We start from the raw sequence: 54,673 nt of genomic DNA, 5'->3' as shown, positions 1-54,673 counted from the left end.
GCGCGCCACGGCCAGCAGGGCGCTGTCCCCGTCGGGCAGCCCCTCCAGCGACAGGCCCACCGGCAGGCCCGCACCGGTCTGCCCACAGGGCAGCGAGACCGCGGGCATGCCGGCCGTGGAACCGGGTGCGGTGTTCTGCACGGTGGTCGCGAAGACCGGCACGTCGCGCCCGGCCAGGTCGGTGGTGACGTCGTCGCCCAGCGGCGGGGCGGGCAGCGGGACCGTCGGGTAGACCAGCGCGTCCACGGGGCCGTCCTCGGGCTGCAGCACCCGGCGGTAGGCCTCGCGCAGCTCGTCGCGCAGGGCCAGGCACTCGCGCAGCACCTCGTCGGTGACCGGCTCGCCGACCGCGTGCTCCAGCGCCCCGCGGACGTCGGGGGAGGCCACCTGTGCCAGCAGCTCCTCGAAGGAGGGGCCGGCCGGGAGCCCGGCGAGGTAGCGGGGCAGCTCGCGCACCACCTCGGCGAACACGATCGGGAAGCCGCACCGGGCGTCCAGCTCGTGCCCGGCCACCAGGTCGGTCTCCACCAGCACGACGCCGGCGTCCGACAGCCGGTCCAGGGCCTCACCGACCCGGTCGGACACCTCCGGGTGCAGGCCGTCGAAGAAGCCGGCCAGCGGCACCCCCAGGCGCAACTGCCGGGCCGCGGGCACCACTGCGGGCGCGCGGTCGGCCACCACCTGGTCGAGCAGCACGACGTCGGCCACCGAGGTGGCCAGCGCCCCCACGGTGTCCCGGGTCGAGGACAGCGGCACCCCCGCACCACTGCCCCAGCGGCCCACGGTCGGGCGGAACCCGACGATCCCGCAGTGCGCGGCCGGGACCCGGACCGAGCCGCCGGTGTCGGTGCCCAGCGCCACCGGCACCACGCCGGTGGCGACGGCGACCGCGGACCCACCGCTGGACCCGCCGGGGGAGCGGCTGGGGTCCAGCGGGTGCCGCACCGGGCCGTAGGCGGCGTTGTTGCTGGTGATGCCGAACGCCAGCTCGTGGAGGTTCGTCTTGCCCACGACGGTCGCCCCGGCCGCGCGGAGCCGGGCCACGGCCGGGTGGTCCCGGCCGGCACGGGAGCCGTGCAGCGCCGGGGTGCCCCCGCTGGTGGGCAGGTCGGCGGTGTCGATGTTGTCCTTGACGGCCACCGGGATGCCGGCCAGCACGCCGCTCCCGGGCGGCCCGGGGGTGAGCGTGGCCGGGTCGGCCACGGCGGTGAAGGCGCCCAGGTCCTCCACGGCGTGTGCCCGGGCGGCGGCGTCGGTGAGTCGCTCGACGGCGGTGCCGCCGCGACTGCGGGAGAGGTCGAGGCGGTCCAGCCGTGCCATGGCGGCCACCCTAGGGCCCCGCAGCGCTCCCGGCCCCCGGAACGACTCAGGGCCCGCTCGTGAGAGCGGGCCCTGAGCTGGTGGTCGGGGTGACAGGATTTGAACCTGCGGCCTCGTCGTCCCGAACGACGCGCGCTACCAAGCTGCGCCACACCCCGAGGTCCTGGGCAAGCCTACTCGACGGCTCCGGGACCCCGGCCCCCGGGTCTCACGCCTCGCGGGCGGTCAACGTCAGCAGCGTGGCCTCCGGCGGACAGGCGAACCGCACCGGTGCGTAGGGGCTGGTCCCCAGGCCCGCCGAGACGTGCAGCCAGGTGCCGGTCGGGTGCTCGGCGGTCGGCTCGGCCCACCGGTGCAGCCAGCGGCAGCGGGCCCGGTCGATGCCGCAGTTGGTGACCAGCGCGCCGAAGAAGGGCACCCGCAGCTGCCCGCCGTGGGTGTGCCCGCACAGCAGCAGGTCGTAGCCGTCGGCGGCGAAGCGGTCCAGCACCCGCGGTTCGGGGGCGTGCACCAGCCCGATCCGGACGTCGGCGGTCGGGTCGGCGGGCCCCGCCACCGCGTCGTAGTCGTCCCGCTTCACGTGCGGGTCGTCCAGGCCGGCGAAGGCGATGCGCCGCCCGTCGACGGTGAGCTCGCCCTTGGCGTTGTCCAGGTCGAGCCAGCCGCGGGCGGTCTTGCCGTCGCGGAGGGACTCCCAGGGCAGGAACTCCCCGTGCACCCGCTTGTGGCCGGGGGAGAAGTACTTGAACGGGTTCTTCGGCCGTGGCGCGAAGTAGTCGTTGCTGGCCAGCACGAAGGCGCCCGGCCTGTCCATCAGCGGGTCCAGCGCCCGCAGGGTGGGCTCCACGGCGTCGTGGCCGGCCAGGTTGTCCCCGGTGGTGATCACCAGGTCCGGCTCCAGGGCCGCCAGCCCGGCGATCCACTCCTGCTTGGAGCGCTGCCCGGCGGTCATGTGGACGTCGCTGATCTGCAGCACCGTCAGCGGCCGCTGGCCCGGGGGCAGCACCGGGACGTCGAAGCGCCGCAGGGTCCAGTGCGTCCGTTCGACGAGGCCGGCGTAGCCAACGGTGGCGACACCGGCGGCGACGACGGCGGTGGGGACGGCGGTGATCGCGCGCATCCGGTCACCCTATGTCGGTCGTCCCGCAGGGGTGGGCCGTGCGACTCTGGAGGACGTGTCCGACCTCAAGCAGACCCTCCGTTCCGACCTGACCACCGCCATGAAGGCCCGTGACGAGCTGACCACCGCCACGTTGCGGATGGTGCTGACCGCCGTCACCGCCGAGGAGGTCTCCGGCAAGGAGGCGCGCGAGCTCAGCGACGACGAGGTCCAGGCGGTGCTGCGCCGGGAGGCCAAGAAGCGCCGCGAGGCGGCCGAGGCGTTCGCCGGTGCCGGCCGCACCGAGCAGGCGGCGCGCGAGCAGGCCGAGGGTGACGTCGTCGCCCGGTACCTGCCGGCCCAGCTCTCCGACGCCGACCTCACCGCGATCGTGGCCGAGGTGGTCGCGGCCACCGGTGCCTCCGGGATGGGCGACATGGGCAAGGTGATGGGCCGTGCCAACGGCCAGGTCGCCGGCCGCGCCGAGGGCGGCCGGGTCGCCGCCGAGGTGCGTCGCCAGCTGGGCTGACGCCCGCCGCGCACACGCGCCTGCACGAGACGGCGAGGGCCGGTCGACCTGGTGGTCGACCGGCCCTCGCCGTCTGTGGGTCGTACCCCGCGCGGGCGGGGCGGGGTCAACCGGGCTGGCCGTCCCCGTTGGTGTCCGGTGCGTTCGGGTCGGCCGGCGCGGGTGCCGGGGCCGGGGCGGCGTAGCCCGAGCCGTTGCTGACCAGGACCGACACGGCCCCGCCCTGCTGGACCCTGGTGCCTGCGCCCGGGTTGGTGCCGATGAAGGTGCCGGCGGGCTCGTTGGAGTCGGCGTTCACCTGCCCGGCGTACCGCAGCCCGGCCGCGGTGATCGCCGACTGGCACTCACTGGCCGAGGAGCAGCCGGGGACCTCGCGGGTGTTGCCGTTGGCGACGGTGTCGTCGGCCGGCGGGAACTCCGCGGTGGGACCGGCCTCCAGGATCGGCGTCATGGCGTCGTTCCAGATGGTCGCGGGCTTGTTGCCACCGAAGCCGCCGACGTTCTGGTTCTGCTTGGGGTTCAGCACCATGACGCTGGCGGTGTACTCGGGGGTGTAGCCCACGAAGGTCGCGGAGAAGTTGCTCTGCGACGTCCCGGTCTTGCCGGCGATCTGGTGGCCGGGCACGTAGGCGCGGGCACCGGTCTGGCCGGAGTTCCCGGGCTCGACGTCCTTGCGCAGGATCTGGTTGAGCGTGTTGGCCACGCCCGAGGGGATCGCCTCGGCGGTGCAGGTGTCCCCGGTGTTGATCGGGGTGCCGTCGGGCAGCGTGGCGGGCGCGCCGTCCCTGTCGACGATCGAGGTGACCGGCGTCGGGTCGCACTGGGTGCCGCTGGCAGCCAGCGTCGCGTAGGCCGTGGTGAGGTCCAGCGGGCTGGTGGCCTCGGCGCCCAGGGTGAAGGACCCGCGCTCCTCGGCGATGATCCTGTCCGCCGGGGTCTGGTTGTTCTGGGTGTAGTTCATCCCCATGCGCTCGGAGATCCGCACCGGGGCCTCGATGGACCCCAGCGCGTCCTCCAGGCCCAGGAAGTAGGTGTTGGAGGACATGTAGAGCGCCCGGACCATGTCCAGGGTCGCGGGGTAGTTGCCGGCGTTGCTGACCGTGTAGGGCCGGCCGCCGTTCTTGAACACCCGCGAGGTGTACGTGTTGCCGGTGGTCAGCGTGTAGTACTGCGAGTAGCCCTCCTCGAGGGCGGCCGCGGCGGTGAAGACCTTGTACGTCGAGCCGGAGCCCTGGCTGGCCGCGGTGTTGAGCACGACGGACTCGCAGGAGGCGTCGACGGTGGCATCGGGGCAGTACGTGCGGTTGGTGCTCATCGCGAGCACGTGCCCGGTGCCGGGCTGGACGGCGGTGTAGATGCCGGCCAGGTCCGCGCCCATGGCCAGGGTGTTGAGCACCGCCTGGTCACCGGCGGCCTGCATGTCCGGGCGCAGCGTCGTCTGGATGACGTAGCCACCGTTGTCGATCTGCTCCTGGGTCATCCCCAGGCGGTTGATCAGGTAGCTCTCCAGGTAGGCGCAGAAGAACCCGCCGATCGAGGAGTCGATGCAGCCGTTGGGCGGGTTCTGGCCCGGGACGACGGCGATCGGGGCGGCGGTGGTGTCGGCCAGCTCCTGGTCGGTGATGTGCTCCAGGTCGTGCATGCGGTTCAGCACGGTGTCCCGGCGGGCCTGCCCGGCCTCGGGGTTGGCGATCGGGTCGTCGTTGGTGGGGCTCTGCACCAGACCGGCCAGCACCGAGGCCTGGGCCAGGTCCAGGTCGATCGCGTTCACCGAGAAGTACCGCTGGGCGGCGGCCTGGATGCCGTAGGCCCCGGAGCCGAAGTAGGCGATGTTCAGGTACCGGGTGAGGATCTCGTCCTTGGAGTAGGTCTCCTCCAGGGCGAGGGCCAGCCGGGCCTCGCGCAGCTTGCGGCCGACGGTCTGCTCGTCGGCGGCCGCGGCCTCCTCGGGGGTGTCCGCGGTCTGCAGCAGGGTCTGCTTCACCAGCTGCTGGGTCAGCGTGGACCCACCCTCGGCGACGCCGCCGGCGGCGACGTTGGCCGCGAGCGCGCGCAGGGTGCCCTGCACGTCGAGGCCGTTGTGCTCGTAGAAGCGGCTGTCCTCGATGTCGACGATCGCCTGCTTCATGACCGGGGAGATCTGGTCGGCGGTCACCGGGGTGCGGTTGTTCTCGTAGAACTGGGTCAGCACCTGCCCGTCGGCGGCCAGCACCGTGGTGTTGCCGTTGGGCGTCTGGTCGGTCAGCTCGACCGGCAGGGCGTCCAGCAGCGAGGCGGAGTTGCGGGCCACGAGCCCGCTCCCACCGACGAACGGCAACATCATCCCGGCGACCAGCGCCCCGGCGACGACGACGGTCGCGGTGAGCTTGGCGAGGGCGCCGACCTTGGAAGCAGCGGTGTCAGACATCGCAGGCCAAGGTACCTGTCAGGAGGCCTCCGCCGGTGGCTCCGGCGGAGGGACGCGCGCGACACGCCGTGGCACCGGTCCCACCAGCCCGACCGGTCACAGCGGGCGCCCGGTGGCTCTCAGCGCCGGACGGGCAGCACCCTCGTGCGCGGGGTCCCGGTGCCGGTGTCGTCGTCGGCCGCGGTGAGCTCGCCGGCCATCACCCGCAGGTCGGCCAGGTCGTGCACGTCCCCGGCAGCGGCGGGCACCGTCCGGACGGCGACCTCGGGGTGGGCGCTGGTGAACCGGTCGGCCAGCCGTTGCTCCCGGGTGGCCAGCGCCATCCGCTCCGCGTGCACCCGCAGCGCCCCCGCAGCGAGCTCGGCGCCCTCGCCCCCGGCCTCGGCGACGGCCTCGGCCGCCGCCTCGGCCCGGGTGGCCGACAGGGCGGTCGTGGCCGGTGGGTGGGTGCGGTTGAGGACCAGACCGGCCAGCGGCATGCCCTCGGTGGACAGCCGGTCCACGAAGTAGGAGGCCTCGCGCAGGGCGTCGGGCTCGGGGACGGCGATCACCAGGAACGACGTGCCGGGCTGGCGGAGCAGCTCGTAGGTGGCCGAGGCGCGCTCCCGGAACCCGCCGAACATGGTGTCCAGGGCGGAGACGAAGGAGCTGATGTCGTTGAGCAGCTGGCCGCCGAGGATCTTGGAGATGATCCGGCTGAAGAAGCTGAAGCCGGCGCCGACGATGCGGAGCCCGGCCCGCCCACCGGCCCGGGCGGGGGCGGTGAGCAGCCGGATCATGGTGCCGTCGAGGAAGCGGCTCATCCGGTTCGGTGCGTCCAGGAAGTCCAGCGCCGACCGGGACGGCGGGGTGTCCACGATGATCAGGTCCCAGGCGTCGCTGGCCCGCAGCTGGCCCAGCTTCTCCATCGCCATGTACTCCTGCGTGCCCGCGAAGGAGGAGGAGAGCGCCTGGTAGAAGGGGTTCTCGAAGATCGTCGCCGCGCGTTCGGGGGTGGAGTGAGCGGAGACGATGTCGTCGAAGGTCCGCTTCATGTCCAGCATCATCGCGTGCAGCTCGCCGCCGTTGGACCCGTCGAGCTCGGGGACGACGACCTGGCGCGGCTCGTTGTCCAGCTCCTCCAGGCCCAGGCTCTGGGCCAGCCGGCGGGCCGGGTCGATGGTCAGCACGACGACCCGTCGTCCGGCCTCGGCGGCGGCCAGGGCGAGGGCGGCCGAGGTGGTGGTCTTGCCGACCCCACCGGCGCCGCAGCAGACGACGATCCGGGTGTCCCGGTCGGCCACGACCGCGGCCAGGTCCATGGCCGGCGCGGTGCGGGGGCTGCTCACGCGGCGGCCCCCAGGCCCAGGTGGGCCTCCAGTCGGCCGGCCAGTTCGTACAGCGAGCCCAGGTCGATCGGGCCGATGAGCATGGGCAGTTCGACGGTGGGCCGGCCCAGCTCCGCGACCCGGCTGCGCAGCGCGTCCTGGGACTGCCAGCGGCGGGCGTGCTCGACGGCCTCGGCGACCAGCCCCTCGGCGATCGCCGGGTCGGCGGGCAGCCCGCCGGCGGCCAGGGCGGGGGCCAGCTCGGCCGCGGTGATCGCACCCTCGGCGGCCCGCGCCAGGCTGGCCGGGGGCAGCAGCGGCTCGGTCGCCATGTTCACCAGGACCGAGCCGACGGGCAGCCCGGTGGCGGTGAGCTCGTCGATCGCGTCGGCGGTCTCCTGCACGGGCATGTCCTCCAGCAGGGTCACCAGGTGCACCGCGGTCTGCGGGGAGCGCAGGACGGCCATCACGCCGTCGCTCTGGGTCTTGATCGGCCCGGAGCGGGCCAGGCCCGCGACCTCGTCGGTGACGTTGAGGAACCGGGTGATCCGCCCGGTCGGCGGGGCGTCGACGACGACGGCGTCGTAGACCCGCTGCCCGTCGACCTTGCGGGTGACGGCCTCCTTGACCTTGCCGGTCAGCAGCACGTCCCGCAGGCCCGGGGCGATGGTGGTGGCGAAGTCGACGGCGCCCATCTTGCGCAGCGCCCGGCCGGCGCGCTTCATCGAGTAGAAGAGCTCGAGGTACTCCAGCAGCGCCTCCTCGAGGTCGATGGCCAGCGCCTTGACCTCACCCCCGCCGCGCGCGACGGCGACCCGGCGCTCCTCGTAGGGCAGCGGCGGGGTGTCGAAGAGCTGGGCGATGCCCTGCCGGCCCTCGGTCTCCACCAGCAGGGTGCGGTGACCTCCGGCGGCCAGCGCCAGGGCCAGGGCGGCGGCGACCGTGGTCTTGCCGGTACCGCCCTTGCCGGTCACGACGTGGCAGCGCACGGGGAACGGCTCGGGACTCACGTCTGCGAGCGTACGAGCGTGCACGGGGTGAGCGCCTGCCCACGCCCGGCGGGGGAGCGCCCCGTGGGGGTGCGGGCCGCCGTCGCTGCGCTAGCGTCGCCGTCATGAGCGAGAACACCCGCCGGACGTGGGAGTACGCGACCATCCCGCTGCTGACCCACAACACCAAGGCGATCCTGGACTCGTGGGGGGTCGACGGCTGGGAGCTGGTCACCGTGCTCCCCGGGCCCGGTGGCGGCGACCAGCTGGTCGCCTACCTCAAGCGCCCGTCCGCCTGAGGCCCGCGCCGTGACCGAGAGCACCCCCAGCTGGACCGCGCGACTGGCCGAGCTCGGCATCCGGCTGCCCCCCGTGGCCGCCCCGGTGGCCTCCTACGTGCCGGCCGTGCGCACCGGTCAGCTGGTGATGACCAGTGGCCAGCTGCCCTTCGTCGACGGCGGGCTCCGCCGGACCGGCAAGGTCGGCGGCTCGGTCGACGCCGAGGACGCCGCCCACGACGCCAAGGTCTGCGCGCTGAACGCGCTGGCCGCCGTCGACGACCTGGTCGGCCTGGACTCCGTGGCGCGTGTCGTCCGGGTGGTCGGCTACGTGGCCAGCGCGGAGGGCTTCACCGGCCAGCCGCGGGTGGTCAACGGTGCCAGCGAGCTGCTGGGCCGGGTCTTCGGCGAGGCGGGCCACCACGCCCGCAGTGCCGTCGGCGTGGCCGAGCTGCCGATGGGCGCCCCGGTCGAGGTCGAGCTCACCGTCGAGCTGCGGTGAGCGCGCCGGTCCGCCAGGCGGCCACGGTGCTCCTGCTCCGGGACGGCGACCTGCGGACCGGCACCACCGGGCTCGAGGTCTACCTGCTCCGCCGGACGGCGGGGATGCCCTTCGCCGGGGGCATGACCGCCTACCCCGGCGGGGGGGTCGACCCCCGCGACGGCGACACCGACCTGGACTGGGTGGGCCCCTCCCCGGCCGACTGGGCCCGCACCTGGGGGTGCGAGGAGCGGACGGCGCGCGAGCTGGTGTGCGCCGCGGTCCGGGAGACCTTCGAGGAGGCCGGCGTGCTGCTGGCCGGGCCCTCGTCGGGCGACGTCGTCCCCGACGTGTCCGGTGTGGACTGGGAGGCCCAGCGCCGGGCGCTGCTGACCCGGGAGCTGTCCCTGGCGCAGCTGCTGGCCGGTCGCGGGCTCGCCCTGCGCTCGGACCTGCTGCGGCCCTTCGCGCACTGGGTGACCCCGCCGGTCGAGCCGCGGCGCTACGACACCAAGTTCTTCGCCGCCCTCATGCCGCCGGGCCAGGAGGCGCGCGACGTCTCCGGCGAGGCGGACGAGGCCGTCTGGCTGACCCCGGCGGCCGCGCTGGCGGAGATGGCCGCGGGCACCCGGCCGATGCTGCCGCCGACGATCCACACCCTGGGTCAGCTGGAGCCCTTCGCCGACGTGGCGGCCGCGCTGGCGGGCAGCCCGCCGGACCCGCTCGAGCCGATCAGCCCCACCTTCGAGGACGACGCGGAGGGCCAGCGCTGGGCGCTGCTGCCCGACGGCACCCGCATCCGGATGGTCGTCCCGCTCCCTCGCTGAACGCCGAAGGGCCCCCTCCGCGGTGCGGAGGGGGCCCTTCGGCGGTGCGTCAGCGGGCGCGTCGACGCAGCCGGTCCTCGTCGAGCACGACGACGGACTTGCCCTGCAGCTGGATCCAGCCGCGGTGCACGAAGTCGGCCAGCGCCTTGTTCACCGTCTCGCGGGAGGCGCCGACGAGCTGGGCCAGCTCCTCCTGGGTCAGGTCGTGCTTGACCCGCAGGCCGTCGGACTCCCGGCTGCCGAAGCGGTCGGCCATCTGCAGCAGCGCCTTGGCCACGCGGCCGGGGACGTCGGTGAAGATCAGGTCGGCGACCGAGTCGTTGGTGCGGCGCAGCCGGCGGGCCAGCACCTGGAGCAGACGCTCACCCACCTCGGGGTGCGCCTCGATCCACGGCCGGAGCATCGCCTGCGGCATCTTGGCCAGCCGGACGTCGGTGACCGCGGTCGCCGTCGCCGTGCGCGGGCCCGGGTCGAAGACCGACAGCTCGCCGAACTGGTCGGAGGGCCCCATCACGGCGAGCACGTTCTCGCGGCCGTCGGGGGACCGGCGGGACAGCTTGATCTTCCCCGACAGCACCACGTACAGGCTGTCGCCGGGCTCGCCCTCGTTGAAGACCACCCGGCCGCGGGGCAGGGAGACGGTCTCCAGACCGCTCGCCGTCGGCTCGGAAGCCTCTTCCGACAGCCCCTGGAACAGACCGGACTGGGCAAGGACCTCGTCCACCAGCGCACCTCTCACCACGTCGTCGCAGGTGCAGTGATCACCCGCGTCCGGGAGTGAGTCTAGGGCCTGTGGGCGCACTCACCATGCGGTGCGTCACGACCGTGCCCACTCCGGGTGGTGGAGGTCAGTCCGCGTGCCGCCCGGAGGTGACCGCGTCGGGGGCCGGGACGGTGCGTCCGGCGCTGGTCCGGGTGCGCCGACGACGCCACCGGTCCATCGCCCGGCGGATGCCGGAGTGGGCCAGTTCGTCGACGTCGCCGGGCGTGGCCGTGGCCAGGAACTCCTCGACCTGGCGCTGCGACGTGGGCCGCCGCAGGGGTTCCTCCACACGCTCCATGACCAGCAGGAACGCGATCACCAGCGGGGGGAACAGGATGACGATGAGGGCGACCACCAGCACCTCCTGTGCGAGTCGTCTCCGGGCGGGGGAGCACCGGGGGAGAGACGTCGTGGGTCCGGCCGCACGCCCGTGGGGCGGGTGTGCCTGCCGGGTCGAGCATGACAGGTCCGCCGCTGTCGGCACCTCGGCCTACCCTCGACCGCGTGTCCGCCCCGGTCGAGCCAGCCCCGCCGTACGCCGTCCCGGTGCCCCCGAGGCGGGCCACCCGGGCCGCCCGCCTGGGCGTCTCCCCGTTCGACCCGGCGGAGACCGCCCTGGGCCGCACCCGGCGGGCCCGGCGGATGTCCCGGGAGCTGGCGCTGATCCACCCCGACGCACACTGCGAGCTGGACTTCACCACGCCGCTGGAGCTGCTGGTGGCCACCGTGCTGTCGGCCCAGACGACGGACCGGACGGTCAACACCGTCACGCCCACGCTCTTCGCCCGGTACCGGACCGCCGCCGACTACGCCGGCGCCGACCGGGAGGAGCTGGAGACGATCCTGAAGCCCACCGGGTTCTTCCGGGCCAAGGCCAACTCGGTGCTGGGCCTGGGGCGGGCGCTGGTCGAGCAGTTCGAGGGCGAGGTGCCCGGTCGCCTGGAGGACCTGGTCACGCTGCCGGGGGTCGGGCGCAAGACGGCCAACGTCGTGCTGGGCAACGCCTTCGGGGTGCCCGGGCTGACCGTGGACACCCACTTCGGCCGGCTGGTCCGCCGGTTCGGCTGGACCGAGCTGGAGGACCCGGTGAAGGTCGAGGCCGAGGTCGCGGGGCTGGTGCCGAAGAAGGGGTGGACCGACTTCTCCCACCGGGTGATCTTCCACGGGCGGCGGGTCTGCCACGCCAAGAAGCCGGCCTGCGGGGCCTGCGGGCTGGCCCGCTGGTGCCCCTCCTACGGCACCGGCCCGATGGACCCCGAGGTCGCGGGCAGGCTCGTGAAGACCCCGGCCGCCTCGGACACGCTGTGAGGCGCGCGCTGGCGGTGGCCGGGGCCGCCCTGGTGCTGCTGAGCGGGTGCACGGGCGCCGGCTCCTCGGACGACGGCGGGGGCAGGGTCGCCGAGCCGGCCGTGGACGACGTCCAGGGGCTGGACACCGCGCTGCAGTCCTGTCCGGAGCAGTCCGGTGAGCCCGTCGAGGCTGCCGACGCGCTGCCGCCGATGAGCTTCGACTGCATCGGCGGCGGGACCCTGGACCTGTCGCTGGCACCCGGCGTGCCGACCGTGGTCAACGTGTGGGGGTCGTGGTGCCCGCCGTGCCGGGACGAGCTGCCCGTCGTGCAGCAGCTCGCGGACGCCGGCGGGGACCAGCTGCAGGTGCTCGGCCTGGTCAGCCAGGACACGCTGACCGCGGCGGACTCCTTCGCCGCCGACGCCGGTGTCACCTTCCCCAACGCCTTCGACCAGCAGGGTGACCTGATGGCCGAGCTGGGGCGCAACGGTGCCCCGTACACCTTCTTCCTCGCCGCCGACGGCACGCTGGCGCACACGGAGGCCGGGCAGGTCGCCGACCTCGCCGAGTTCGAGCAGCTGGTCAGCGAGCACCTCGGCGTCACCCTGTGACGGATCTGCCCGTGACCCTCCCGCCCCCCGATCTCACCGGCGTCCCCGAGCACGTCCGCCGGCTGGTCGCCTCCGCGGACGAGCTGCCGCTGCGGCACCGGCGGGCCGACGCCACCGACACCGCCCGCCGCTCCGCGGTGCTGGTGCTCTTCGGCGAGGGACCGGACGGGCAGGACGTGCTGCTCATCGAGAAGTCCGACCGGCTGCGCACGCACGCCGGTCAGCCGGCCTTCCCCGGCGGCGGCGTGGACCCCGGCGACGACTACCCGGTCGGGACGGCGCTGCGGGAGACCCACGAGGAGGCCGGCGTGGACCCCTCGGCGGTGCGGGTGCTGGCCACCCTGCCCGAGCTCTTCCTGGGGCCCAGCGACAACCTCGTGGTCCCGGTCGTGGGCTGGTGGGACGACCCGCGGGCGGTCACCACGGGCGACCCCTTCGAGGTCGCGCAGGTGGCCCGGGTGCCGCTGGCGGACCTGACCGACCCGGCGAACCGGTTCCGGGTGCGGCACCCCTCGGGCTACGTGGGCCCGGCGTTCGCGGTCGCCGGGATGGTGGTGTGGGGCTTCACCGCCGGCGTCCTGGACGCCGTCCTCACCGCGTGCGGGCTGTCCCGGCCGTGGGACGAGCGCGACGTCCGGCCGCTGGCCCAGGAGCAGGAGCGGGTCCGCGGGACCGTGCGCGTGGACGAGCAGCCCGAGGACCGCGCCGCGCCGACGGTCGCCGAGGGTCCGGCGTCCTCAGCCGGGCCGCGTACGGTCCGACGGCGATGAACGCTTCCCCGCGCCGCACCCGTGTCCTGCTCACCGCGCTGCTGCTCGCCCTGGGTCTGCTGGCCGGCTGCACCAACGAGACGCCGGCCACCCCGGACGCGACCCGTACCCCCGACGCCGGGGTCGGCGAGGTCACCGTCGCCGACGACGGGGTCCAGGAGATCACCCTGGAGACCGGTGACGACTACGTCTTCACCCCGGACACGTTCACCGTGGCGCCGGGCCAGGTGCGGCTGACCGTCACCAACGTGGCCACCCAGCTGACCCACAACTTCGCCTTCACCGCCGGCGCGGGCCCGGCAGAGATCACCGAGGAGATCCCGCTGCTGGCACCCGGCCAGAGCGAGACCATCGAGTTCACCGTCACCGCGACCGGCGACTACCCCTTCGAGTGCACGTTCCACACCGCACTGGGCCAGGTCGGGACCATGGTCGTCAGCGGTCCCGCGGCCGACCCGAGCGCGGGTGCGGCCACGACGAGCCCCACCGGCTGACGTGTCCCTCGTCGACCTGGCGCTGATCGCCCTGGCGCTGCTGTTCGCCCTCTCGGGCTTTCGGCAGGGCCTGATCGTGTCCGTGGCCTCCTTCGTGGGGTTCTTCGGCGGTGCGGTCGCCGGGGCGCAGCTGTCCGGGCCGGTCGCCGACCAGCTCGCCGGGTCCAGCCTGGCCCGGGTCTTCGTGGCCCTCGTCGTCGTCCTGGCCGGGGCCCTGCTGGGGCAGCTGGTGGCCGGGTACGTGGGCCGGGCGGTGCGCAAGCGGGTGACCTGGGAGCCGGCCGAGGTGGTGGACTCCGTCGCCGGGGCCGTGGTGTCGGCCGTCGCGGTGCTGCTGGTGGCCTGGATGGTCGCCACCCCGCTGGCCAGTTCGGCGTTCCCGACGGTGGCCAGCCAGGTCCGGCAGTCGACCCTGGTCCAGGCCGTCGACCGCGGGGTGCCCGACGGCGTCCGCTCGCTGTACGACTCGCTGCGCGAGGCGATCGACCGGCGCGGGCTCCCCGACGTGCTGGACCCGCTGACCCCCACCCAGGTCCGCGACGTGCCGGCGCCGGACCAGGGCCTGCTCGACAGCCCGGTGGTGACCCAGGTGCGCGGCTCGGTGGTGCAGATCCGGGGCGTGGCCGCGGCGTGCTCCCGGCAGATCGACGGCTCGGGCTTCGTCTACGCCGACGAGCGGGTGATGACCAACGCGCACGTGCTGGCCGGGGTGGACCGCCCCGTCGTCACCGCGGAGGGCGAGAGCTACGAGGCGACCGCGGTCTACGTCGACGAGGAGACCGACGTCGCCGTCCTGGCGGTGCCCGGGCTGCCGCAGGTGCCGCTGACGTTCACCCCGCAGCCGGTGGACTCCGGGGCCGACGCGATCGTGATGGGCTACCCGGGCGGCGGTGGCCTCTACGTCGGCCCGGCCCGGGTGCGGGACCGCGGGGACATCAGCGGCCCGGACTTCCGCGCCGAGCAGACCGTCGTGCGCGACGTCTACGCCCTCTACGGCCAGGTCCGCGCCGGCAACTCCGGCGGCCCGCTGCTGGCCACCGACGGCACGGTGCTCGGCGTCGTCTTCGCCAGCGCGATCGACGACCCGGACACCGGGTACGCGCTCACCGGCGAGCAGGTCGCCCGGGCGGCCACCGAGGGTGCGACCTCCACCGACGAGGTCGGCACCGGCCCCTGCGAGTAGCCCGCCGCGCCCGGCTCACCGGGCCCAGGCGGCGATGGCCTCGCTGACGAGGTCGGGGACCTCCTCGTGCGGGAAGTGGCCGACACCGGGCAGCTCGCGCCACTCGTAGGGCCCCGCGACGTAACGGCCCGAGCCGTGGGCGGTGGAGGGCAGCACGCAGGCGTCCAGCGCGCCGTGCAGCTGCAGGGTCGGCGCGGTGACGGGGGCCGCCATCCGGCGGGCGTACCGCAGGCCGTCCGGGCGCAGCTGGGAACGGAAGGCCCACCGGTGGAACTCCATGGCGCCGTAGGCGGCCTGCGGGATGCGCGCGGCGCAGCGGTACCGGGCGACGGCCTCGGCGAAGTCGGTGGTGTGCACCCAGCCGGGCCCGGCCCAGCGGCGCAGCAGCTCGGCGACCGGGTCGTCGTCGTCCCGGGTGAGGCGGCGCTCGGGCAGCCGGGGCAGCTGGTAGCGCAGTGCGTAGGCCGAGGCCCGGCGCTGGGCGCCCGACGTCATCGCCGAGCGCAGCTCGCGGGGGTGCGCGGAGGAGACGACGACCAGCCCACGGACGGTGCGCGGGTGCAGGGCGGCCATGGTCCAGCCCAGCAGGCCACCCCAGTCGTGCCCCACGACGACGGCGTCGGGCTCACCCAGCGCCCGGACGACGGCCGCGACGTCGGCGGACAGCGTGGGCAGGTCGTAGCCGCGCGGGGGCTTGTCGCTGCCGCCGTAGCCGCGCAGGTCGACCGCCACGGCGCGGAAGCCGGCCTCGGCGAGGGCGACGAGTTGGTGCCGCCAGGCCCACCAGAACTGCGGGTAGCCGTGCAGGAGCAGGACCAGCGGGCCCTCGCCGGCCTCGGCGGCGTGCAGGCGCACGCCGTTGGCGGAGATGTCGCGGTGCTGCCAGGGGCCCGGCAGCAGCACGCTGGTGGCGTCGGGGGGACCGTCTGCCGGGACCAGCGTCACGGGTGTCCCGGGCTCAGCCGAGGCGGGTGTGCGGGTCCTGCCGGACCACCTGGCCGTCGCGGACGACGGGCAGGTCGCGCTGGCGCTGGCCGGGGGCCTCGCGGCGCATCACGTCGGGCAGGTCCTTCAGCGTCTCCATCGTGCGCTCGGGCTTGCGGAACTTCTTGGTCATCGTGATGCCCAGGAAGATCGCGAGACCGGCGAAGAGCACCAGGCCGCCGAAGACGATGAAGTAGGAGATCCAGCGGGCCAGGCCCAGCCAGGTGATCAGCTCGGCGATCCCGATGAACAAGAAGATCGACGCGAACGCGAGCATGACGCCGCCGGCGGCGATGAGGCCACCGCCGATGCCGACCTTCTTCACCGAGGCACCGACCTCGGCCTTGGCCAGCTCCACCTCGCTGCGGATGAGCGTGGACACGTCGGCCATGGCGCTCTGCACCAGGGAGCCCACGGAGGGCTCCTGAGGGCCTGCCGGCTGTCCGGACAGGCGGGTGGTGGGCGCGCTGTGGGCCACGGGGGTCCTCCTCGAGTGCTGCGGGTGCTGCCGTGGGTTCGGCCCCGGTCTGGAACTGATCGTGCCTCATCGCGGCGCGTGTCGCGCACCGTGATCACCCGGGTGGAGTGTGAGGGGCGAGGAACCCTCGCCCCTCACACTCCGCTGCTCAGTCCTCGGAGGAGGCGCTGGGCATCTTCGCGCCGATCAGGTCCATCACCGAGGAGTCGGTGAGCGTCGAGACGTCACCCAGCTCCCGGTTCTCGGCGACGTCGCGCAGCAGGCGGCGCATGATCTTGCCCGAGCGGGTCTTGGGCAGCTCGGCGACGACCATGATCTGGCGCGGCGAGGCGATCGGGCCGATCTCCTTGCGCACGTGCTGGCGCAGGGTCTTCACCAGGTCCTCGCCGGAGTCGGTGGCGTCCCCGCGCAGGATCACGAACGCGACGATCCCCTGGCCGGTGGTCGGGTCGGTCGCGCCGACGACCGCGGCCTCGGCGACCGTCGGGTGGCTGACCAGCGCGGACTCGACCTCCGTGGTGGAGATGCGGTGACCGGACACGTTCATCACGTCGTCCACCCGGCCCAGCAGCCAGATGTCGCCGTCCTCGTCGAGCTTGGCGCCGTCCCCGGCGAAGTAGACGTCCTTGCCGTAGCGGGACCAGTAGGTCTCCACGTAGCGCTCGTCGGAGCCCCAGATGGTGCGCAGCATCGCCGGCCACGGCTCGGTGAGCACCAGGTAGCCGGTGGCGCCGGCCTCGATCGGCTTGCCCTCCTCGTCGACCACCGCGGCCGAGATGCCGGGGATGGCCCGCTGCGCGGAGCCGGGCTTGGTGGCCACGACGCCGGGCATCGGGGCGATCATGTGCGCGCCGGTCTCGGTCTGCCACCAGGTGTCGACGACGGTCGCCGTCCCCCCGCCGACGTTCTTGCGGTACCAGAGCCACGCCTCGGGGTTGATCGGCTCACCGACCGAGCCGAGCACCCGCAGGGTGGACAGGTCGAAGGGCTCGAGCTCCTCGGCGCCCCACTTCATGAACGTACGGACGACGGTCGGGGCGGCGTAGAGGATCGAGACGCCGTACTCCTGGACGATCTCCCACCAGCGGCCGCGGTGCGGGGTCTCCGGGGTGCCCTCGTACATGACCGAGGTCGCCCCGTTGGAGAGCGGGCCGTAGACGATGTAGGAGTGGCCGGTCACCCAGGCCACGTCGGCGGCGCACCAGAAGACGTCGGTGTCGGCCTCCAGGTCGAAGGTGGCCCAGTGCGTCCAGGAGACCTGGGTCAGGTAGCCGCCGGAGGTGTGCAGGATGCCCTTGGGCTTCGCCGTCGTCCCCGAGGTGTACATGATGTAGAGCGGGTGCTCGGCGTCGAAGGGCTGCGCCTCGTGCTCGGTGGACTGGCTGTCCACGAGGTCGTGCCACCACTGGTCGCGGCCCTCGGTCCAGTCGACGTCGGACTCGGTGCGGCGGACGACGAGGACGTGCTCGACGCCGGCCACCTTGGTGAGCGCCTCGTCGACGGCGGGCTTGAGCGCCGAGGCCGCGCCGCGGCGGAAGCCGCCGTCGGCGGTGACGACGACCTTGGCGCCGGCGTCCTCGACGCGGGAGGCCAGCGCGTCGGGGGAGAAGCCACCGAAGACGACCATGTGGACGGCGCCGATGCGGGCGCAGGCCAGCATCGTGATCACGGCCTCGGGGATCATCGGCAGGTAGACCGCGACCCGGTCCCCGGCCTGCACGCCCAGCGCGGTGAGCGCGTTGGCGGCCTTGCAGACCTCGTCCTTGAGCTGGGCGTATGTGATGGTGCGGGTGTCACCGGGTTCACCGACCCAGTGGTAGGCGACCTTGTCCCCGTTGCCGGCGGTGACGTGCCGGTCCACGCAGTTGGCGGCCACGTTGAGCTCCCCGCCGACGAACCACTTCGCGAACGGCGGGTCGGTCCAGTCGAGCACCTCGCCCCAGGGCTTCGACCACTCCAGCCGCTGGGCGGCGTCGGCCCAGAAGCCGAGCCGGTCCTCGGCGGCGCGGTCGTAGTCGGCCTGGGTCACGTTCGCGTGCCCGGCCAGGTCGGCCGGCGGGTCGAACACACCGCTGGCGGGGATCTCGCTGGACAGACCCTGGGTCTCGGTCTCGCTCACGGGCGCCTCCTGGTTGTCCGGCGTCGCGCGGGGGACCGGCGACGCTGCCTCGTGGTCGACCCTAGGGCGCCCGACCACTTCGCTGCGACCTGCGTCTCACGGACCGGGTGCCGGGCCCGCCGGCCGGCGGGGAGACTGGCCCGGTGACCCCGCCGGACGACGCACAGACCCGGGTGGCCGCCCGCTTCCCGGGGGCGGCGACCCTGGGCCTCCTGGTGCCGCCGGGGTCCCGGCCGCTGCCCGCGACGGCGCTGGCCGACGTCGCCTGGACCACCGAGCACCTGGAGCTGCAGGCGCTCACCGGCCGGACCGAGGACCGCAGGGTGCTGGCCACGCTGTGGTGGTACTCGGCGTCCCTCGTGCTGCTGGGTCCGGCGCTGGCCGGCCTGGTCGCCGGGCGGGCGTTGTCGGCCCGGTTGGAGGACACCACGCTGCACGTGGTCGGGGACCTGCCGTGGGCGGCGACGGCGACGGCGTCCACCGGGGACGTCGTCACCGAGCTGCGGGGCTCGCTGGCCGCGGTCGTGGCCACCGTCGCGGAGGCCGGTGGCGTCCGCGAGGCGCCGCTGCGGGCGATCGCCACCGACGCGCTGGCCAACAAGCTGCTGGCACTGGGCCGGGCCCGGGGGGACGCCCCCGCGGTGACGGCGCTGGCCGCACCGCTGGCCCGGGAGGCCGGGCTGCCCGCGCCGCGCTTCGTGGAGGCGGGCGGGCAGCTGTTCACCCGTCGGGCGTCGTGCTGCCAGATCTGGCGGGTGCCGCACGAGGTGCTGTGCACGTCGTGCCCGCGGCGCGACCCTGCCGAGCGTCAGGTCCTGCTGGAGGACACCGCCGAGCGGATGCTCAGCTGGGGCTGACCGGTCGGACCAGGTCCCGGTAGGCGGTCGCGTAGGCCTTGAGGTCCGCGGCGGCCCGGGTGGCGTCGTCGGCGACACCGCCCGAGGCGGCGGGCAGCGTGCTGCTGGCCCGGACGGCGGCGGTCACGTCGCCGACCGCGGCCAGGTGGGCCCGGGCGGCGGCGCACACCTCGGCGGCGTGGTCGGCGGTGCTGGTGGTCAGCCGGCGCAGTTCGCGGGACAGCGCGAACGCCTCGTCGGTCAGCCGGGGCAGCACGGTGGGGACGTCGCCCAGGTGCGCGCCCGCGCGGGTGGCGACGGCGACCTCCCGGCGCAGCTGCACCGAGGCCGCGGTGACCCGGGCGGCGAGCACGCCGGTGGTCCGGTCGGCCCGGGCCGGGGCGCGGACGACGGCCACCGCGGTGCCGGCGTAGCCGCCCAGCTCCCCGACCCGGCGGGCGGTGGGGCTGGCCCTGATCGCGCGCACCGTCTTCCGGGTGAGCACGACGCCCCCGGTGACGACGCCCGCGGCGACCAGCAGCATCAGCAGGACCAGGGCGAGCACGGGCTCCACGGGGCACCTCCACCAGCCGGCCCCAGACGCGGGCCGCTCCTCCCCGAGGCTACCGGTCGGACGGGCCCGGGACCGATCCGTCACGACGTCGACAAGTACCCGTGACCTCTCGACACGGCTGTCGTTGTCCGGTCACCCCGGTGCTCGGTGTGCCCCCGCACACACCGCCCGCACCCCGCTCGTCCGACCAACGGAGGTCGCCGCCGTGCCCCAGCCCCACCCGTCCCGTCGCACCGGCCGGCGGCTGTTCGCCGGTGGCCTGCTGTCCGCCGTCGTCGTGCTGGGCACGCCGGCCGTGGCCTCCGCCGAGCAGCTGACCGACGCGGTCGGTGGCCTCACCGACCAGCTCCCGGGCCCACTGGGCTCGGCACTCGACCAGGCCGACACCGGTGCCGACACCGACACCGGGGGCGACGTCACCGGCGCCTTCGACGGCACGACCGGTCTGCCCACCCTGCCGGGGGCAGGGAGCCTGCCCGAGCCGCTCTCGGCGGGTGCGGAGTGCGTGGGCGGGCTCGTCGAGGGCGTCACGGTGTCCATCGGCGACGTCGTGGGGGGCCTGGCCGGTCTGGGCGGCGTCCTCACCGACCTGCTCGGTGGCCAGACGCCGGTGTCCCTCTCCCAGACCTCGACCAGCACCGCGGCCGGGACGATCCCGCTCTCCCTGGACGACCTGATCGAGATCCTGGGGCCCGAGCGCGTGGAGGAGCTGCTGGCCGGCGGTCAGGAGGACGTGACCGCCCAGTTCGAGATGGTCATCGGCGGGGTGACCCACCTGGTCGAGGTCGTGTTCGAGTTCGTCGACTGCCTGGCCGGCCTGCTCCCCGCCGTCGCTCCCGCGGCGCCCTCGCCCAGCACCCCGGCACCCCAGCCGGCCGCCCCGGTGGCCCCGGCCCCCGTCGCAGCCGTGGCACCCGCGCCGGCGAGCGCGGCGCCGGTCGCCTACCTCGGGTACGCCCCGACCGGTGGCGAGCCCACCGGCAGCAGCGCCCCGCTCGTCCTGGCCGGTCTGGGTGCGCTGACCGCGGCAGCCGGTGCCACCGCGTACGGGCTGCGTCGTCGTGGCGAGCTCGGCTGAGGGCGGGGCCGCCTCGGGCCTGACCGTCCTGGCGGTCCTGGGCACCCTGCTGGTCGGCGGCCTCTGGTACGGCTACGGCACCGACCCCGAGCCCGGCCCGGTGGCGGCGGCCGACGTCGCTGCCACCCCGCTGGTCCCGGCCGCGCTGAGCGTGCCGGCGATCGGGGTCGAGGCGCCGGTCGAGCAGCGCGGCACGGTGCAGTACGAGAACCCGTTCACCGGCGACCCGGTGAGCGGGTACGGCGTCCCGGAGAGCATGCAGACGACGTCCTGGTGGTCCGACGGGCCGCAGCCCGGCTCGGGCCAGATGGCGGTCCTGCTCGGCCACGACGTGCCCGGCGAGGAGGCCGGGGTCTTCGACGACCTCGGCGAGCTGCGGCCCGGGGACGCCGTCGTCCTCACCGCCGCGGACGGCACCCAGCTCCAGCTGCAGGTCCTCCAGGCGCCGCTGACCGGCCTGGACAAGTCCACCTCGGACCTGTCCGACGCGCTCAACGGCCACCCCGACGGCGCCGACGTCGCCCTGGTGACGTGCGGCGGGGAGTACGACGAGTCCGCCGGTGCCAGCGAGGAGAACGTCGTGGTGTTCGCCGCGGTCGTCTGACGGCCCGCCGGCACGACCCGGGGAGCGAGCGAGACTCCCGGGGGCCGCTGTCACTGCCGATGTAGAACGAGCAGTCCCGGATCCGGGACGCGTCGTCGGTGGGCACGGGAGTGGGCATGCAGGAGCAGGACGGTCGGGGGCAGGACGAGACCGGGCAGGGCGGTCAGGGTGACGGTGCCCGAGGGCGTGCGTGGGAGCCGGTGCCCGGGACACCCGGTGCGGGCACGGAGGACTGGGCCGTCGCCGGCTCACAGGTGACCCCGGCCGGCCCGGTCATGACCGACCTGCTCCAAGCGGCCCGGGTGGTGGCACTCGCCGTGCTCCCCGTGCTCGTCGGGCTCGCCGCCCTGGCGACGGCGGTCGGGATCAGCGGCGGCTTCGGCGACGAGGGGTCGCTGGCCGACTGGCTCCGCGTGGCGGTCCTGCTGCTGGGCCTCGGTCTGGGGGCACGGGTGGTCGCCCAGGGCTCCTTCGACTCCTCCCTGGCGACCGCCGGGTTCGACGCCGGCGTCCGGGCGGCCCCGCTCGTGGTGACCGTCGTCGTGCTGGCGGTCCTCGTCGGGCTCTCCCGCCGCAGCGAGGCGCGGTCCCGGTCCACGGGACCGGGGCAGCTGCTGCTGCGGGCCGGCCTCGCGGGAGCCGTCGCCGGGGTCTCGGTGTTCCTCCTCGCCCTGGTGACCCGGACCAGCTCGGCCTTCGGCGCCGACCTCGGTCAGGAGTTCGACGCCGGTGGCGGTGTGACGGTGGGACTCGGTCTCGTCGGGGCGCTGCTGGTGCCGGCCGTGCTGGTCGCCGTGACGGTCGCCGCCGCCCGCTGGAGCGTCGTCCGACCGTGGAGCCCCCTCCCGGGTCCGCTCGGTGAGGTCCTGGTGGTCAGCCGGGTGCTGCGGACGGCGGTCACCGGGCTGCTGCTGGCGACCGGGGTGCTCGGGGTGGTCGGTCTGCTGCAGCAGGCCGTCGCCGGTGACCTGCCCGACGACGACACCCTCGTGGGCCTGGTCGGCGCGCTGCTGGTCTACCTGGTCAACGTGCTCGTCGTCGGGGCCCTGGCCCTGCTGGGTGTCCCGGTGTCCTTGTCGGCCGCCGGGGTCGGCGCCTTCGGCGGTGGCGACCTCGCCGGGTCCCGGGCGGACTCGGTCGGGCTGACCGACGAGCCCGTGCTGCTGCTGGCCCTGCTGGTCCCCGTCCTCGTGGTGCTGGCCACCGCGGTGCGGCGGACCGTGCGCGGTCGTCAGCTCCCGCTGACCCCGCGCAGCGTGGCCGTGGCCGCCGGGGTCGGGGTGGTCGGTGGTCTGGCGGTGGCCCTGCTGGTCCGCGTGTGGGCCTCCGGGGGCGGTCAGGGTGCGGCGGTGTTCGCCGGGCAGGCGGTCGGCGGGGGATCGGCCTCGGTCGGCCCGTCGCTGCTGTGGTCCCCGCTGCTGGGCGCGGCGTGGGCGGCTCTGGCCGTGGCCGCCGTCCGGACCGGGCCCTCGCTCGTGCTGTCCAGCCCGTCTTGGCTGGTCCGACTGGTGGCCGGCGGCCACCTGCACCCGCAGTGGGCGGCGGCGGTGCGGGGCGAGGGCCCCGCGCCGGCCGGCCGACGGTCGGGCGCGGTGCGGGGAGCCGTCGTCGGTGTCGGGGTCCTCGGGGTGCTCGCCGTGGTCGGGGTCGGGACGCTCGCCGTCGTCCGCGCGACCGTGCTGACCCCCGAAGCCGCGGTCGAGGACCACCTCGACGCGCTCGCCCGGGGCGACGTCGCCCAGGTGCTGGCGGGCAGCGGGGAGGGACCGGAGGACACCGACGTCCTGCTGTCCCCCGACGTCCTGGACAGCGGCGCGTACAGCCCACCGGAGGACCTGCAGCTGCTGGGGGTCACCGAGTACGGCTCCGCGGGATCGGCAGAGGTGTCCTACACGGTGGACGGCGAGCCCAGCACCGAGACGCTGTACCTGGTCCGGGAGGAGGGCCTGCTCGGCGGCTGGACGGTCGAGGCGTCGACGAGCTCGGTCTTCGTGGACGACTCGTCGGGTCTGGCCCTGCAGGTGGGCGGGGTCGACGTCGCAGCCGGGGAGCACCGGGCGCTCCCGGGCAGCTACGTCTTCTCCCCGGTGGAGGACGACGTCCTCACCGCGGACGACGTGACGGTGACGACCGCCGGCGGGTTCGGGTTCGCGGACGTGTCCGTCGAACCGCGGGTGCGGGACGAGGTCACCGACCGGGTCTCCCAGGCCGTCGACGCTGTGCTGGCCGACTGCGCGGCCCGGACGGAGGTGCCGTTGACCGGGTGCCCGTTCCTGGACCGGTACAGCTACGTGCCCGACGACCTGACGGACCTCACGGTCCGGGTGGACCAGGTCCCGGCCTGGGAGCTGGTCTGGGACCCCTACGGGCAGGAGCTCTCGATCGTGTCGGACTACGACGGCGAGGGGGTGCTGACCGGCCTCCAGCCGGCGTACAGCTTCTCCTCCGACCAGAGCCCCCGGCCCTACGAGGACACGTTCGGCTTCTCCCTGGACGCGGTCGTCACGGTCACCGGTGACGACGTCGAGCTGGAGTTTTCCGGCTACTGAGCGGCGCCGGGGACCGGCGTCGTCCGGTCCCCGGCGCCCAGCGCCACCACGTCCCCGACGACCCACACGGCGGGCGGGCGCACGGCCTCGGCGGCGATGGTGGCGCCCAGGCCGGCCAGCGTCGTGCGCAGCACCCGCTGGGTGGGGGAGGCGCCGTCGACGACGACGGCGACCGGGGTGTCCGCGGGCCGGCCGTGCTCGACCAGGCTGGCCGCGATGGCCGGCGCGGTGTCCACGCCCATCAGGACGACGAGGGTGCCGCGCAGCCGCCCCAGCGAGGGCCAGTCGACCAGCGAGGCGGGGTGGTCGGGCGGCACGTGCCCGGAGACGACGACGAACTCGTGGGTCATCCCGCGGTGGGTGACGGGCACGCCGGCGAGCCCGGGGACGCCGATCGCGCTGGTCACACCGGGCACGACCTCGACCGGGACGCCGGCGGTCCGGCAGGCCTCCAGCTCCTCCCAGCCGCGGCCGAAGACGAACGGGTCGCCGCCCTTGAGCCGGACGACGCGCTTGCCGGCCAGGGCGTGCTCGACCAGCAGCGCGTTGATCTGCTCCTGGGCCATGGAGCGGCCGCGGGGCAGCTTGGAGGCGTCGATGACCTCGACGTGCGCGGGCAGGGAGGACAGCAGCGACTGCGGGGCCAGGTGGTCGGCGAGGACGACGTCCGCCGTCGCCACGGCCTGCCGGCCACGCACGGTGACCAGGCCGGGGTCACCCGGGCCGCCGCCGACCAGCACCACGCTGCCGCGGCCGTCGGCCGGGCGTGACACGGTGTCGGCGATCGTGCCGTCGGTCAGCCCGGCCAGGACGGCGTCCCGGACGCCGACGGCGCGCTGCGGGTCGCCGCCGCCGTGCACGCCCACGACGAGGTCGCCCTGCCGGCCGACGGCGGGGGTCCACACGCTGGACTGCGAGCGGTCGTCGGCGCGGGCGCAGAACACCCGCATGTCCTCGGCCTCGGCGGCGACGGCCGCGTTGACGTCGGGGCTGTCGGTGGCGGCCACGGCGTACCAGGCGCCGGCCAGGTCCCCGGCCTGGTAGCCGCGGGGCAGCCAGGTCAGCGAGCCCGGGGCGACCAGCGCCTCCAGGGCGGGGGTGACCTCGGGGGCGACGACGGTGACCCGGGCGTGCGCCTCGAGCAGGCCGGCGACGCGACGGTGGGCGACCTGCCCGCCGCCGACGACGACGACGCGGCGGTCGGCCAGCCGGAGACCGACCGGGTAGACGACGCCGGAGCGGGGGTCGACGGGGGTGGCGGGCACGTCAGGCCTTCTCGGTGACGCCGGCGGAGTCGAACGTGGCCACGTCGCGCAGGGCCCGGGCGGCGCTGGCCACCAGCGGCAGCGCCAGCAGGGCGCCGGTGCCCTCGCCCAGCCGCAGGTCCAGGCCCAGCAGGGGGCGCAGACCCAGGTGCGCGAGCGCCAGGGCGTGCCCGGGCTCGGCGGAGGTGTGCCCGGCGAGGGCGTGCTGCAGGGCGGTGGGCGACAGGGCGCCGGCGACCAGGGCCGCTGAGCCGGCGATGACGCCGTCCAGGACGACCGGTACCCGCGCGGCGGCCGCGCCCAGCACGAAACCGGCGAGCGCGGCGTGCTCCAGGCCGCCGACCTCGGCCAGCACGGTGAGCGGGTCGGTCTCCCCGTCGAGCCGGGCGACGGCCCGGGCGACGACGTCGACCTTGCGGTCCAGGGTGGCGTCGTCGACGCCGGTGCCGCGGCCGGTGGCCTGCGCGGGGGTGGCACCGGTGAAGGCGCAGACCAGCGCGGCCGACGCCGTGGTGTTGGTGATCCCCATGTCGCCGGTGACCAGGCAGCCGTGGTCGGCGGCCAGCTCGGTGGCGACGGCGATGCCGACCTCGATCGCGCGGCGGGCCTCGTCGCGGGTCATGGCCGGGCCCTCGGCGAGGTCGGCGGTGCCCCGGCGCACGTTGCGGTCCAGCAGACCCGGTGCCGCGTCCAGCGGGGTGGCGACACCGACGTCCACGACGACGACGTCGGCGCCCAGCTGTGCGGCGAAGGCGTTGACCACGGCGCCGCCGGCCAGGAAGTTCGCCACCATCTGGGCGGTCACCTCCTGCGGCCAGTGCGTGACGCCCTGGGCGTGCACGCCGTGGTCGCCGGCGAACACCGCGACGGCGGCGGGGGTGGGCAGCGGGGCCGGGCAGACCCCGGCGGTGCCGGCCAGCTGGGCGGCGACGTCCTCGAGGACGCCGAGGGAGCCCGGCGGCTTGGTCATCCGGTCCAGGCGCTCGCGGGCGGCCTGCTCCGCGACGGCGTCCCGGGGAGTGATCGCGGCGAGGGTGGTGTCCAGCAGGCTCATGATCGCTCCAGGATCGCAGCCAGGTCGGCAGCGAACGCCACCGAGGTGGCGGGGTCGCGCACGGCGACCCGCAGGTGGTCGGGGGACAGGCCGGGGAAGGTGTCGCCGCGGCGGACCGCCCAGCCCCGCTCGCGCAGGGCCAGCTGGACCCGTCCGGCGTGCGGGACGCCGAGCAGCACGAAGGACGACCGCGGCTCGCCGACGACGGTGACGCCGTCCGGCAGCGCGGACAGCAGGGCCCGCCGGTGCTCCGCCAGCTCCACGGCGACGGCATCGGACTCGGCCCGGGCGGCGTCGCCGGTGCAGGCGACCAGCGCGGCCAGTGCGGGGGTCGAGACCGGCCACTGCGGCTGCTGCGCGGCCAGCGCGGCGACCAGGTCCGGCGGCCCGAGTGCGTAGCCGACCCGCAGGCCCGCCAGCCCCCAGGTCTTGGTCAGGCTGCGGACGACGAGCAGCCCGGGCAGGTCCCGCCGGCCGGCCAGCGACTGCGGCTCGCCGGGGTCGGTGTCGGCGAACGCCTCGTCGACGACGGTCACCCGGCCGGGGCGGCACAGCGCGGCGACGTCGTCGGCGGCGTGCAGCACCGAGGTGGGGTTGGTCGGGTTGCCCAGCACGACCAGGTCGGCGTCCTCCGGCGGCGGGGTGAGCGCGTAGGACGGCGGGGTCAGCAGGTGCCGGTGCACCTCGTGGCCGGCCGCGCGCAGCGCCGCCTCGGGCTCGGTGAACGAGGGGTGCACGACCACCGCGTGCGTGGGCGTGAGCGCCCGGGCCAGCAGGGTGAACGTCTCGGCGGCGCCCGCGGTCAGCAGCACCTCGTCCCCGGACCGGCCGTGCGCAGCGGCGACCGCGGCCCGGGCGGCGTCCTGACGGGGGTAGGCGGCGCTGTCCTCGACAGCGGCGTGCAGCACCTGCCGCAGCCAGGCCGGTGGGGCGCCGGCGCGCACGTTGACCGCGAGGTCGACCAGTCCGGGGGTGGCCTCGACGTCCCCGTGGTGGGTGAGGTCGTGGTGGCCGGGGTCGTGGTGGCCGGGGTCGTGGTGGCCGGGGTCGCGCTGGCTGGGGCCGCGGTGGGTCCCGTCGCGGTGGGTCGGGTCGCGGTGGGTCGGGTCGGTCACCGGACCGCGACCGCCACGGTGACCCGGCCGTGCAGCGTGCGCGGGACGACGAGCTCTCCGCCGCCGGCCAGCGCGGCCGCCTCGGCGACGCTGCCGGTGCCGACCGCGGCGGCCACCCGCGCGGAGCGGTGCGGGGTGGGGACGGCGTCCAGCTCGGCGGCGGGGTGGCCGGTCAGCGGCCAGCCGCGGGTCTGCGCGGCCTCGACCAGCCCGGGCTCGGTGACCCGCCGGTCGAGGGTGGCGAGCGCGTCCACCGGCCCGCCGACGGCGTCGACCGCGGCCAGCACCTCGGCGGCGCTGACGCCGCTGCGGGCGCCCAGCCCCACGACCCTCACCGTCCGCCGCCTGAGGGCCCCGGCAAAGGAAGCTCTACACCCCGTGTCGCGGCCGACGGGGGGTGTATGGCTTCCTTTGCCCCCGCCCCCGCCGACGCCTCCGCCGGGGCGGGCAGGGCGGCGAGCAGGGCGTCGGTGTCGCGGGGGAGGGGGCCGGGCGGGAGGAGGCCCAGGGCCTGGAGGCGGGCGCCGAGGGTGAGGGTCCAGGGGCGGTCCAGGCGGGCGCGGGCGAGCAGGGCGTCGTCGCCGAGGACGACGTCGGGGGCGCCTTGGGTGACCGTGCCGTCGACGACGACGGCGACCTCGTCGGCCCAGCCGAGGGCCAGGTCGACGTCGTGGGTGCTCATCACCACGGTGGACCCCGACGCCTGGAGGCGGGTGAGGGCGGCGAGGGCCTCGGTGACGGCGGAGGGGTCCAGCCCGGCGGTGGGTTCGTCGAGCAGCAGCACGCAGGGGCGCATGGCGACGGCGCCGGCGATGGCGACGCGCTTGCGTTCGCCGTAGGACAGCTGGTGGGTGGGCCGGGCGGCCAGGTGGGTGACGGCGAGCAGGTCAAGGGCCTCGGCGACGCGGGCGCGGACCTCGGGCTCGGGCAGGCCCAGGTTCATCGGGCCGAAGGAGACGTCCTGGGCGACGGAGGCGGAGAAGAGCTGGTCGTCGGGGTCCTGCAGCACGAGCTGCACCTCCTGGCGGTGCGCCTGCAGGCCCTTGCGGGTGTGCTGCAGGGTGGCGCCGTCGACGGTGATCCGGCCCTTCGTGGGCGCCAGCGCGCCGGAGAGGCAGCGCAGCAGGGTGGTCTTGCCCGACCCGTTGGCCCCGAGCAGGGCCAGCCGGCGACCCTCGGGGACGGTCAGGCTGGCGCCGTCCAGGACCCGGGCGCCGCGGGTGTAGCCGACGACGACGTCGAGGGCGGCGAGCTGCTGGTGGCTCACGCGGTCACCAGCGTCAGCGCGCACAGGGCCGCGAGCCCGGTGACGGTGGAGGCCAGGAACACCCGGGAAGAGGGCAGCACCTCGGGCAGGACCCGCAGGTCGGTGACCATGCCCCGGCCGGCCAGGCCTTCCTGCAGTCGGCGGGCGCGGTCCCAGGAGCGGGTGAGGACGGCGGCGGCCAGCACCCCGGAGGACCGGTAGGAGCGGCGGACCGTGGAGTAGCCCATCCGGGAGGTCTGCGCCTCGCGGATGGTCCGCAGGCTCTCCAGCAGCACGAACAGCAGCCGGTAGGTCACCGAGGCGACCTCGACCACGGCCCCGGGCACCCGGGCCCGGCGGAGTGCGGGCAGCAGGTCCGACATCGGGGTGGTGGTGGCCAGCAGCAGCACCGCGGCCCCGCCGGCCAGCGCGTGCCCGACAAGCGCCCCGCCGCGGGCGGCGGCGTCGGGTGCCCAGCCGATGCCGGAGCCGGAGACCTGCACGACGGCAGTGACGGCGCCCAGGACGACGAAGGCCAGTGGCAGCCGGACGGCGCGGCCGAACACCCGGGCCGGCACCCGCGCCGGGCCCAGCGCCAGCACGACGGCCGCCAGCCCGACCAGCAGCGACCCTGGCCAGACCGGCAGCACGAGCGCGCAGACGACGAGGCCGACCGACAGCAGCACCTTGTCCCCGACGGCGCGCGGGCGCCAGGCCGAGGCCCAGGCCGCGTCGTCGATGGCCAGGCCGGTCACGGGGTGACGTCGTCCCGGGTGCTCGTGGCGGCCGCGACGGCCTCCCGCTGCGCGCGCCGGCCGCGGAGCCGGCCCAGCACGTAACCGAGCACGCCACCGCCGATGGCGGCCTGCAACGCGAAGAGCCCGGACTCGATCTCGGTGGAACCGGGGGAGAAGACGTGGTCGAACCAGGGCACGTAGTCCGGGTTCGACTGCTCGATCGCCTCGGTGGCCAGGCTGTCGGTGCCCGCGTAGTCGCTGGGGGCGCCCAGCAGCAGCGGCAGGGCGAACAGCGCGACCACGCCGAGCACCAGGGCCAGTGTCACCCAGCGGCGGCGGGTCATCGGGTCACCTCGCCGTCGGTCGAGGTGGTCGGGGCCGGGGCCGGGGTCGGGGTCGGGGTCGGGTCGTCGTCCTCGTCGACCGGCCGTCGCTCCAGGACCCCCAGGCGCTCCAGCTCCGGGCGGGCGTTGACCGTCAGCACCCGGAACAGCAGCACGCCGAGCAGGCCCTCGGCGATGGCCAGCGGCACCTGGGTGACGGCGAAGACGCCGAGGAACTTCACCGCGGCACCGGCGAAGCCCGAGGAGGCGTCCGGGAAGGCCAGCGCCAGCTGCAGCGACGTCGTCACGTAGGTCGCCAGGTCCGCGACCGCCATGCCGGCGAACACCCCGACGAGCAGGTTCCCCGACGCCTTCCGGGCCAGCCGGTAGGCGCCGTACCCGGCCCACGGGCCGACGATGGCCATGGAGAAGGCGTTCGCGCCCAGCGTGGTGAGCCCGCCGTGGGCCAGCAGCAGCGCTTGGAACAGCAGGACCACCGTGCCCAGCAGGGCCATCACCGGTGGCCGGAAGAGGATCGCGCCCACCCCGGTGCCGGTCGGGTGCGAGGAGGACCCGGTCACCGAGGGCAGCTTGATGGCGCTCAGCACGAACGTGAACGCCCCGGCAGCGCCCAGCAGCAGCGTGGACTCCGGGTTCTCCCGGACCTCCTTCACCACCGCCCGCGCCCCGTGGACGACGAAGGGCGCCGCGGCGATGGTCCAGCCGATCGCGTGGGCGGGGGGCAGGAAACCCTCAGCGATGTGCACGGGCCACCTCCTGGACGCGGGCGGCGGCAGCGACGAAGCGGGTGGCCATGGTCGGCGAGCCGGCCCAGTTCAGGTGCAGGTAGGAGGCGTGCACCGAGCCCTGCACGAAGCCCTCGGGGCCGTCGGCGTTCCACTGCCACGCCGGGGTGGCACCCGCGCCGGGGTCGGTGCGGGTGCGGTGGAACTCGTGCCCACGGACCCGGGTGCCGGCCGCGGCCAGCACGCTGTCGGTCAGCGCCACCGCCGAGCGGTAGCCCAGCGTGAGCCGGGGGTGCATGGCCGCGCCGGCGTCCAGCACACCGCACATCGGCTCGCCGTCCAGCTCGCGGGCCAGGTAGAGCAGCCCGGCGCACTCGGCGGCGATCGGGGCGCCGGCGGAGGCCAGCGCGGAGATCGCCGTCCGCAGGCCGACGTTGGCCGCCAGCGCGGAGGCGTGCACCTCGGGGAAGCCGCCGCCCACGACCAGGCCGCAGGTGCCCGGCGGGAGGTCGTCGTCCCGGAGCGGGTCGACGACGACCACCTCGGCACCGGCCGCGCTGAGCAGCTCGGCGGTCTCGGCGTAGCCGAAGGTGAACGCCGGGCCCCCGGCGACGGCGACGACGGGGCGGCCCTCGGTGCGGACCACCTCGGCGGCCGGGTCCCAGGGGGCGGCGTCGAGGTCCGGGGCGGTGGCGGCCAGCCGGAGGACGGCGTCCAGGTCGACGCTGGACTCCACCACCGCACCCAGCGCGCGCACCGTGTTGATCGCCTCGGCACTCCGCTCGGCGGCGGGCACCAGGCCCAGGTGCCGGGACGGCGTCTGCAGCGCCTCGATCCGCCGGACCGCACCCAGCACCGGCACCCCGGCGGAGCCCAGGGCCTCGCGCAGGATCGCCTCGTGCCGGTCGGAGCCGACCCGGTTGAGCACCACGCCGCCCAGCCGGACGGTGGGGTCGAAGGTGGCGAAGCCGTGCACGACGGCGGCGACGCTGCGGGCCTGCGCGCTGGCGTCCACGACCAGCACGACCGGGGCCTGCAGCTGGGCCGCGACCTGCGCGGTCGACCCGTAGCCGGGCTCGACCGAGGGGTGGCTGGCGCCGTCGAACAGGCCCATCACGCCCTCGACGACGGCGACGTCGGCCGGGGTCGGGTGGGTCGCCCCGCGCAGGAACAACGGCACGATCCGGTCCCCGCCGACCAGCCAGTTGTCCAGGTTGCGGCCCGGGCGGCCGGCGGCCAGACCGTGGTAGCCCGGGTCGATGTAGTCGGGGCCGACCTTGTGCGGGGAGACGGTGAGCCCGCGGGCGGTGAACGCGGCGATCAGCCCGGTGGCGATCGACGTCTTGCCCGAGGACGACGACGGCGCCCCCAGCACGATGCGCGGGATGCGGGTGCTGGGCATGGGACCCCCTGCATATCGCGGGGGCTCTGCGCCGTATGCGTGGGATCCCATGCCGGGGCGGCCGGTCACCACTCGATCCCCCGCTGGCCCTTCTGGCCGGCGTCCATCGGGTGCTTGACCTTGGTCATCTCCACGACCAGGTCGGCGGCCTCGACGAGCGCCGGGTGCGCGGTGCGCCCGGTGATGACGACGTGCTGGTTGCCCGGCCGGGCGCGCATCGTCTCCACGACGTCCTCGACGTCGACCCAGCCCCACTTCATCGGGTAGGTGAACTCGTCGAGCACGTAGAACCGGTGCGCCTCGGCGGCCAGGTCGCGCTTGATCTGCGCCCAGCCCTCGGCGGCGTCGGCGGCGTGGTCGGTCTCCGATCCGGCGCGGCGCGACCAGGACCAGCCCGAGCCCATCTTGTGCCAGACCACCGGGCCGCCCTGGCCGGTCTGGGTGTGCACCTCGCCCAGGGCGGTCAGCGCGTTCTCCTCGCCGACCTTCCACTTGGCGCTCTTGACGAACTGGTAGACCGCGATCGACCAGCCCTGGTTCCACGCCCGCATCGCCATCCCGAACGCGGCGGTGGACTTGCCCTTCATCTCCCCGGTGTGCACCGCCAGCAGCGGCCGGTTGCGGCGCTGCCGGGTGGTGAGCCCGTCGACGGGGACCGCCGTGACCTGTCCCTGGGGCATCTCAGGCAGCCGCCTTCACGGTGGAGACGAGTTGCTGGGCGCCCAGTTCCTCCAGGCGCAGCGTCTGCGCGCCCAGGTGGGCGCCCAGGGTCTGCGCGAGGCCGAGCCGCACGTACCCGGACTCGCAGTCGACGACGACGCTGGCGGTGCCGGCCGCCTGCAGCAGGCCGGCGGCGCGGTGCGCCTGGCGCAGGTGGTCGGTGCCGCGCTCGCCGGTGGCCCGGCCGTCGGTGACCACGACCAGCAGCGGACGGCGGCGCGGGTCGCGGACCCGCTCGACCCGCAGCGTCTCGTGCGCCCGCAGCAGCCCGGCGGCGATCGGGGACCGCCCGCCCGTGGGCAGGTCGGTCAGTCGCGCCGCCGCGGCCTCCACCGACCAGGTCGGGGGCAGCGCGAGGACGGCGTCGGCTCCGCGGAAGGTGATCAGCCCGACCTTGTCCCGGCGCTGGTAGGCGTCGGTCAGCAGCGACAGGACGGCGCCCTTCACCGCGGCCATCCGGGTGCGCGAGCCCATCGAGCCCGACGCGTCGACGACGAAGAGGACCAGGTTGCCCTCGCGGCCCTCCAGGTCGGCCTGCCGCAGGTCCTCCCGGGCCAGCCGCAGACCGGGGCCCGAGCGCCCGCGGGCCAGCTGGTGCGGGGCCGCGGCGAGCACGGTGTCGACCAGGTGCAGTCGGGTCACGGTGCCCTCGGGACGGCGTGAGCCGACCACCCGGCCGCGCTCGCTGCGGGCCTTGGACCGGCGTCCGGCGACGCCGTCGCCGATGCCGGGGACCTCCAGGCGGCGGGCCCGGAACGCCTCGTCGGGTGCGACGGCGGGCTGCTCGGGGGCCGGCGCGGCCTCGGCGCGCGGGGCGTCGGGGTCGGCGGCGTCCCCGCGGGGGGCGGTCGTCGGCTGCTGGTCGCCGCCGGGACCTCCCTCGGCAGGGCCCGCCTGCTCGTCGGGACCGGCACCGTCACCGGCGCCCTGCTCGGGCGTCCCGCCGTCATCCGGGCTGTCGTCAGCCGGGCCGCCCTCACCCTCGGGGGGCGTGTCCTCGGGGTCGGGTTCGGGCTCGTCGGGGCGGGCGTCGTCCAGCGCCTGCTCGAGGGTGTCCTCGTCCAGGCCGGGGGCGTCGAAGGGGTTGCGGCGACGGCGGTGCGGGAGGGCGAGGCGGGCGGCGACCCGGACGTCGTCCTCGGTGACCTCGGTGCGGCCCGACCAGGCGGCGTGCGCGATGGCGGCGCGGGCGGTGACGATGTCCGCGCGCAGCCCGTCGACGCCGAAGGCGGCGCAGACCGCGGTGACCTGGGAGAGCGCGCCGTCGCCGAGGACGACGCGGGGGAGCAGCTCGCGGGCGGCGGCGATCCGGTCGGCGAGCGCGGTCTCCTCGCCGGCCCAGCGGGCGGAGAACCCGTCGGGGTCGGCGTCGGCGGCGAACCGGCGGCGGACCACCTCGGCGCGCAGGCCCGGCTCGCGCGGGGCGGCGACCTCGACGGTGAGCCCGAAGCGGTCCAGCAGCTGGGGCCGGAGCTCGCCCTCCTCGGGGTTCATGGTGCCGACCAGCAGGAACCGGGCGGCGTGCTGCACCGAGACGCCCTCCCGCTCGACGTAGGCCCGGCCCAGCGCGGCGGCGTCCAGCAGCAGGTCGACGAGGTGGTCGTGCAGCAGGTTGACCTCGTCGACGTAGAGCACGCCGCGGTGTGCGGCGGCCAGCAGGCCGGGCTCGAAGCTCTTCACGCCCTCGGTGAGCGCGCGCTCGATGTCCAGCGAGCCGACCAGCCGGTCCTCCGAGGCGCCGACCGGCAGCTCGACCAGGCGGGCCGCACGGGTGGCGGCGGGGGAGTCGGTGGGGTGCGGGCCGTCGGGGCAGGCAGGGTCCGGGGCGGCCGGGTCGCAGCCGAACCGGCAACCGGCGACGACGGCGACCGGGGGCAGCACGGCCGCCAGGGCGCGCACGGCGGTCGACTTGGCCGTGCCCTTCTCCCCGCGGACGAGCACGCCGCCGACCGCCGGGGAGACGGCGTTGAGCAGCAGGGCCAGTCGCATGTCGTCCATCCCGACGACAGCGCTGAACGGGTACACCACAGGTGCGTCCTCTCCCCGGGTGTCCACGCCCGGAGGTGGCAGGAAGCGACGGCGGGAGTTCCTGACTGACCGTCCCCGGGAGCGGGGGCGGATCACAGTGGCGGGACCGCGCCGGGTTCACACCGGCTTCCTCCACTGCCGTCGCAGTTCGGAGCCCATCAGACCACGCGCCACCACGTCGGCGACAGCCCCCGTCACTTGACGGATCGGAAAGCGACCAGGCAGACTTTCCGACATGGAAAGTGACGAGGTGTCGAGGGACCGTGCGGCGGCCGACCTGGCAGCCCTGCAGACCGGACGGACGGCGATGGCCGACCGGCTCCGCCAACCCGGCTGGTACGACCCGGCGCTCGGCATCCTGGTCGCGGCGCTGCTGTCCACGTACTCCTTCGCCTACCCGTGGCTGACGCTCGCGGCGCTGCCCGGGTTCGGCGCCGCCGTCGCGCTGCTCGTCGCCGGGTACCGGAGGCACACCGGGCTGTGGGTCAACGGCTTCAACGGCGGCCCGTCGACCAAGCCGGTGGTCCGGGCCTGGGGTGCGGCGTGCCTGGTCGTGTTCGCGATCGGACTGCTGGCCGAGTTCGCCTTCGACGTCCGCTACGCGATGGTCGTGGCCGGCGTCGTCCTCGGGGTCGCCGCTGCCCTCGTCAGCCGCCGCTGGACGACGGTCTACCAGCGCGAGCTGCGGGGCGAGCTGTGACCGCGGACCGGGACCGGGCGGCCGCCGACCTCGCCGCCCTCGACGCCGACCGGGTCGCGCTCGCCGAACGGGTGGTGCCGCCACCCTGGTTCGGGCCCGCGCTCGGGCTGCTGCTGTTCGCCTTCATCTCCTCGAACGCGCTGGACTCCCCCTGGGTGACCGCACCGGCCGTGCTGCTGTTCGGGCTGGGCACCGGGCTGCTGGTCGCGGTCTACCGGCGGTCCACCGGCGTCTGGGTGCACACCCCGCCGCGGGTGCTGGCGGGCTGGGCGGTCCTCGTCGTCGCCGTGCTGGTGCCGGCGTACCTGCTGGGCGACGAGCGACCGTGGGTGTTCGTCGTCGCCGGCGCGGTGCTGGGCGTGGCGGTCGCGGTCCTGTCCGCCCGGTGGACCCGCGCGTGGCAGCGCGAGCTGCGGGAGGGCGTGTGACGACCGTCGAGCCGCGCTTCGACCAGGTCGTGCACGCCCCACCCCGGCTGCAGGTCTGCGGCCTGCTCGCCGCGGTCGACTCGATGGACTTCGCCGCCGTCCGGGACGCCGTGGGGGTCAGCGACTCGGTGCTGTCCAAGCACGTCAAGCAGCTCGAGGAGGCCGGCTACGTCCGGGTCCGCAAGGCCACCGTGGCGTCCCGGCAGCGCACCAGCCTGGAGCTCACCCGCCCCGGCCGGACGGCGTTCACCGCCCACGTCGCCGAGCTGCGGCGGATCACCGGGGGCTGATCCCGCCCAGCCGGGCCACGGTGGTGTCGGACGGCACTCCCGGGCGCGGGGGCCGGCGGCCCCCGCGCGGGCAGAGTGGGGGCGTGGACCGGGGGAGGGGCGCGACGCTGCTGGACTGGGCGGCCGTCCTCGCCGTCGCGCTCGGGCTGGCTGCGGTCCTGGAGCTGCTGTCGGTGCCCTCGGCGACGCTGTTCGCCGGCCTGGCCACCGGGCTCGCCCGGGCGTTGCTGGTCCGCCGGCGGCTCGCGCTGCCCAGGCACTCGATGACCGGGGCGCAGGCCGTCGTCGGCGTCTCGATCGGCGCGCTGGTCTCGGTCTCCACGCTGCGCACCATCGCCGCGGACTGGCTGCCGGTCCTGCTGGTCACCGTCGGCACGCTGCTGATCAGCCTGGTGGCCGGCCAGGTGATGGCCCTGCAGCGTGGGGTCAGCCGGGTCACCGGCGCCTTCTCGATGATCGCCGGCGGCGCCTCCGGGATCACCGTGATGGCCCGCGAGCTGGGCGCCGACGAGCGGATGGTCGCGGTGCTGCAGTACCTGCGGGTGCTGCTGATCGTCGTCGCCATGCCGGTGGTCGCGGCCGTGGCCTTCGGTGCCTCCGGTGCCGACGCCGGCCCGGCCGCGGCCGAGGGACCCGGTCCCTGGGCCGGGCTGCTCCTCACCGTCGTCTGCATCGCGGTCGGCATCCCGCTGGGCCGGCTGACCCGGGTCCCGGTCGCCTCGCTGCTGGGCCCGATGCTGGTCGCGGCCACCCTGGACCTGACCGGTCTCTCCCGCGGCGCCGACGTGCCCGCCGTCCTGGAGGGCGCCGGGTTCCTGGTCATCGGCCTGCAGGTCGGGCTGTCCTTCACCCGGGACAGCCTGCGGGTGGTCGGCCGCGCGCTCCCGCTGGCCCTGGCGATCATCGTCGCCGTCGTGCTGGCCTGCGCGGGGCTGGGCTGGGCGCTGACCGCCACCGCCGACGTCGACCCGCTCACCGCCTACCTGGCGACGACGCCCGGCGGCCTCTACGCCGTCCTGGCCACCGCCAGCGACAGCGGCGCCGACGCCACGTTCGTGCTCGCCGTCCAGGTGCTGCGGCTGTTCGTCATGCTGCTGACCGCGCCGCTGGTCTCCCGGCTGCTGCTGCGCGGGCACCGCGGCGACTGAGCCCGGCCCGGCCGGGTAGCCCGGGAGCGACCACCGGCGGGTCCAGCCCCGACCCCGGGCCGGCGGTCGACCCCCGGGAGCACCCGTGTCCGCCGACCCCCGCTCGTCACCCACCGGCCGCTCGCTGGGCGGTGGGCTGCTCGTCGGGGTCGGCCTGGCCGCCACGGTCGACGAGGTCGTGTTCCACCAGCTGCTGCACTGGCACCACTTCTACGACCGCGCGTCCAGCGCCGCCGGACTGGTCTCCGACGGCGTCTTCCACGCCTTCGGCACCGTCGCGCTCGTCGCCGGGGTCTTCCTGATGGCTGACCTGCGTCGCCGTGGGGACGTCGTCCGGGTGCGGGCCTGGGCCGGGGTGCTGCTGGGCTCGGGGGTGTTCCAGGTCTACGACGGGCTCGTCCAGCACAAGGCGCTGGGCCTGCACCAGATCCGCTACGGCGTCGAGCTGCTGCCCTACGACCTGGTGTGGAACGGCACCGGCGCGCTGCTGGCCGTCGTCGGTGCGGCCCTGCTGCTGCGTCGGCCCGCGCGGTCCCCGGCGGCCCGGTGACGGTCGTCGTCCTCGCCGGCGTCGCGCTCGCGGTCGCGGGCTACGGGGCCGGGGTGCTCCAGCTGACCCGGAGCGGCGTGGACTGGCCCGCCGGCCGGGTGCTGGCCCTCGTGCTCGGGGGCGCGCTGGTGGTCGTCGGGTCGCTCCCGGCCCTCACCGGCCACGGGCCGCCCACCCGGGCCGCCGTGGTCGGTCACCTGCTGGCCACGATGGCCGGGCCGCTGCTCGTCGCCCTCGGGGCGCCGGTGACGCTGGCCCTGCGGGCGCTGCCCCGCCGTCCGGCCCGGGGCGTGCTCGCGGCCCTGCACACCGCACCGGCGCGGCTGCTGGTGCGGGCACCGGTCGTCACCGTGCTCGTCGCGGCCTCGGTCGCCGCGGCCTGGCTGGCCCCGGTGCCGCACGGCCTGCACGGGCTGCTGCACCTGCACATGGTGCTCGGGGGTCTGCTGCTGGCCGTCGTCGTCACCGGGGTCGACCCGGTGCGCCGGGACCTGTCCACGCCGGCCCGGCTCGTGGTCGTGGTGGTCACCGGCGCTGCGCACGACGTGGTGGCCCGGCTGGCGTGGGCCCGGGCGCCGCTGGGGTCCACCGGGGACGAGGCGCGGGCGGCCACGGAGCTGCTGGCCACCGGCGGTCACCTGCTGGACGCCGCGCTCGCCCTGGTCGTGGTCAGCGCCTGGTACCGGCGGGCCGGGCGGCGGCTGGCCGCCGCGGAGCGCCGCCGGGCGGCGTCACCAGCCCAGGACGCGGCGGGCCTCGGTGGCGACCGTGTCGAAGCGCCGGCGGTCCAGGGTGGCGCCCTCCCGGCGGACGTCGTCAGGGTCGATCCGCAGCACCCGGTCCAGCCGCACCTCGCTGGGCCGGCCCTGCCGGTCCCAGCCGCCGGTCCCGACGTCGAGCCAGTGCCGGCCGTGCCGGGCCTCGTCGGCGGCGTCCCGGTCGTGGTCCTTGCTGGTCAGCATGAGCCCGAGCAGGTCCGACCCGGTCCGGCCCACGACGAGCACCGGGCGGTCCTTGCCCCGGCCGTCGCCCTCCTCGTAGGGGACCCACGCCCAGACGACCTCGCCCGGGTCGGGCCGGCCGTCGTCGCGGGGGGCGTAGGCGATCTCGCCGCGGCCGGTGAAGTCGCCGGCGCCGCGCGCGGCCGGGCGGGCCAGGTCGGCGTCGCTGGGCCGGTCCCGCAGGGTGGCCCGGGGGCGGTCGGCGGAGGGGCCCGGGGCCCGGCCGGGGCGCGCGGAGGACCGCCGGCGCAGCTCCGCCCCGCCCTCGCGGACCAGGGTGCGGACGACGCGGTCGAGCACGGACTTCCAGCCAGACGCCATGCCCGACGACGCTAGGGGACGACGGGGGTGGGCGCGCCCCGGGGATCCGTCACGAGATCGTCCGGGACGGTCACGGCGCGCCACCGCGACACGCCGTCCGACGTGGGACTCGCGGGGTCGGTGTGACCCGATGGGACGAACCGGTCACACCCGTGGTTGACCGTGCCCCGAACGGGTCATCTACTGGCCCAGGGCCACACACCACCCGGCCACGGTGGCGGGGCCCGTTCGGGGAAGAGGCACCATGACCACCGCAGAACCGGTCCGCCCGGCAGTCACCACCGGGGTGTTCGGCACCAGTCGCGTGCAGGCCAGCGTCCTCGCCAGCTTCCAGCTCGTCGAGGACGCCCGCTACCGGACCCCCGACCACGTCCGCAAGCGCCAGCGGGCCCGCTTCCGCGCCGAGCAGGCGGTGGCCGCCCGCCTCGTGGCCCGCGAGTTCGAGCGCGAGTGACCCCCGACGGTCCTCGGGCAGCGGACCCGGCGGAGCGCCCGTAGCCTCTGCGCGTGCCGATCAGCTCGCCCGAGGGCAAGGACTGGACCCGCTCGAAGATCCGCGACCTCGCACCCGAGTCGCTGCTGGACGTCGGGGCGGGGGCGGGCACGTACGCCAAGCTGCTGGCCGACGACCGCCCGGCCCGGCTGACCGCGCTGGAGGTCTTCGAGCCCTACGTGGAGAAGTACGCGCTGCGCGAGCTCTACGACGAGGTGCTGCTGGGCGATGCCCGGACCACGCCGCTGCCCGTGGCCGACGTCGTCGTCCTGGGTGACGTCGCCGAGCACATGACGGTCGAGGAGGCCCAGGACCTGTGGGCCCGGGCCGGCGAAGCCGCCGGGCGGGCGGTCTACATGTCGATCCCGATCGTGCACTACCCGCAGGGCGAGCTGGAGCACAACCACCACGAGGTGCACGTGGTCGACGACTGGGACCACGACAAGGTCATGGCCGCGTTCCCCGGCATCACCGACTCCTTCCGCGGCGAGGTCGTCGGGGTCTACGAGCGCCGCACCGACTGAGCGGAGTGCCACGGCGCAGGTTCCCCGCGCCGTGGCACTCCACTCAGAGCTCCAGGGCGAGCTCGGCGCGCATCTCGGAGTCGGCCTGGTCGGGGGACACCCCGCGGGTGTGCTCCCGCCACACCTGGCCCATGGGCGGGAAGACCGAGCGGTGCACCTGGGCGCCCGGATCCCACAGCCTGGAGCGCATGACCGCCTTCGCGCAGTGGAAGTAGGCCCGCTCGACGTCCATCACCAGGACCGACAGCGGCTGCTTGCCGAACTCGGTCAGGTCGGCGGCCACCTCGGCGGCCGGGACCAGCCGGCAGCGGCCGTAGACCCGCAGCGTCTCCTCGATGCCGGGCACGAAGAACATCAGCGCCGCGCGCGGGTTGGCCGCCAGGTTCCGCAGGCTGTCGACCCGGTTGTTGCCCTGCCGGTCGGGCAGCAGCAGGGTCTTCTCGTCCAGCACCCGCACGAAGCCGGGCCCGCCGCCGCGCGGGGAGACGTCGGGGAAGCCCTCGGCGTCCACCGTCCCCAGCGTCGCGAAGGGCGACAGCTCGATGAAGCGGGCGCAGTGGTGGTCGACGCGGTCGATCACCTTCTCCACCGCACGGGCCGACGCGTCCGGGTAGTCGTCCACCACTGAGTCGCTCACGCGGGTCACCATCCCATCTCGAGGTCACGACCGGGTTGCCCCCGGTGCCCGGTGTCACACGCCTACGGTCGGGTCCCGTGGCAGTCACCTGGAGCGCGCCGGTCCGGTACAGCGAGTGCGACGACCAGCGGGTGGTCTTCAACGCCAACTACCTGGTCTGGGCCGACGAGGCCTCCAACGCCTGGTGGCCCTCGGTGGGCCTGACCTGGGACCCCGACGGCGTGGCCGGCGTACAGCCCCTGGTCAAGGCCACCTCGCTGGAGTGGTCCTCCAGCGCCCGCTGGGGCGACACTGTCGACGTGGCCTGCGAGCTGGACGCGCTGGGCCGCACCAGCCTGACGCTGCGCTTCACCGTCTCGGTGGGTGACCGGCTGTGCTGCGTGGTGCGCTCGACCTACGTCGCCACCCTGGACGGCGTGTCCGTGCCCTGGCCGGACCGGGTGCGGTCGGCCGTCACAGCCGGCTGAGGGTCTCCGGGTCCGGCTCGCCGCCGTACCACTGCTCCAGCACCCGGCCGAACAGCGGCTCGTCGGGGTCGGCCCGGGCGAAGAGCGTCATCGACGAGCGCAGCTTCACGTCGTCCGGGGGGCCCATGACCTGGAGCGCCGACCGGTCGGCGTGCGCGGTGAGCAGCTCGGTGCACTCCCGCAGCCGGGGCCCCAGCACCGGGTGGGCCAGGTACTCGTGGGCCTCCGCCAGCCCGGTCAGGGCGTAGCGCTGCGCCATCGCCGAGCGGCCCAGCCCGGCGACCTGCGGGAAGACGAACCACATCCAGTGGGTCCGCTTGGCACCGGCACGCAGCTGCGTGAGGACGTCGTCCCACAGCGGGTCCTGCGCGGCCACGAAGAGGTCAGCGTCCAACGGGGGCTCCCGGGGGCAGCAGGGGGAGACCGGCCGGCGGGCCGGACTCGATGAGGCGCCACAGGGCATCGGTGTCGGCGTGGTCGGCGACCAGGTCGCCCAGGGCGTCGAGCCGGGCCTCCCGGACGGCGGCGAAGTCGGTGTCGGTGGCGACGACGAACCGGCGGCCGGTGAGCGCGGCCACCTCGGTGAGGAAGGCCCGCCGGAAGCCGTCGCTCTCCAGCGCGCCGTGCCAGGTGGTGCCGAAGACGGCGCCGACCCGGGTGCCGTCCAGGAACGGCTCGCCGCCGTCGACGCTCACCACGCCGTGGTGGATCTCGTAGGCCGCGACGGGTTCGCCGCGCCAGGACCCGACCGGGCGGCCCAGCGTCTTCTCCCGGGCGAAGACGACGTCGGTGGGCAGCAGCCCCAGCCCGGCGACCTCCCCGGAGCGGGACTCGACGTCGTCGCGGATCGTGCGCGCCAGCATCTGGTGCCCACCGCAGACGCCCAGCACCGGCGCCCCGGCCGCCGCCCGCCGGGCGATCGCGGCGTCCAGTCCGCGCTCGCGCAGCCAGCCCAGGTCCGACACCGTCGAGCGCGTGCCGGGCAGGACGACGAGGTCGGCGTCGGCGAGCTCCTCGGGGCGGGTGGCGTAGCGGACCAGCACGCCGGGCTCGGCGGCCAGGGCGTCCAGGTCGGTGAAGTTCGACAGCCGGGGCAGCTTGACCACCGACACCCGCAGCACGTCCTCGCCCAGCGGTGGCAGCGCGGGGCCGCGGTCACCGGTGAGGTCCAGGGAGTCCTCGACGTCCAGCCACAGGCCCGGCAGCCAGGGCAGCACGCCCAGGGTGGGACGGCCGGTGAGCTCGCGCAGGGTGTCCAGGCCCGGGGCCAGCAGCCGGACGTCGCCGCGGAACTTGTTGACCAGGAACCCGGCCACCAGCGCCTGGTCGGCCGGCGGCATCAGCGCGACCGTGCCGTAGAGGGCGGGGAACAGCCCGCCCCGGTCGATGTCGCCGACGACGACCACGGGCAGCCCGGCCGCCGTCGCCAGGCCCATGTTGGCGATGTCGGTGTCGCGCAGGTTGATCTCGGTGGGCGACCCGGCACCCTCGCAGACCACCACGTCGAACCGGGCCCGGAGCTGCGCCAGGCTGGCCAGCACCTGCTCGAAGAGCTGGGCCTTGAGACCGCGGTAGCTCATCGCCGTCACGTCGGTGACCGCCCGGCCCAGCACGACGACCTGGCTGCTCAGCTCACCGCCCGGCTTGAGCAGCACCGGGTTCATCGCCGCCTCGGGCTCGACCCGGGCGGCCGCGGCCTGGAACACCTGCGCCCGGCCGATCTCCGCGCCGTCGGTGGTGACCATCGAGTTGTTGCTCATGTTCTGCGCCTTGAACGGCGCCACGGACACGCCCTGGCGCACCAGCCACCGGCAGATCCCGGCGGTGACGACGGACTTGCCGGCGTCCGACGTCGTCCCCGCGACCAGCAGCGCGCCGCTCACCAGCCGGACTTCTCCTGGCCCGAGAGCTCCGCGATGCCCTCCATGACCCGGTCGGTGACGACCCGGCGGGCCCGGCCGTTGCCGGCCAGGCCGCGCTGCTCGGGGAAGGTGATCGGCTCGCCGAAGGTGATCGTCACCTTGTGCGGGCGGGGGTAGCGGGCCCCGATGGGCTGCACCTGGTCGGTGCCGTGCACGGCGACCGGGACGACGGGGCAGTCCGCGGTGAGCGCCAGCCAGGCCACCCCGGTCTTGCCGCGGGCGAGCTTCCCGTCGCGGGAGCGGGTGCCCTCGGGGTAGATGCCGAACGCCTCCCCGTCCTGCAGCGCGTGCAGGACGGTGTCCAGTGCGGCCTGGGCAGCGCGGTGGGTCTGCCGCTCGACCGGTCGGGCGCCCAGCGCGGTGAAGACGGTCTTGGACAGCCAGCCCTTCACCCCGGTGCCGGTGAAGTACTCGGCCTTGGCCAGGTAGCCCACCTTGCGGGGGGCCATGAGCGGGATGGCGATGCTGTCGATGAAGGACAGGTGGTTGCTGGCCAGCAGCAGCGGACCGGTCAGCGGCATCCGTTCGCGGCCGACCACGGTGGGCCGGCAGGTGAGGATGAACAGCGGCCTCAGCACGAAGCGGGCGATGAGGTAGAACACCCGGCACTCCCTCCATCGCGTCCCCGACCACGACGTCCGGGCGACCGGAGCATCATCCCCGACGCTCCCGGCCGCCCCCCGCCCCGGCCCGTCGGCCGGCCGGCGCTCAGGCCGCCGGGGGGTGCGGCAGGCGGCGCCGCGCGACGGCCGGCAGCCCGGCGTGCGCGCCGGGACGCTGGAGCCGCCACCGTCGTCGCACCTCGACCGGGCACCAGGCCAGCTGGAGCCCCAGCAGGTCGCGGACCGGGTCGACGGTCTCGCCGTCGGCGAGCAGGGTCACCCGGGGCCCGGCCGGCCGGGACAGCACGACGGCCCGCAGGGCGGCCCGCGCGTCGTCGTCGCCCAGGCGGAGCCGGGACAGGTCCACGTGCAGCTCCGCCCCCGGCGTGCCCAGCGCGGTCCCGAGCAGTCGGGTCAGGGCCGGGCCGCCGCCGGGACCGACCCGGCCGCTGACGGTCACCCGGGCCGGGGTCCGGTCCCGGTCGACCACGACCGTCAGGGCCGGCGCCGGGACCGGGGTGCGCCGCGGACAGGTGGCCGTGGGTGCCGTCCGGCTGGGGGCGTGCGCCCGGCAGCTGGTCACGGCCGGGTCGGCGCCGAGGGCGGGCAGGCGTCCCGGAGGATCTGCCGCACGTCCTCGGGCAGCTGCCCGTCACCCGACGCCGAACCGACGACCAGCCCGGCCACCTCACGGACCTTGCGGTGCGTGTGGTTGGACAGGTGGCCCAGCAGCTCGAAGGCGACCTGGTCGCTGCAGCCCACGAGCACCATGAGCACGCCCTTGGCCTGCTCGATGACGGCCCGGCTGGCCATCGCGGTGCGCAGCTGCTCGACCTCGCGCCGCAGGGCGGCCTCGCGGTCGTCGTCGGGGGCTGTCTGGGTGCGGTCCTCGGTCACGTCGACGACGAGGCCGGTGACCGCGGGGTACCCGCCGTCGGCGGCCGCGCTGCCCGGACCGCCGGTGACGGTGGTGGCGCAGACCCTGCCGTCCCCGCGCAGGAACCGGACGTCGACGGCGAAGGTCCGGCCCTCCAGCGCGGCCGCCTCCAGGGCGGCCCGCAGGCGGGGCCGGTCGTCGGCGTGCACGTGCGGCAGACGCAGGCCGGCGAGCGTCCCCCGGCGTCCCGACCGGCTCTCGGCGAGCGCGGTGCGGGGCAGGGCGAGCATGGACAGCAGGCCGGCGGAGTACCACCAGGAGCCCGAGCCGGGCTGCCAGGTCCACTCGCCGACCGGGGTCTGCAGGGAGGTGGGACCCGCGTGTGCGCCTGCACGCGCGGGCCCGTCGGGCAGGGGGGAGGCGACCACCCGCGGCCCGGGGACGGCCGGGTGCTCGGTGGTGGTGGCGGCGGTGTGGGAGGAGACGGCTGAGCTCACGGCGGGTCCCGGTGTTTCCAGCGCACCGACCTGGGGTCGGGGGCCCCCCGCCGTCCTCTCGACGAGGGCACCGTCGGCTCCAGGCCGACCGCATCCGATGCACAGAACCTACCGATCCGGAACGCTCCCTGCACGCTGTCGGGGAGGTTGTTCGCGACGCCGCAGGTCAGACGACCGTCGCGGAAGGTACGGGCCGGGGGACCGGTCGACCGCGCAGCTGCCCGTCCAGCCGCACCAGGACGTCGACCGCCGCCGCCAGCTCCGCGGGCGGCCGGGTGAAGGGCAGCCGCAGGCGGTCGTCGAAGGCCGATCCGGTGCCGAAGACCCGGCCCTCGGCCAGCAGCACCCCGGCCGGCGCCGCGGCCGCGGTGAGCGCGGCGGAGCTCAGCCCGACCGGGAGCCGTGCCCACAGCGACAGCCCGCCGGTGGGCACGGTGACCTGCCAGTCGGGCAGCCGGGCGGCCAGGTCGGCGACCAGCGCGTCGCGCTGCTCGCGCAGCTGGCCCCGGCGGTGGTCGAGCACCTCGTCCAGCCGGCGCACCAGGGTGGTGGCGGCCAGCTGGTCCAGCAGGCCGACCGACAGCTGCCGGTGGCCCAGCACGGTGGACAGCCGGTCGACCAGGGCGGCGTCGGTGCGCAGCCAGCCCACCCGCAGACCGCCCCACACCGACTTGGACAGCGCGCCGACGGTGATGGTCGCGGCGTCCGGCAGCCCGGCGGCGAAGTGCGGGGGCTGCTCGCCCTCGAGCACCAGGTCCGCGGCCACCTCGTCGACGACGGTCAGCACACCCTGCTGCCACAGCGTCGCGGCCAGCCGGCGGCGCCCCGTCGCCGACACCGACGCACCGGTCGGGTTGGCGTGGTCGGGCATCAGGAAGGCCAGGCGCGGCCCGCTCTGCCGGGCGGCCAGCCGGGCCGCCTCGACCAGGGCGTCGGGGTCCTCCACGTCCACCGGCACCGGGACGCAGCGGCCGCCGGCGAGCTCGATCGAGCGGATGGCCCCGGGGTAGCTGGGGTGCTCGACCAGCACCCGGTCACCGGTCTCCAGGAGCGTCTCCCAGACCAGTGCCGCAGCGTCGCCGGCACCGGAGGTGACCAGCACCTGGTCCGGGGTGGTCGGCAGGCCCCGCGCGGTGAACCGGTCGGCGAGGGCGGCGCGCAGCTCGGGCAGCCCGCCGGGCACGTAGCCGCTGCCCGCGTAGTGCCCGGCCAGGTCGGTGAGCGCCTGGGCGTAGGCCGGGGCCAGCAGCGGCGAGGCCGAGGGCGCCGCGTGCGCCAGGTCCAGCACGCCCGGGGTCTCCCCGGACTGCCAGACCCACTCCGGCCGGTCGTCGGGGAGCTCGGTGACGGTGCCCGACCCGTGCCGGGTGCGGGCGTAGCCCTCCTCGCGCAGCGTCCGGTAGGCGCTGGCCACCGTCACCCGGCTGACGGCGAGGGCCGTGGCCAGGTCGCGCTCGGCCGGCAGCCGGCTGCCCACCGGCAGCTCCCCGGTGACCAGCAGCTCGCGCACCCGGCGGGCCAGCGCGGCGTACCGCGGCGGGGGCAGCCGGTCGACGTCGCCGAGCAGGGTGGCCAGCTCGCGGACCGGAGTGGACTCCTCACTGGCGACTGGCATGCAGTCCACCATGCCGCAGTGGACTGCGATCGGTCAACGACGACGGTGCCACTGTCGTCCCATGACCACAGGTGGAGTCCTCGTGCTGCTGTTCCTCCTCGGGTGTGGCGCCCTCGCGGTGGCCACCCTGGTGATCGCCGTCCGCGGTGGCCGGGGCCCGGCCGACCCGCCGGCCAGCCACCTGCGGGTGGACCCGGCCGGGTTCCCGGTGCCGCCCGCGCCACGCGGCGCCCTGCACGGGCGGGGGCCGCGGACGCCGGTGACCGCGCCGGCCCGGCCGTCGTCCCCGGCGGTGCGGGTGGGTGCACCGGCGGTCGCGCGGCACTGACCTGCCCGGCAGCGGGGGATGGGCAACGGCGTCCCCCGCTGCCATCATCGGCGCGTGGGCACCCCGGGAGCGGACGCGCAGGTGCTCACCTGCTCGACCGCCGGGGTGCCCCCGGTCGAGGCGTTCGACCACTGGCGGGACCTCATCTCGGACACGTTCGTCCCGCTGACGGCGACCCCGACGAGCGGCCGGCCCTTCCGCGGCGAGCTGCGGGTGGTCACGCACCCGGCGGTCCAGTTGACCGAGGTCCGTGCCGCCGGGCAGCACGTGCGGCGCACCCGCTCGCTGATCGCCGGCAGCTCCGAGGACTACCTGCTGGCCAGCATCCAGCTCGGCGGGCGGGGCCGGGTCGAGCAGGACGGCCGGACGGCGGAGCTCACGCCCGGGGCGATGAGCTTCTACGACAGCACCCGGCCCTACACGCTGCACTTCGACGACGCCTTCGAGCAACTGGTCGTCCAGCTGCCCCGCCGGCCGCTGCTGGCCGCGGCCGGCATCGGCGACGACGCCGTGCACGTCACCGCGATCGCGCTGCACGCGGAGGGCCCGGGGTCGGTGCTGGCCGGGTTCTTCGCCTCGCTGAGCCTGCTGCACGACCGGGACCCGGTCGGCGCCCGCCAGCTCAGTGCCCACGCCCCGGGGCTGCTGGCCTCCGCGCTGCGGCTGGCCGCCGGGGACCGGCCGGTCGGCGCCGACGGCGCCGCCCTGGACCGGGAGCGCGTGCTCGCCCACCTGCGTGCGCACGCCGCCGACCCGGGCCTGGACGCCGATGCGGTGGCCCGGGCCTGCCACCTGTCCCGGCGGGCGCTGTTCCGGCTCTTCGAGGGCCGGGCGGACTCCTTCGCCGACACCCTGCGGGCCCTGCGGGTCGAGCGTGCCGCGGCCCTGCTGGTCGCCCGGCCCGACCGGTCGGTGGCCGCCGTCGGCACGGCGTGCGGTTTCGCCGGGGAGGCCCAGTTCCACCGCGCGTTCCGGGCCGTCACCGGCCGGACGCCGGCCGAGCACCGGGGTGGCACGCGGCGTCAGTGAGCCGGCCCGCAGGGTGAGTCCCGGCGGGTCCCGGGCGGCGCAGGGTGGGTGAGCCCGCACACACCACCCCAGGGAGCCCCAGATGACCGCACGAGTGGTCCGCGCCGCCGCCGTCCAGGCCGAGCCGAAGTGGCTGGACCTCGACGCCGGCGTCGCCGCGATGATCGACCTGATCGGCGAGGCCGCCGGCAACGGCGCCCAGCTCGTCACCTTCCCGGAGACGTTCATCCCCGGCTACCCCTGGTGGATCTGGCTGGACTCCCCGGCCTGGGGCATGCAGTTCGTCGCCCGCTACGCCGAGGCCTCGATGACCCGGGACGGCGCCGAGATGCAGCGGATCGCCGCCGCGGCCGCGCAGCACCGGGTGCACGTCGTCTTCGGTTTCAGCGAGCGCGCCGGCGGCAGCCTCTACATGTCCCAGGCCTTCATCGACGACGCCGGCCAGGTCATCGCGGTGCGCCGCAAGCTCAAGCCCACCTCCGTCGAGCGCGCGGTGTTCGGCGAGGGCGACGGCAGCGACATCCAGGTGCACGACACCGCGCTGGGCAAGATCGGCGCGCTCAACTGCTGGGAGCACTTCCAGCCGCTCACCAAGTACGCGATGTACTCCCTGGGCGAGCAGATCCACGTCGGCTCGTGGCCCAGCTTCTCGGTCTACCGGGGCGCCGCGCACGCCCTGGGCGCCGCGGTGAACAACGCCGCCAGCCTGACCTACGCGGTCGAGGGCCAGGCGTTCGTGCTGGCGCCCTGCGGCGTCGTCGGGCAGGCGGCCCACGACCTGTTCTGCGACACCGACACCAAGAAGCAGCTGCTGCTGCAGGGCGGCGGGTTCACCCAGGTCTACGGCCCCGAGGGCAGCGTCCTGGCCCAGCCGCTGGACGAGCACGAGGAGGGCATCCTGTACGCGGACCTGGACTTCTCGCTCATCGCGATCGCCAAGTCCGCCGCCGACCCGGTGGGCCACTACTCCCGGCCCGACGTCGTCCGGCTGCTGCTGAACCGCTCGCCGTCACCCGTGGTCGTGGACCGGGCACCGCTCGCGGTGCTCGACGAGCTCCCGACGCCGGCCGAGGTCTGAGCCGGTGGCCACCCCCGACAAGGACGCCTTCTACACCCCGGCGCACCGCCGGGCCCAGGAGCGCGCCGGTGCCCGGCCGTTGGCCGACCGGGTCGTGGACGCGATCGTGCACGACGAGATCGACGACTTCTACGGCGGCTTCATCAGCTCCCGGGACTTCTTCTTCCTCTCCACCGTCGACTCCGAGGGCCGCCCGACCGTGTCCTACAAGGGCGGGGCGCCGGGCGTGGTCGCCGTCGTCGACCCGACGACGATCGCCTTCCCGCACTTCGACGGCAACGGGATGTACCTCTCGGTCGGCAACGCCGAGGACACCGGCAGGATCGGACTGCTCTTCATCGACCTGGAGACGCCCAACCGGATCCGGTTGCAGGCCGACGTCGAGCGGGTGACCGACGACCCGGTCCTGCTGGCCCGCTGGCCCGGGGCGCAGCTGGTCACCGTCGCGCGGGTCGAGACGGTCTTCCACAACTGCGGGCGCTACATCCACCCGCACCAGCGGGTCGCCGACAGCCGCTACGTCCCGGCCGCCGACGGTTCCCAGCCGGTGCCGGCCTGGAAGCGGATCGACGTCGTCCAGGACGTGCTGACCGACGACGACCGCCGAGCGACGACGGCCGAGGGCGGCACGATCACCTTCGAGGACTACGTGGGGAAGCTGCTGGCCGGGAGCTCCTGAGCAGCCGGACGGCGACGGCCAGCGCGGCCGTCGCCGTCCACACGGCCCGGGACAGGGCGACCGCCCGGGCCACGTCGGCGCGCACCGGGGGAGCGCCGTCGCCCAGCGTGGGCCGGTGCTCGACCCGGGCGCCGTACACGTTCGTGCCGCCCAGCCGGACGCCCAGCGCCCCGGCTGCGGCGGCCTCGCAGCGACCGGAGTTCGGGCTGGGGTGCGCGGCGCCGTCCCGACGCCAGACCCGCAGCGCCTCGCGGGCCGAGCCGCCGACCAGCGGCGCCACCGCCACGGTCACCGCGGCGGTCAGCCGGGCCGGCACCCAGTTGGCGACGTCGTCCGCGCGGGCGGAGGCCCAGCCGAACCGGGCGTACCGCTCCGACCGGTGGCCGACCATCGCGTCCAGGGTGTTGACCGCCCGGTAGGCCACGAGGCCGGGCAGCCCGGCGACCGCGCCCCAGACCAGCGGGGCGACCGCGGCGTCGGAGGTGTTCTCCGCGACCGACTCGACGGTGGCCCGGACCAGCTCGGCCTCACCCAGCGTCGAGGGGTCCCGCCCCGCCAGGGAGGACAGGTGCGCGCGGGCCGCGGGCAGGTCCCCGGCCTCCAGGTGGCCGGCCATCGTGGTGCCGGCCCGGCCCAGCGAGGTGCCGCCGAGCGCCGCCCAGGTGGCGGCCGCGGTGACCAGCGTGCGGACGACGGGGGCCCGGCGGGTGGCCCGGTCCGCGGCCAGGCCCAGCGCGGCGACCGGTGCCACGCAGGCCAGCCAGTACGCCGACCCCGCCGCCCGGGAGTCCCGCCACAGCCGCGGTTCGAGCGCGGCGGCGGCCTGGCCGAAGCCCGCGACGGGGTGCCGACGGCGCGGGTCGCCGAGCGCCAGGTCGGCGGCAGCGCCCAGGGCGAGTCCGGCAGCGGTCGGGAGGTCCACGAGGAGCGATGGTGCCAACTACGATCGACCCCCATGCGCTTGCCCGGCCGTTACGACGGCGTCGCCCGGCCGATCGTCACCTACGGCACGAACCCGGTGCTGCACGCACCGTGCACCCCGGTGACCGAGTTCGGCCGGGAGCTGCGGCACCTGCTGCTGGACATGTTCGCCTCCATGGAGGAGGCCGACGGGGTGGGCCTGGCGGCCAACCAGATCGGCGTCGACGCGCGGGTGTTCGTCATCGACTGCCCCGACGCCGCCGGTCAGGACGTCGTCGGCTACGTGGTGAACCCGGTGCTCACCGTGCTGGAGCCGGTCGAGGGCGAGCCGGAGATCGAGCGCACGGAGGAGGGTTGCCTGTCGGTGCCCGGCCCCTACGCCGAGCTGGACCGCGCCTTCCGGGCCCGGGTCGACGGCCTGGACGCCAACGGCAAGCCCACCTCCATCGAGGCCACCGGCATGGCGGCCCGCTGCCTGCAGCACGAGTGCGACCACCTCGACGGCACCGTCTACGTCGACCTGCTGCCCGCCGAGCAGCGCGAGCTGCTGCTCGCCGAGGCCGCCGGGCCCGAGGGCCAGCTGCCCGCGTGAGGGTCGTCGTGGTCGGCCTGGGCGCCGACGGCTGGGACGGGCTCCCGCCCGCCTCCCGTGCCGCGGTGCAGGCCGCCGACGTGCTGGTCGGCAGCGCCCGCCAGCTGGACCTGGTGCCCGGTGACGTCGAGCGTCGGCCGTGGCCCTCGCCGATGCTCCCGGCGCTGCCCGGGCTGCTGGACTCCCTCGCCGACCGGGCCGTCGTGGTGCTGGCCTCAGGTGACCCGATGCTCTCCGGCGTGGGCAGCACGCTGGTCCGGCTGCTGGGCGCGGACGCCGTGCGCGTGCTGCCGGCCCCCTCGTCGGTGTCGCTGGCCTGCGCCCGGCTGGGCTGGCCGGTCGAGGACACCGAGGTGCTCACCCTGGTCGGCCGTCCGCCGGAGCTGCTGCACCCCCGCGTCCAGCCCGGCCGCCGGCTGCTGGTGCTCGGCTCGGACGGCGGCACCCCGGCCGCGGTCGCTGCGCTGCTCACCGCCCGTGGCTACGGCCGCTCGACCGTCACCGTGCTGGGCTCCCTGGGTGGTTCGGACGAGTCGGTGAGCACCGGCACCGCCGCCGCCCCGCCGGCCACCACCGACCCGCTCGTGGTCACCGCCGTCGAGTGCCTCGCCGACCCCGGCACCGTGCCGCTGCCCACCACCCCCGGGCTGCCCGACGACGCCTACGAGCACGACGGCCAGCTCACCAAGTCCGAGGTCCGCGCCGTCACCCTGGCCCGGCTCGCCCCCGTCCCCGGCCAGCTGCTCTGGGACGTCGGCGCCGGTGCCGGGTCGATCGGCATCGAGTGGATGCGCAGCCACCCCGCGTGCCGCGCGGTCGCCGTCGAGTCCGTCCCCGAGCGGGCCGAGCGGGCCGGGCGCAACGCCGTGCGGCTCGGGGTCCCGGGGCTGCAGGTCGTCGTCGGCAGGGCGCCGGACGCGCTGGCCGGGCTCGACGCCCCGGACGCCGTCTTCGTCGGCGGGGGCGCCACCACCCCGCTGCTGCTGGACGCCTGCTGGGCCGCGCTGCGCCCCGGCGGGCGGCTGGTGGTCAACGCGGTCACCGTGCAGAGCGAGGCCGTGCTGGCCGAGTGGCACGGCCGCGTCGGCGGCGAGCTGGTCCGGCTCGCCGTCTCCCGCGGCGTGCCCGTCGGCGGCTTCACCGGCTGGAAGGCCGCCATGCCCGTGACCATCTGGAGCTGTACGCGATGACCGTCCACTTCATCGGTGCCGGACCCGGCGCCGCCGATCTCGTCACGCTGCGCGCGGCCCGGCTGATCGCCGCCGCCCCGGTGTGCCTGTACGCCGGCGCCCTGGTGCCCCGCGAGCTGCTGGACACCGCCCCGGCCGGCGCCCGGCTGGTCGACACCGCCGACCTCGACCTGGACCAGATCACCGCCGAGCTGGTCGCCGCGCACGAGGCCGGCCTCGACGTCGCCCGGCTGCACTCCGGTGACCCGTCGGTGTGGTCGGCGATGGCCGAGCAGATGCGCCGGCTGGACGCCGCCGGGGTGCCCTACGACGTCGTCCCCGGGGTGCCGGCGTTCGCCGCCGCGGCGGCCTCGCTCAAGCGCGAGCTGACCGTGCCCGGCGTCGGGCAGACCGTGGTGCTCACCCGCACCTCGGCCCGCTCCACGCCGATGCCGCCGGGGGAGGAGCTGGCCGCCTACGCCGCCACCGGCGCGACGCTGGTGCTGCACCTGGCCGTCCAGCGCCTGGACGTGCTGGCCCCCCAGCTGGCCGAGCACTACGGCGCCGACGGCCCGGTCGCCGTCGTCGCCCGGGCCAGCCGGGACGACGAGCTGGTGCTGCGCGGCACGCTGGGCGACATCGCCGAGCAGGTGCGCGCCGCGGGCGTCGTCCGGACGGCGGTGGTGGTGGTCGGCCCGGTGCTCACCGCCGGTGAGTTCCCCGACAGCCACCTGTACTCCACGACCCGGTCCCGCTGATGTGGAGTGTGGGGGCGCAGGGTCTCTCGCTGCCCACACTCCACTCAGGCGCGGCCCACGACCGTGCCGCCACGGTCGATGACGACCACGTCCACCTCGACCGGGGCGTCGCCCAGCGTGCGGCGGCAGGTCTCCCGGGCGCCCGCGGCGACCAGGTCGCCCAGCGGCAGGCCGGCCGCCTGGCACTGCTGCAGCGCGTCCAGCGCGGTGTTCGCCGCCCGCACACCGGCGACCAGGCCGGCCGACCCGCCGGCCTGCGCCACCAGCTCGGCGAGCGCGTCGGTGGACACCTGGGAGCGCGCGGAGTGCAGGTCCAGGTGGCCGTCGGCGAGCTTGGCCAGCTTGCCGATCCCGCCGGCGATCGTCAGCCGGGGCACCGGGTGGGTGCGCAGGTACTTCAGCACGGCGCCGGCGAAGTCGCCCATGTCCAGCAGGGCGTCCTCGGGCAGCCCGTACAGCGCGGTCACGGTGTTCTCGCTGGTCGAGCCGGTGCAGCCGGCGACGTGGGTGTGCCCGGCGGCCCGGGCGACGTCGATGCCGCGGCGGATCGAGTCGATCCAGGAGGCGCACGAGTAGGGCACGACCACGCCCGTCGTCCCCAGGATGGACAGCCCGCCCAGGATGCCCAGCCGCGGGTTCCAGGTCTGCGTGGCCAGCTCCGCGCCGCCCTCCACCCACACCGTGAGGACGACGTCGCCGGTGCCGCCGTGCCGCTGGGCCACCGCGGCCACGTGCTCGCGCATCAGCCGGCGGGGCACCGGGTTGACCGCCGGCTCGCCGACGGCCAGCGGCAGGCCCGGCTTGGTCACCGTGCCCACGCCCTCGCCGGCCCGGAACACCACACCGCTGCCGGGCGCGCCGTGGGTGACCGTCACCCCGACCAGCGCGCCGTGGGTGACGTCGGGGTCGTCGCCGGCGTCCTTGACCACCGCGGCGGTGGCGCCGGCGCCGGTCAGCTCCTCGCGGGCCAGCGCGAACGCCGGGTGCCGGTCGCGGGGCAGGTCGATGGTGACCGGGTCGGGGAACGCGCCGGTCAGCAGTGCGGTGTAGGCGGCGGTGGTCGCCGCGGTCGCGCAGGCGCCGGTCGTCCAGCCGTGCCGCAGGCCCGTGCTGCCCTCCGTCCCCGCGCTGGTCACCGCTCCATGGTGCCCCCTCGGTGACCGTGCTCGTGCTGGGCGGCACCGGTGAGGCCCGGGCGCTGGCCGCCGCGCTCACCGCGGACGGGGTGCCGGTGACGTCCTCGCTGGCCGGACGGGTGGCCGAACCGGTGCTGCCGGTCGGCGACGTCCGGGTGGGTGGCTTCGGCGGCGCCGACGGGCTGGCCGCCTTCCTCCGCGAGGCCGGGACCAGTGCCGTCGTCGACGCCACGCACCCCTTCGCCGCGACCATCACCGCCAACGCCGCCGCGGCCTGCGCCGAGGTCGACGTGCCACTGCTGCGCCTGCAGCGCCCCGGCTGGAGCGCGCAGCCCGGCGACGACTGGCGCTGGGCCGCCTCGCTGGCCGAGGCCGCCACGATGGTGCACGGCACCGTCTTCCTCACCACCGGCCGGCAGGGCGTCGGCGCGTTCGCCGCGCTGCCGGGGCGGGTGCTGGTCCGCTCGGTGGACCCGCCCACCGAGCCGCTGCCGGCGGGGGCCACGCTGCTGCTGGCCCGCGGGCCGTTCAGCGTCACCGACGAGGTGGCCCTGATGACCGGGCACGGCGTGGACGTCGTCGTCACCAAGGACTCCGGAGGGCACATGACCGAGGCGAAGCTGACCGCGGCGAGGCAGCTGGGCATCCCGGTGGTGCTGGTCCGCCGGCCCGCGCTGCCGGCCGGCGTCGCGGTCGTGCACACCG

Annotated in this window: 61 protein-coding genes, 1 tRNA gene, 1 pseudogene and 1 riboswitch (2 of these 64 cut by a window edge); of the genes and pseudogenes, 30 read left to right on the top strand and 33 right to left on the bottom strand. The window is 75.7% G+C overall.

What is annotated here, in order from left to right:
* The 3 genes from ASG41_RS11090 to ASG41_RS11080 all read right to left on the bottom strand — a co-directional run.
* On the bottom strand, positions 1–1,320 hold the 5' portion of the coding sequence (locus ASG41_RS11090; RefSeq protein ID WP_056294890.1) for an amidase family protein. Its footprint begins 24 nt before the window's first position; the window shows 1,320 of its 1,344 coding nt (coding positions 1–1,320); its start codon is at positions 1,318–1,320; its stop codon lies beyond the left edge, outside the window.
* Between the two features lie 81 nt (positions 1,321–1,401).
* A tRNA-Pro gene (locus ASG41_RS11085) sits at positions 1,402–1,478 on the bottom strand.
* A gap of 50 nt (positions 1,479–1,528) precedes the next feature.
* Positions 1,529–2,440: a metallophosphoesterase gene (locus ASG41_RS11080; RefSeq protein ID WP_056293934.1), complete on the bottom strand. Its 912-nt coding sequence runs from the start codon at positions 2,438–2,440 to the stop codon at positions 1,529–1,531.
* Positions 2,441–2,495: 55 nt separating this feature from the next.
* Here ASG41_RS11080 and ASG41_RS11075 point away from each other — a divergent pair, with 55 nt between their 5' ends.
* Complete coding sequence (locus tag ASG41_RS11075; protein WP_056293930.1) at positions 2,496–2,948, top strand: GatB/YqeY domain-containing protein; 453 nt, start codon at positions 2,496–2,498, stop codon at positions 2,946–2,948.
* Positions 2,949–3,054: 106 nt separating this feature from the next.
* Here the strand turns inward: ASG41_RS11075 and ASG41_RS11070 are convergent, their stop codons facing one another.
* From ASG41_RS11070 to ASG41_RS11060, 3 genes are all read right to left on the bottom strand, one after another.
* Complete coding sequence (locus ASG41_RS11070) at positions 3,055–5,355, bottom strand: penicillin-binding protein (RefSeq protein WP_056293927.1); 2,301 nt, start codon at positions 5,353–5,355, stop codon at positions 3,055–3,057.
* A 119-nt stretch (positions 5,356–5,474) separates the two neighbouring features.
* Complete coding sequence (locus ASG41_RS11065) at positions 5,475–6,683, bottom strand: ArsA family ATPase (RefSeq protein WP_235564726.1); 1,209 nt, start codon at positions 6,681–6,683, stop codon at positions 5,475–5,477.
* Positions 6,680–7,672: an ArsA-related P-loop ATPase gene (locus ASG41_RS11060; RefSeq protein ID WP_056293924.1), complete on the bottom strand. Its 993-nt coding sequence runs from the start codon at positions 7,670–7,672 to the stop codon at positions 6,680–6,682. The genes ASG41_RS11065 and ASG41_RS11060 overlap by 4 nt, the downstream gene beginning before the upstream one ends.
* A gap of 104 nt (positions 7,673–7,776) precedes the next feature.
* Between ASG41_RS11060 and ASG41_RS24255 the strand changes: the two genes are divergently transcribed.
* Genes ASG41_RS24255 through ASG41_RS11050 form a run of 3 tightly spaced genes read left to right on the top strand, consistent with a single transcriptional unit; the run spans position 7,777 to position 9,237 of the window.
* Positions 7,777–7,950 (top strand): hypothetical protein, encoded by a 174-nt coding sequence (locus tag ASG41_RS24255; protein WP_200938828.1) that lies wholly within the window; start codon positions 7,777–7,779, stop codon positions 7,948–7,950.
* Positions 7,951–7,960: 10 nt separating this feature from the next.
* Positions 7,961–8,431: a RidA family protein gene (locus ASG41_RS11055; protein ID WP_056293922.1), complete on the top strand. Its 471-nt coding sequence runs from the start codon at positions 7,961–7,963 to the stop codon at positions 8,429–8,431.
* A complete protein-coding gene (locus ASG41_RS11050; RefSeq protein WP_056293918.1) occupies positions 8,428–9,237 on the top strand; it encodes an NUDIX domain-containing protein in 810 nt (269 codons plus the stop codon). Before ASG41_RS11055 ends, ASG41_RS11050 begins: the two co-directional genes overlap by 4 nt.
* Before the next feature lie 49 nt (positions 9,238–9,286).
* Here ASG41_RS11050 and ASG41_RS11045 read toward each other — a convergent pair whose 3' ends face one another.
* On the bottom strand, positions 9,287–9,961 hold the full coding sequence (locus ASG41_RS11045) for a Crp/Fnr family transcriptional regulator (protein ID WP_056293915.1): 675 nt from the start codon (positions 9,959–9,961) through the stop codon (positions 9,287–9,289).
* Positions 9,962–10,085: 124 nt separating this feature from the next.
* A complete protein-coding gene (locus ASG41_RS11040) occupies positions 10,086–10,355 on the bottom strand; it encodes a hypothetical protein (protein ID WP_056294884.1) in 270 nt (89 codons plus the stop codon).
* 149 nt (positions 10,356–10,504) lie between these two features.
* Between ASG41_RS11040 and nth the strand changes: the two genes are divergently transcribed.
* Genes nth through ASG41_RS11015 form a run of 5 tightly spaced genes read left to right on the top strand, consistent with a single transcriptional unit; the run spans position 10,505 to position 14,348 of the window.
* Entirely contained in the window at positions 10,505–11,308 is an 804-nt protein-coding gene (nth, locus tag ASG41_RS11035) for an endonuclease III (protein WP_056293914.1), read from the top strand.
* Positions 11,305–11,901 carry a TlpA disulfide reductase family protein gene (locus ASG41_RS11030; RefSeq protein WP_056293911.1) on the top strand — a complete coding sequence of 199 codons (597 nt, stop codon included), beginning with the start codon at positions 11,305–11,307 and terminating at the stop codon, positions 11,899–11,901. Before nth ends, ASG41_RS11030 begins: the two co-directional genes overlap by 4 nt.
* 11 nt (positions 11,902–11,912) lie before the next feature.
* Positions 11,913–12,671 carry a CoA pyrophosphatase gene (locus tag ASG41_RS11025; protein WP_056293908.1) on the top strand — a complete coding sequence of 253 codons (759 nt, stop codon included), beginning with the start codon at positions 11,913–11,915 and terminating at the stop codon, positions 12,669–12,671.
* A complete protein-coding gene (locus ASG41_RS11020) occupies positions 12,668–13,165 on the top strand; it encodes a plastocyanin/azurin family copper-binding protein (RefSeq protein WP_056293905.1) in 498 nt (165 codons plus the stop codon). Before ASG41_RS11025 ends, ASG41_RS11020 begins: the two co-directional genes overlap by 4 nt.
* Before the next feature lies 1 nt (position 13,166).
* On the top strand, positions 13,167–14,348 hold the full coding sequence (locus tag ASG41_RS11015; RefSeq protein WP_056293901.1) for a MarP family serine protease: 1,182 nt from the start codon (positions 13,167–13,169) through the stop codon (positions 14,346–14,348).
* Positions 14,349–14,363: 15 nt separating this feature from the next.
* Here the strand turns inward: ASG41_RS11015 and ASG41_RS11010 are convergent, their stop codons facing one another.
* From ASG41_RS11010 to acs, 3 genes are all read right to left on the bottom strand, one after another.
* Positions 14,364–15,293, bottom strand: a complete 930-nt coding sequence (locus ASG41_RS11010; protein WP_235564724.1) for an alpha/beta fold hydrolase — start codon at positions 15,291–15,293, stop codon at positions 14,364–14,366.
* A gap of 13 nt (positions 15,294–15,306) precedes the next feature.
* Positions 15,307–15,747, bottom strand: a complete 441-nt coding sequence (locus tag ASG41_RS11005; RefSeq protein ID WP_235564722.1) for a phage holin family protein — start codon at positions 15,745–15,747, stop codon at positions 15,307–15,309.
* 211 nt (positions 15,748–15,958) lie between these two features.
* Positions 15,959–17,929 (bottom strand): acetate--CoA ligase, encoded by a 1,971-nt coding sequence (acs, locus tag ASG41_RS11000; RefSeq protein ID WP_056293894.1) that lies wholly within the window; start codon positions 17,927–17,929, stop codon positions 15,959–15,961.
* Positions 17,930–18,072: 143 nt separating this feature from the next.
* Between acs and ASG41_RS10995 the strand changes: the two genes are divergently transcribed.
* Positions 18,073–18,786: a (2Fe-2S)-binding protein gene (locus ASG41_RS10995; protein ID WP_056293891.1), complete on the top strand. Its 714-nt coding sequence runs from the start codon at positions 18,073–18,075 to the stop codon at positions 18,784–18,786.
* Here ASG41_RS10995 and ASG41_RS23565 read toward each other — a convergent pair.
* Entirely contained in the window at positions 18,773–19,339 is a 567-nt protein-coding gene (locus tag ASG41_RS23565) for a hypothetical protein (RefSeq protein ID WP_056293888.1), read from the bottom strand. The genes ASG41_RS10995 and ASG41_RS23565 overlap by 14 nt on opposite strands.
* 205 nt (positions 19,340–19,544) lie before the next feature.
* Between ASG41_RS23565 and ASG41_RS10985 the strand changes: the two genes are divergently transcribed.
* From ASG41_RS10985 to ASG41_RS10975, 3 genes are all read left to right on the top strand, one after another.
* The gene (locus ASG41_RS10985; protein ID WP_056293885.1) at positions 19,545–20,417 is read left to right on the top strand and encodes a hypothetical protein; all 873 of its coding nucleotides are present in this window, start codon (positions 19,545–19,547) and stop codon (positions 20,415–20,417) included.
* Positions 20,401–21,021 carry a class F sortase gene (locus tag ASG41_RS10980; protein ID WP_056293882.1) on the top strand — a complete coding sequence of 207 codons (621 nt, stop codon included), beginning with the start codon at positions 20,401–20,403 and terminating at the stop codon, positions 21,019–21,021. The genes ASG41_RS10985 and ASG41_RS10980 overlap by 17 nt, the downstream gene beginning before the upstream one ends.
* Before the next feature lie 200 nt (positions 21,022–21,221).
* On the top strand, positions 21,222–23,570 hold the full coding sequence (locus ASG41_RS10975) for a hypothetical protein (protein ID WP_157519270.1): 2,349 nt from the start codon (positions 21,222–21,224) through the stop codon (positions 23,568–23,570).
* On the opposite strand, the gene cobA is transcribed toward ASG41_RS10975, so the two are convergent.
* The 11 genes from cobA to ASG41_RS10920 all read right to left on the bottom strand — a co-directional run bounded on the left by cobA (position 23,564) and on the right by ASG41_RS10920 (position 34,206).
* A complete protein-coding gene (gene cobA / locus ASG41_RS10970) occupies positions 23,564–24,835 on the bottom strand; it encodes a uroporphyrinogen-III C-methyltransferase (protein WP_056293875.1) in 1,272 nt (423 codons plus the stop codon). The genes ASG41_RS10975 and cobA overlap by 7 nt on opposite strands.
* A gap of 1 nt (position 24,836) precedes the next feature.
* Complete coding sequence (cobT, locus tag ASG41_RS10965) at positions 24,837–25,889, bottom strand: nicotinate-nucleotide--dimethylbenzimidazole phosphoribosyltransferase (protein ID WP_056293873.1); 1,053 nt, start codon at positions 25,887–25,889, stop codon at positions 24,837–24,839.
* Entirely contained in the window at positions 25,886–27,004 is a 1,119-nt protein-coding gene (gene cobC, locus ASG41_RS10960) for an Rv2231c family pyridoxal phosphate-dependent protein CobC (RefSeq protein ID WP_082556784.1), read from the bottom strand. The genes cobT and cobC overlap by 4 nt, the downstream gene beginning before the upstream one ends.
* Positions 27,001–27,330, bottom strand: a complete 330-nt coding sequence (locus tag ASG41_RS10955; RefSeq protein WP_235564721.1) for a cobalamin biosynthesis protein — start codon at positions 27,328–27,330, stop codon at positions 27,001–27,003. The genes cobC and ASG41_RS10955 overlap by 4 nt, the downstream gene beginning before the upstream one ends.
* Positions 27,331–27,335: 5 nt before the next feature.
* Entirely contained in the window at positions 27,336–28,271 is a 936-nt protein-coding gene (locus ASG41_RS10950) for an energy-coupling factor ABC transporter ATP-binding protein (protein ID WP_056293860.1), read from the bottom strand.
* On the bottom strand, positions 28,268–29,005 hold the full coding sequence (cbiQ, locus tag ASG41_RS10945; protein WP_056293857.1) for a cobalt ECF transporter T component CbiQ: 738 nt from the start codon (positions 29,003–29,005) through the stop codon (positions 28,268–28,270). Before cbiQ ends, ASG41_RS10950 begins: the two co-directional genes overlap by 4 nt.
* Positions 29,002–29,331, bottom strand: a complete 330-nt coding sequence (locus ASG41_RS10940) for an energy-coupling factor ABC transporter substrate-binding protein (RefSeq protein WP_056293854.1) — start codon at positions 29,329–29,331, stop codon at positions 29,002–29,004. The genes cbiQ and ASG41_RS10940 overlap by 4 nt, the downstream gene beginning before the upstream one ends.
* Positions 29,328–30,077 (bottom strand): energy-coupling factor ABC transporter permease, encoded by a 750-nt coding sequence (locus ASG41_RS10935; RefSeq protein WP_082556783.1) that lies wholly within the window; start codon positions 30,075–30,077, stop codon positions 29,328–29,330. Before ASG41_RS10935 ends, ASG41_RS10940 begins: the two co-directional genes overlap by 4 nt.
* On the bottom strand, positions 30,064–31,458 hold the full coding sequence (locus ASG41_RS10930) for a cobyrinate a,c-diamide synthase (protein ID WP_056293850.1): 1,395 nt from the start codon (positions 31,456–31,458) through the stop codon (positions 30,064–30,066). The genes ASG41_RS10935 and ASG41_RS10930 overlap by 14 nt, the downstream gene beginning before the upstream one ends.
* Before the next feature lie 65 nt (positions 31,459–31,523).
* A complete protein-coding gene (gene cobO, locus ASG41_RS10925; RefSeq protein WP_056293849.1) occupies positions 31,524–32,138 on the bottom strand; it encodes a cob(I)yrinic acid a,c-diamide adenosyltransferase in 615 nt (204 codons plus the stop codon).
* A 1-nt stretch (position 32,139) separates the two neighbouring features.
* Positions 32,140–34,206 carry a putative cobaltochelatase gene (locus tag ASG41_RS10920; RefSeq protein WP_082556782.1) on the bottom strand — a complete coding sequence of 689 codons (2,067 nt, stop codon included), beginning with the start codon at positions 34,204–34,206 and terminating at the stop codon, positions 32,140–32,142.
* 34 nt (positions 34,207–34,240) lie between these two features.
* Positions 34,241–34,382: riboswitch (cobalamin riboswitch) on the bottom strand.
* Positions 34,383–34,441: 59 nt separating this feature from the next.
* Between ASG41_RS10920 and ASG41_RS10915 the strand changes: the two genes are divergently transcribed.
* From ASG41_RS10915 to ASG41_RS25465, 6 genes and pseudogenes are all read left to right on the top strand, one after another.
* Complete coding sequence (locus ASG41_RS10915; protein WP_157519268.1) at positions 34,442–34,906, top strand: hypothetical protein; 465 nt, start codon at positions 34,442–34,444, stop codon at positions 34,904–34,906.
* On the top strand, positions 34,903–35,334 hold the full coding sequence (locus ASG41_RS10910) for a hypothetical protein (RefSeq protein ID WP_056293839.1): 432 nt from the start codon (positions 34,903–34,905) through the stop codon (positions 35,332–35,334). The genes ASG41_RS10915 and ASG41_RS10910 overlap by 4 nt, the downstream gene beginning before the upstream one ends.
* Complete coding sequence (locus tag ASG41_RS10905; RefSeq protein WP_056293834.1) at positions 35,331–35,624, top strand: transcriptional regulator; 294 nt, start codon at positions 35,331–35,333, stop codon at positions 35,622–35,624. Before ASG41_RS10910 ends, ASG41_RS10905 begins: the two co-directional genes overlap by 4 nt.
* Positions 35,625–35,707: 83 nt before the next feature.
* Entirely contained in the window at positions 35,708–36,772 is a 1,065-nt protein-coding gene (locus ASG41_RS10900; RefSeq protein ID WP_056293830.1) for an AbrB family transcriptional regulator, read from the top strand.
* Positions 36,773–36,857: 85 nt separating this feature from the next.
* The gene (locus ASG41_RS10895) at positions 36,858–37,322 is read left to right on the top strand and encodes a DUF2243 domain-containing protein (protein WP_056293827.1); all 465 of its coding nucleotides are present in this window, start codon (positions 36,858–36,860) and stop codon (positions 37,320–37,322) included.
* A pseudogene (locus ASG41_RS25465) lies at positions 37,238–37,996 on the top strand (cytochrome c oxidase assembly protein); the annotation flags it as partial. The gene ASG41_RS10895 and the pseudogene ASG41_RS25465, both read left to right, overlap by 85 nt.
* Positions 37,997–38,053: 57 nt before the next feature.
* Here the strand turns inward: ASG41_RS25465 and ASG41_RS23025 are convergent.
* Entirely contained in the window at positions 38,054–38,644 is a 591-nt protein-coding gene (locus ASG41_RS23025) for a type II toxin-antitoxin system PemK/MazF family toxin (RefSeq protein ID WP_082556781.1), read from the bottom strand.
* A 244-nt stretch (positions 38,645–38,888) separates the two neighbouring features.
* On the opposite strand from ASG41_RS23025, the gene ASG41_RS10885 reads away from it, so the two are divergent.
* Entirely contained in the window at positions 38,889–39,098 is a 210-nt protein-coding gene (locus ASG41_RS10885) for a hypothetical protein (RefSeq protein ID WP_056293821.1), read from the top strand.
* A gap of 53 nt (positions 39,099–39,151) precedes the next feature.
* Entirely contained in the window at positions 39,152–39,661 is a 510-nt protein-coding gene (locus ASG41_RS10880; RefSeq protein WP_056293818.1) for a class I SAM-dependent methyltransferase, read from the top strand.
* Between the two features lie 43 nt (positions 39,662–39,704).
* Here ASG41_RS10880 and ASG41_RS10875 read toward each other — a convergent pair whose 3' ends face one another.
* Entirely contained in the window at positions 39,705–40,298 is a 594-nt protein-coding gene (locus tag ASG41_RS10875) for an MSMEG_1061 family FMN-dependent PPOX-type flavoprotein (RefSeq protein WP_235564719.1), read from the bottom strand.
* A gap of 77 nt (positions 40,299–40,375) precedes the next feature.
* Here ASG41_RS10875 and ASG41_RS10870 point away from each other — a divergent pair, with 77 nt between their 5' ends.
* The gene (locus tag ASG41_RS10870; protein WP_056293812.1) at positions 40,376–40,765 is read left to right on the top strand and encodes a thioesterase family protein; all 390 of its coding nucleotides are present in this window, start codon (positions 40,376–40,378) and stop codon (positions 40,763–40,765) included.
* Here ASG41_RS10870 and ASG41_RS10865 read toward each other — a convergent pair.
* The 6 genes from ASG41_RS10865 to ASG41_RS10840 form a co-directional block, all read right to left on the bottom strand.
* On the bottom strand, positions 40,752–41,159 hold the full coding sequence (locus ASG41_RS10865) for a DUF1810 domain-containing protein (protein ID WP_056293806.1): 408 nt from the start codon (positions 41,157–41,159) through the stop codon (positions 40,752–40,754). The genes ASG41_RS10870 and ASG41_RS10865 overlap by 14 nt on opposite strands.
* Positions 41,149–42,648 (bottom strand): cobyric acid synthase, encoded by a 1,500-nt coding sequence (locus ASG41_RS10860; protein ID WP_056293803.1) that lies wholly within the window; start codon positions 42,646–42,648, stop codon positions 41,149–41,151. The genes ASG41_RS10865 and ASG41_RS10860 overlap by 11 nt, the downstream gene beginning before the upstream one ends.
* Complete coding sequence (locus ASG41_RS10855; RefSeq protein WP_056293799.1) at positions 42,645–43,289, bottom strand: 1-acyl-sn-glycerol-3-phosphate acyltransferase; 645 nt, start codon at positions 43,287–43,289, stop codon at positions 42,645–42,647. Before ASG41_RS10855 ends, ASG41_RS10860 begins: the two co-directional genes overlap by 4 nt.
* Positions 43,290–43,395: 106 nt before the next feature.
* Positions 43,396–43,872: a hypothetical protein gene (locus ASG41_RS10850; RefSeq protein WP_056293796.1), complete on the bottom strand. Its 477-nt coding sequence runs from the start codon at positions 43,870–43,872 to the stop codon at positions 43,396–43,398.
* The gene (locus ASG41_RS10845; protein WP_056293793.1) at positions 43,869–44,663 is read right to left on the bottom strand and encodes an ANTAR domain-containing protein; all 795 of its coding nucleotides are present in this window, start codon (positions 44,661–44,663) and stop codon (positions 43,869–43,871) included. The genes ASG41_RS10850 and ASG41_RS10845 overlap by 4 nt, the downstream gene beginning before the upstream one ends.
* 166 nt (positions 44,664–44,829) lie before the next feature.
* A complete protein-coding gene (locus tag ASG41_RS10840) occupies positions 44,830–46,278 on the bottom strand; it encodes a PLP-dependent aminotransferase family protein (RefSeq protein WP_056294873.1) in 1,449 nt (482 codons plus the stop codon).
* Between the two features lie 61 nt (positions 46,279–46,339).
* Here ASG41_RS10840 and ASG41_RS10835 point away from each other — a divergent pair, with 61 nt between their 5' ends.
* The 4 genes from ASG41_RS10835 to ASG41_RS10820 all read left to right on the top strand — a co-directional run bounded on the left by ASG41_RS10835 (position 46,340) and on the right by ASG41_RS10820 (position 49,392).
* Positions 46,340–46,606: a hypothetical protein gene (locus ASG41_RS10835; protein ID WP_157519266.1), complete on the top strand. Its 267-nt coding sequence runs from the start codon at positions 46,340–46,342 to the stop codon at positions 46,604–46,606.
* A 54-nt stretch (positions 46,607–46,660) separates the two neighbouring features.
* Complete coding sequence (locus tag ASG41_RS10830) at positions 46,661–47,635, top strand: helix-turn-helix domain-containing protein (protein WP_056293787.1); 975 nt, start codon at positions 46,661–46,663, stop codon at positions 47,633–47,635.
* A gap of 82 nt (positions 47,636–47,717) precedes the next feature.
* The gene (locus ASG41_RS10825) at positions 47,718–48,713 is read left to right on the top strand and encodes a carbon-nitrogen hydrolase family protein (protein ID WP_056293785.1); all 996 of its coding nucleotides are present in this window, start codon (positions 47,718–47,720) and stop codon (positions 48,711–48,713) included.
* Between the two features lie 4 nt (positions 48,714–48,717).
* A complete protein-coding gene (locus tag ASG41_RS10820; protein ID WP_056293782.1) occupies positions 48,718–49,392 on the top strand; it encodes a pyridoxamine 5'-phosphate oxidase family protein in 675 nt (224 codons plus the stop codon).
* Here ASG41_RS10820 and ASG41_RS10815 read toward each other — a convergent pair.
* On the bottom strand, positions 49,346–50,314 hold the full coding sequence (locus tag ASG41_RS10815) for a cobalamin biosynthesis protein (protein ID WP_056293779.1): 969 nt from the start codon (positions 50,312–50,314) through the stop codon (positions 49,346–49,348). The genes ASG41_RS10820 and ASG41_RS10815 overlap by 47 nt on opposite strands.
* A 33-nt stretch (positions 50,315–50,347) precedes the next feature.
* On the opposite strand from ASG41_RS10815, the gene def reads away from it, so the two are divergent.
* The 3 genes from def to cobM are packed head-to-tail and all read left to right on the top strand — an operon-like array spanning position 50,348 to position 52,832.
* Complete coding sequence (gene def, locus ASG41_RS10810) at positions 50,348–50,905, top strand: peptide deformylase (RefSeq protein WP_056293777.1); 558 nt, start codon at positions 50,348–50,350, stop codon at positions 50,903–50,905.
* Positions 50,902–52,095: a bifunctional cobalt-precorrin-7 (C(5))-methyltransferase/cobalt-precorrin-6B (C(15))-methyltransferase gene (locus ASG41_RS10805; protein ID WP_056293772.1), complete on the top strand. Its 1,194-nt coding sequence runs from the start codon at positions 50,902–50,904 to the stop codon at positions 52,093–52,095. Before def ends, ASG41_RS10805 begins: the two co-directional genes overlap by 4 nt.
* Positions 52,092–52,832 (top strand): precorrin-4 C(11)-methyltransferase, encoded by a 741-nt coding sequence (gene cobM / locus ASG41_RS10800; protein ID WP_056293769.1) that lies wholly within the window; start codon positions 52,092–52,094, stop codon positions 52,830–52,832. The genes ASG41_RS10805 and cobM overlap by 4 nt, the downstream gene beginning before the upstream one ends.
* Before the next feature lie 44 nt (positions 52,833–52,876).
* Here cobM and ASG41_RS10795 read toward each other — a convergent pair whose 3' ends face one another.
* Positions 52,877–53,968 carry a cobalt-precorrin-5B (C(1))-methyltransferase gene (locus ASG41_RS10795; protein WP_056293765.1) on the bottom strand — a complete coding sequence of 364 codons (1,092 nt, stop codon included), beginning with the start codon at positions 53,966–53,968 and terminating at the stop codon, positions 52,877–52,879.
* Positions 53,969–53,988: 20 nt separating this feature from the next.
* Here ASG41_RS10795 and ASG41_RS10790 point away from each other — a divergent pair, with 20 nt between their 5' ends.
* On the top strand, positions 53,989–54,673 hold the 5' portion of the coding sequence (locus ASG41_RS10790) for a cobalt-precorrin-6A reductase (protein ID WP_200938826.1). Its footprint extends 35 nt past the window's final position; 685 of the gene's 720 nt are visible here — the first part of the coding sequence; its start codon is at positions 53,989–53,991; the stop codon falls past the right edge of the window.

Origin of the sequence: Modestobacter sp. Leaf380, from assembly GCF_001424485.1 — a bacterium.
Lineage (GTDB): Bacteria > Actinomycetota > Actinomycetes > Mycobacteriales > Geodermatophilaceae > Klenkia.
Note: the sequence above shows the minus strand (reverse complement) of the source record. Positions and strands in the feature narration are given on the sequence as shown.

Excerpts from the sequence above, each read along its gene's own strand:
- ASG41_RS11080 (WP_056293934.1), bottom strand. The coding sequence starts at position 2,440 with ATGCGCGCGATCACCGCCGTCCCCACCGCCGTCGTCGCCGCCGGTGTC.
- ASG41_RS11070 (WP_056293927.1), bottom strand. The coding sequence starts at position 5,355 with ATGTCTGACACCGCTGCTTCCAAGGTCGGCGCCCTCGCCAAGCTCACC.
- ASG41_RS24255 (WP_200938828.1), top strand. The coding sequence starts at position 7,777 with ATGAGCGAGAACACCCGCCGGACGTGGGAGTACGCGACCATCCCGCTG.
- ASG41_RS11020 (WP_056293905.1), top strand. The coding sequence starts at position 12,668 with ATGAACGCTTCCCCGCGCCGCACCCGTGTCCTGCTCACCGCGCTGCTG.
- cobT (WP_056293873.1), bottom strand. The coding sequence starts at position 25,889 with ATGAGCCTGCTGGACACCACCCTCGCCGCGATCACTCCCCGGGACGCC.
- ASG41_RS10940 (WP_056293854.1), bottom strand. The coding sequence starts at position 29,331 with ATGACCCGCCGCCGCTGGGTGACACTGGCCCTGGTGCTCGGCGTGGTC.
- ASG41_RS10930 (WP_056293850.1), bottom strand. The coding sequence starts at position 31,458 with ATGCCCAGCACCCGCATCCCGCGCATCGTGCTGGGGGCGCCGTCGTCG.
- cobO (WP_056293849.1), bottom strand. The coding sequence starts at position 32,138 with ATGCCCCAGGGACAGGTCACGGCGGTCCCCGTCGACGGGCTCACCACC.
- ASG41_RS10915 (WP_157519268.1), top strand. The coding sequence starts at position 34,442 with ATGGAAAGTGACGAGGTGTCGAGGGACCGTGCGGCGGCCGACCTGGCA.
- ASG41_RS23025 (WP_082556781.1), bottom strand. The coding sequence starts at position 38,644 with ATGGCGTCTGGCTGGAAGTCCGTGCTCGACCGCGTCGTCCGCACCCTG.
- ASG41_RS10885 (WP_056293821.1), top strand. The coding sequence starts at position 38,889 with ATGACCACCGCAGAACCGGTCCGCCCGGCAGTCACCACCGGGGTGTTC.
- ASG41_RS10840 (WP_056294873.1), bottom strand. The coding sequence starts at position 46,278 with ATGCCAGTCGCCAGTGAGGAGTCCACTCCGGTCCGCGAGCTGGCCACC.
- ASG41_RS10835 (WP_157519266.1), top strand. The coding sequence starts at position 46,340 with ATGACCACAGGTGGAGTCCTCGTGCTGCTGTTCCTCCTCGGGTGTGGC.
- ASG41_RS10825 (WP_056293785.1), top strand. The coding sequence starts at position 47,718 with ATGACCGCACGAGTGGTCCGCGCCGCCGCCGTCCAGGCCGAGCCGAAG.
- def (WP_056293777.1), top strand. The coding sequence starts at position 50,348 with ATGCGCTTGCCCGGCCGTTACGACGGCGTCGCCCGGCCGATCGTCACC.
- cobM (WP_056293769.1), top strand. The coding sequence starts at position 52,092 with ATGACCGTCCACTTCATCGGTGCCGGACCCGGCGCCGCCGATCTCGTC.